At 58.6% G+C, this 57,671-nt stretch carries 48 protein-coding genes and 2 tRNA genes (2 of these 50 only partly in view); 33 read left to right on the top strand and 17 right to left on the bottom strand.

Translation table 11 applies throughout. The features are described 5' to 3' along the window. The 10 genes from infB to OX459_RS20175 form a co-directional block, all read left to right on the top strand. Positions 1-207: the 3' portion of a translation initiation factor IF-2 gene (gene infB / locus OX459_RS20220; RefSeq protein WP_099665291.1), read on the top strand. Its footprint begins 2,652 nt before the window's first position; only the last 207 of its 2,859 coding nucleotides appear in the window; the start codon falls outside the window, past its left edge; the stop codon is at positions 205-207. A 114-nt stretch (positions 208-321) separates the two neighbouring features. Next, complete coding sequence (gene rbfA, locus OX459_RS20215) at positions 322-738, top strand: 30S ribosome-binding factor RbfA (RefSeq protein WP_099665290.1); 417 nt, start codon at positions 322-324, stop codon at positions 736-738. A 2-nt stretch (positions 739-740) separates the two neighbouring features. After that, complete coding sequence (truB, locus tag OX459_RS20210; RefSeq protein ID WP_289899868.1) at positions 741-1,676, top strand: tRNA pseudouridine(55) synthase TruB; 936 nt, start codon at positions 741-743, stop codon at positions 1,674-1,676. A gap of 207 nt (positions 1,677-1,883) precedes the next feature. After that, positions 1,884-3,716, top strand: coding sequence for a translational GTPase TypA (gene typA / locus OX459_RS20205; RefSeq protein ID WP_076569139.1), 1,833 nt, complete (start codon positions 1,884-1,886; stop codon positions 3,714-3,716). A 117-nt stretch (positions 3,717-3,833) separates the two neighbouring features. Continuing rightward, positions 3,834-4,829, top strand: coding sequence for a tRNA dihydrouridine(20/20a) synthase DusA (gene dusA / locus OX459_RS20200; protein WP_251349820.1), 996 nt, complete (start codon positions 3,834-3,836; stop codon positions 4,827-4,829). After that, entirely contained in the window at positions 4,829-5,293 is a 465-nt protein-coding gene (locus OX459_RS20195; RefSeq protein ID WP_289906332.1) for a hypothetical protein, read from the top strand. The genes dusA and OX459_RS20195 overlap by 1 nt, the downstream gene beginning before the upstream one ends. A gap of 520 nt (positions 5,294-5,813) precedes the next feature. Beyond that, a complete protein-coding gene (locus OX459_RS20190) occupies positions 5,814-7,574 on the top strand; it encodes a methyl-accepting chemotaxis protein (RefSeq protein ID WP_289906331.1) in 1,761 nt (586 codons plus the stop codon). 60 nt (positions 7,575-7,634) lie between these two features. Then, positions 7,635-7,982 carry an energy transducer TonB gene (locus tag OX459_RS20185; protein WP_289906330.1) on the top strand — a complete coding sequence of 116 codons (348 nt, stop codon included), beginning with the start codon at positions 7,635-7,637 and terminating at the stop codon, positions 7,980-7,982. 167 nt (positions 7,983-8,149) lie between these two features. Then, positions 8,150-8,722: a hypothetical protein gene (locus tag OX459_RS20180; RefSeq protein ID WP_289906329.1), complete on the top strand. Its 573-nt coding sequence runs from the start codon at positions 8,150-8,152 to the stop codon at positions 8,720-8,722. Between the two features lie 162 nt (positions 8,723-8,884). Then, positions 8,885-9,250: a hypothetical protein gene (locus OX459_RS20175; protein WP_289906328.1), complete on the top strand. Its 366-nt coding sequence runs from the start codon at positions 8,885-8,887 to the stop codon at positions 9,248-9,250. A gap of 551 nt (positions 9,251-9,801) precedes the next feature. Here the strand turns inward: OX459_RS20175 and OX459_RS20170 are convergent. The 3 genes from OX459_RS20170 to OX459_RS20160 all read right to left on the bottom strand — a co-directional run bounded on the left by OX459_RS20170 (position 9,802) and on the right by OX459_RS20160 (position 13,609). Next, a complete protein-coding gene (locus OX459_RS20170; protein ID WP_035825219.1) occupies positions 9,802-10,251 on the bottom strand; it encodes a hypothetical protein in 450 nt (149 codons plus the stop codon). Positions 10,252-10,507: 256 nt separating this feature from the next. Then, on the bottom strand, positions 10,508-11,167 hold the full coding sequence (locus OX459_RS20165) for a PEP-CTERM sorting domain-containing protein (RefSeq protein ID WP_099665284.1): 660 nt from the start codon (positions 11,165-11,167) through the stop codon (positions 10,508-10,510). A gap of 327 nt (positions 11,168-11,494) precedes the next feature. Then, entirely contained in the window at positions 11,495-13,609 is a 2,115-nt protein-coding gene (locus tag OX459_RS20160; protein ID WP_289906327.1) for a TonB-dependent siderophore receptor, read from the bottom strand. A gap of 289 nt (positions 13,610-13,898) precedes the next feature. Here OX459_RS20160 and OX459_RS20155 point away from each other — a divergent pair, with 289 nt between their 5' ends. Both OX459_RS20155 and OX459_RS20150 read left to right on the top strand, forming a co-directional pair. Continuing rightward, on the top strand, positions 13,899-14,345 hold the full coding sequence (locus OX459_RS20155; protein WP_099665282.1) for a response regulator: 447 nt from the start codon (positions 13,899-13,901) through the stop codon (positions 14,343-14,345). A 53-nt stretch (positions 14,346-14,398) separates the two neighbouring features. Beyond that, positions 14,399-15,151, top strand: a complete 753-nt coding sequence (locus OX459_RS20150; RefSeq protein ID WP_289906326.1) for a hypothetical protein — start codon at positions 14,399-14,401, stop codon at positions 15,149-15,151. Between the two features lie 45 nt (positions 15,152-15,196). Here the strand turns inward: OX459_RS20150 and OX459_RS20145 are convergent, their stop codons facing one another. The 5 genes from OX459_RS20145 to OX459_RS20125 form a co-directional block, all read right to left on the bottom strand. Next, entirely contained in the window at positions 15,197-16,555 is a 1,359-nt protein-coding gene (locus OX459_RS20145) for a family 43 glycosylhydrolase (RefSeq protein ID WP_289906325.1), read from the bottom strand. A 181-nt stretch (positions 16,556-16,736) separates the two neighbouring features. Continuing rightward, positions 16,737-16,812: transfer RNA gene (locus OX459_RS20140), tRNA-His, on the bottom strand. 142 nt (positions 16,813-16,954) lie between these two features. Further along, a complete protein-coding gene (murI, locus tag OX459_RS20135; RefSeq protein ID WP_099665279.1) occupies positions 16,955-17,800 on the bottom strand; it encodes a glutamate racemase in 846 nt (281 codons plus the stop codon). A gap of 66 nt (positions 17,801-17,866) precedes the next feature. Further along, positions 17,867-19,408: a fumarate hydratase gene (locus OX459_RS20130; RefSeq protein WP_289906324.1), complete on the bottom strand. Its 1,542-nt coding sequence runs from the start codon at positions 19,406-19,408 to the stop codon at positions 17,867-17,869. A 105-nt stretch (positions 19,409-19,513) separates the two neighbouring features. Next, positions 19,514-20,128 (bottom strand): YqhA family protein, encoded by a 615-nt coding sequence (locus OX459_RS20125; protein WP_077400355.1) that lies wholly within the window; start codon positions 20,126-20,128, stop codon positions 19,514-19,516. A 308-nt stretch (positions 20,129-20,436) separates the two neighbouring features. Here OX459_RS20125 and acs point away from each other — a divergent pair, with 308 nt between their 5' ends. From acs to OX459_RS20085, 8 genes are all read left to right on the top strand, one after another. After that, entirely contained in the window at positions 20,437-22,443 is a 2,007-nt protein-coding gene (gene acs / locus OX459_RS20120) for an acetate--CoA ligase (protein ID WP_289906323.1), read from the top strand. 184 nt (positions 22,444-22,627) lie between these two features. Next, positions 22,628-22,718, top strand: a tRNA-Ser gene (locus OX459_RS20115). A gap of 231 nt (positions 22,719-22,949) precedes the next feature. Beyond that, positions 22,950-24,260 (top strand): integrase arm-type DNA-binding domain-containing protein, encoded by a 1,311-nt coding sequence (locus OX459_RS20110; protein WP_289906322.1) that lies wholly within the window; start codon positions 22,950-22,952, stop codon positions 24,258-24,260. Further along, positions 24,253-24,891: a DUF4102 domain-containing protein gene (locus OX459_RS20105; RefSeq protein ID WP_289906321.1), complete on the top strand. Its 639-nt coding sequence runs from the start codon at positions 24,253-24,255 to the stop codon at positions 24,889-24,891. Before OX459_RS20110 ends, OX459_RS20105 begins: the two co-directional genes overlap by 8 nt. A 1,003-nt stretch (positions 24,892-25,894) precedes the next feature. Further along, complete coding sequence (locus tag OX459_RS20100; RefSeq protein ID WP_289906320.1) at positions 25,895-26,761, top strand: phage integrase N-terminal domain-containing protein; 867 nt, start codon at positions 25,895-25,897, stop codon at positions 26,759-26,761. A 136-nt stretch (positions 26,762-26,897) separates the two neighbouring features. Next, positions 26,898-27,098 carry an AlpA family transcriptional regulator gene (locus OX459_RS20095; RefSeq protein ID WP_289906319.1) on the top strand — a complete coding sequence of 67 codons (201 nt, stop codon included), beginning with the start codon at positions 26,898-26,900 and terminating at the stop codon, positions 27,096-27,098. Between the two features lie 597 nt (positions 27,099-27,695). After that, entirely contained in the window at positions 27,696-29,363 is a 1,668-nt protein-coding gene (locus OX459_RS20090; protein ID WP_289906318.1) for a dsDNA nuclease domain-containing protein, read from the top strand. After that, positions 29,356-31,509: a DEAD/DEAH box helicase gene (locus OX459_RS20085; RefSeq protein ID WP_289906317.1), complete on the top strand. Its 2,154-nt coding sequence runs from the start codon at positions 29,356-29,358 to the stop codon at positions 31,507-31,509. Before OX459_RS20090 ends, OX459_RS20085 begins: the two co-directional genes overlap by 8 nt. A gap of 641 nt (positions 31,510-32,150) precedes the next feature. Here OX459_RS20085 and OX459_RS20080 read toward each other — a convergent pair. Beyond that, positions 32,151-33,731: an isocitrate lyase gene (locus OX459_RS20080; RefSeq protein ID WP_034784508.1), complete on the bottom strand. Its 1,581-nt coding sequence runs from the start codon at positions 33,729-33,731 to the stop codon at positions 32,151-32,153. A 385-nt stretch (positions 33,732-34,116) separates the two neighbouring features. On the opposite strand from OX459_RS20080, the gene OX459_RS20075 reads away from it, so the two are divergent. Beyond that, positions 34,117-34,530, top strand: coding sequence for an SMI1/KNR4 family protein (locus OX459_RS20075; protein ID WP_289906316.1), 414 nt, complete (start codon positions 34,117-34,119; stop codon positions 34,528-34,530). A gap of 60 nt (positions 34,531-34,590) precedes the next feature. Here the strand turns inward: OX459_RS20075 and OX459_RS20070 are convergent, their stop codons facing one another. Continuing rightward, entirely contained in the window at positions 34,591-35,895 is a 1,305-nt protein-coding gene (locus OX459_RS20070; protein ID WP_289906315.1) for an MFS transporter, read from the bottom strand. A 151-nt stretch (positions 35,896-36,046) separates the two neighbouring features. Between OX459_RS20070 and OX459_RS20065 the strand changes: the two genes are divergently transcribed. Then, on the top strand, positions 36,047-36,763 hold the full coding sequence (locus tag OX459_RS20065; protein ID WP_289906314.1) for an SDR family oxidoreductase: 717 nt from the start codon (positions 36,047-36,049) through the stop codon (positions 36,761-36,763). 3 nt (positions 36,764-36,766) lie between these two features. Here OX459_RS20065 and OX459_RS20060 read toward each other — a convergent pair whose 3' ends face one another. Together OX459_RS20060 and OX459_RS20055 are read right to left on the bottom strand one after the other, a co-directional pair. Beyond that, positions 36,767-37,285: a hypothetical protein gene (locus OX459_RS20060; protein WP_289906313.1), complete on the bottom strand. Its 519-nt coding sequence runs from the start codon at positions 37,283-37,285 to the stop codon at positions 36,767-36,769. A 40-nt stretch (positions 37,286-37,325) separates the two neighbouring features. Further along, positions 37,326-38,516, bottom strand: coding sequence for a hypothetical protein (locus tag OX459_RS20055; RefSeq protein WP_289906312.1), 1,191 nt, complete (start codon positions 38,514-38,516; stop codon positions 37,326-37,328). A 331-nt stretch (positions 38,517-38,847) separates the two neighbouring features. Here OX459_RS20055 and OX459_RS20050 point away from each other — a divergent pair, with 331 nt between their 5' ends. The 10 genes from OX459_RS20050 (at position 38,848) to OX459_RS20005 (ending at position 49,680) form a co-directional block, all read left to right on the top strand. Further along, a complete protein-coding gene (locus OX459_RS20050) occupies positions 38,848-40,803 on the top strand; it encodes a PKD domain-containing protein (protein WP_289906311.1) in 1,956 nt (651 codons plus the stop codon). 93 nt (positions 40,804-40,896) lie between these two features. Next, complete coding sequence (locus OX459_RS20045; protein ID WP_289906310.1) at positions 40,897-41,325, top strand: hypothetical protein; 429 nt, start codon at positions 40,897-40,899, stop codon at positions 41,323-41,325. 74 nt (positions 41,326-41,399) lie between these two features. Then, a complete protein-coding gene (locus OX459_RS20040) occupies positions 41,400-42,356 on the top strand; it encodes a bifunctional helix-turn-helix transcriptional regulator/GNAT family N-acetyltransferase (protein WP_289906309.1) in 957 nt (318 codons plus the stop codon). Between the two features lie 107 nt (positions 42,357-42,463). After that, positions 42,464-43,102: a TetR/AcrR family transcriptional regulator gene (locus tag OX459_RS20035; protein WP_218965280.1), complete on the top strand. Its 639-nt coding sequence runs from the start codon at positions 42,464-42,466 to the stop codon at positions 43,100-43,102. 116 nt (positions 43,103-43,218) lie between these two features. Further along, positions 43,219-44,025, top strand: a complete 807-nt coding sequence (locus tag OX459_RS20030; protein ID WP_289906308.1) for an alpha/beta hydrolase — start codon at positions 43,219-43,221, stop codon at positions 44,023-44,025. 148 nt (positions 44,026-44,173) lie between these two features. After that, the gene (locus OX459_RS20025; RefSeq protein WP_289906307.1) at positions 44,174-46,393 is read left to right on the top strand and encodes a TonB-dependent receptor; all 2,220 of its coding nucleotides are present in this window, start codon (positions 44,174-44,176) and stop codon (positions 46,391-46,393) included. Between the two features lie 84 nt (positions 46,394-46,477). After that, complete coding sequence (locus tag OX459_RS20020) at positions 46,478-47,473, top strand: PHB depolymerase family esterase (RefSeq protein WP_289906306.1); 996 nt, start codon at positions 46,478-46,480, stop codon at positions 47,471-47,473. Positions 47,474-47,546: 73 nt separating this feature from the next. Continuing rightward, a complete protein-coding gene (locus tag OX459_RS20015) occupies positions 47,547-48,410 on the top strand; it encodes a hypothetical protein (RefSeq protein WP_289906305.1) in 864 nt (287 codons plus the stop codon). A 134-nt stretch (positions 48,411-48,544) separates the two neighbouring features. Continuing rightward, positions 48,545-49,207, top strand: coding sequence for a hypothetical protein (locus OX459_RS20010; RefSeq protein WP_289906304.1), 663 nt, complete (start codon positions 48,545-48,547; stop codon positions 49,205-49,207). A 38-nt stretch (positions 49,208-49,245) separates the two neighbouring features. Beyond that, on the top strand, positions 49,246-49,680 hold the full coding sequence (locus OX459_RS20005) for a DUF695 domain-containing protein (protein WP_289899900.1): 435 nt from the start codon (positions 49,246-49,248) through the stop codon (positions 49,678-49,680). Here the strand turns inward: OX459_RS20005 and bla are convergent, their stop codons facing one another. Continuing rightward, positions 49,681-50,574 carry a class A beta-lactamase gene (gene bla / locus OX459_RS20000; RefSeq protein WP_289906303.1) on the bottom strand — a complete coding sequence of 298 codons (894 nt, stop codon included), beginning with the start codon at positions 50,572-50,574 and terminating at the stop codon, positions 49,681-49,683. After that, positions 50,567-53,242 (bottom strand): PAS domain-containing protein, encoded by a 2,676-nt coding sequence (locus OX459_RS19995; RefSeq protein WP_289906302.1) that lies wholly within the window; start codon positions 53,240-53,242, stop codon positions 50,567-50,569. Before OX459_RS19995 ends, bla begins: the two co-directional genes overlap by 8 nt. Before the next feature lie 508 nt (positions 53,243-53,750). Between OX459_RS19995 and OX459_RS19990 the strand changes: the two genes are divergently transcribed. After that, positions 53,751-55,976: a TonB-dependent receptor gene (locus OX459_RS19990; RefSeq protein ID WP_289906301.1), complete on the top strand. Its 2,226-nt coding sequence runs from the start codon at positions 53,751-53,753 to the stop codon at positions 55,974-55,976. Between the two features lie 74 nt (positions 55,977-56,050). On the opposite strand, the gene gluQRS is transcribed toward OX459_RS19990, so the two are convergent. From gluQRS to OX459_RS19975, 3 genes are all read right to left on the bottom strand, one after another. Then, complete coding sequence (gene gluQRS, locus OX459_RS19985; protein ID WP_289906300.1) at positions 56,051-56,977, bottom strand: tRNA glutamyl-Q(34) synthetase GluQRS; 927 nt, start codon at positions 56,975-56,977, stop codon at positions 56,051-56,053. 105 nt (positions 56,978-57,082) lie between these two features. Then, positions 57,083-57,487, bottom strand: a complete 405-nt coding sequence (locus tag OX459_RS19980) for a hypothetical protein (RefSeq protein WP_289906299.1) — start codon at positions 57,485-57,487, stop codon at positions 57,083-57,085. A 6-nt stretch (positions 57,488-57,493) separates the two neighbouring features. Further along, positions 57,494-57,671 carry the final stretch of a PAAR-like domain-containing protein gene (locus OX459_RS19975; protein WP_289906298.1) on the bottom strand. Its footprint extends 4,817 nt past the window's final position, so only the last 178 of its 4,995 coding nucleotides appear in the window; its start codon lies beyond the right edge, outside the window — the gene reads right to left on this strand; the stop codon is at positions 57,494-57,496.

Genomic DNA, 57,671 nt, shown 5'->3' with positions numbered 1-57,671 from the left:
GTCAAGCGTGCTTCTTCCGTCCGCCTGTTGCGCAACAACATCGTGGTGTGGAGCGGCGAGATCGACTCCCTGAAACGCTTCAAGGACGATGCGAAAGAAGTTCGCGCCGGTCTGGAGTGCGGCCTGTCGCTGAAGAACTACAACGACATTCAGGTTGGCGACACGCTGGAAGTGTTCGAAGTCCAGGAAATCGCTCGTACCCTGTAATCACAGCAGTAATGGCGCGGACATATCTTTGTCCGCGCAAACACGTGGGGCGCATTGGTCAACGGGCAACCGTTTGACCCATGCGCCCTGCGGCACTTAGGACAGCATAAAATCATGGCTAAACATAGCAAAACCATGCCAGCGCGCGGCTTGCGCGTGGCCGACCAGATCCAGCGCGATCTGGCAGAAATCGTCGCCTACGAATTGAAGGATCCACGCGTCGGCACGATGATCACCATCACCGAAGTGCAGATCACGCCCGATTACGCGCACGCCAAGGTGTTTTTCACGATGTTGAAAGACAGCAAGGAAGCCATCAAGAACACCACCGAAGGCCTGATGGCCGCGGCTGGCTTCATCCGTGGCTTGCTGGGCAAGCGCCTGCATATCCACACCTTGCCGATGTTGCATTTCGTGCACGACAGCTCGACCTCGCGCGGCATGGAAATGTCCTTGCTGATCGACAAGGCCAACGCCACGCGCGCGGCTGACGCCGAGCCGGACGCGAAACCCGAGACGGACGAGCAATAACAGTGGCGGGTCCGAAGAAACCACCGGGCATCAAGCGGGTGCGCGACCTGGTCGATGGCGTCTTGCTGCTGGATAAGCCTGTCGGCTGGTCCAGCAACGATGCCTTGATCAAGGCCAAGCGCGTGCTGAACGCGAAGAAGGCGGGCCATACGGGCACGCTGGATCCGTTCGCCACGGGCTTGCTGCCGCTGTGCTTTGGCGAGGCGACGAAGTTCTCGCAGGACTTGCTGGAAGCCGATAAGACCTACGAAACCCTGGTGCACCTGGGGCAGACGACGGATACGGGCGATACTGAGGGCGAAGTGCTGGAAACGCGCGACGTCAACGTCACCGAAGAGCAGATCGAAGCCGTGCTGGCGCAGTTCCGCGGGCCTATCCTGCAGACGCCGCCCATGTACTCGGCCTTGAAAAGAGACGGCAAGCCCTTATATGAGTATGCAAGGGCAGGCATCACCCTGGAGCGCGAAGCGCGCCCGGTGACCATCCACAAGCTCGAGTTCCTCGGCTACGAAGCCCCGTTCCTGAAATTGTCCGTGATGTGCAGCAAGGGCACGTATATCCGCGTGCTGGGCGAAGACATCGGCCATGCCTTGGGTTGCGGCGGCCATTTGAACGCCTTGCGCCGCACGCAGGTGGGCAACCTGACCCTTGACGGCGTCGTCACGCTCGATGAATTGACGGCGCACGCTGCGCCGTTGAGCTTGTTGGCGCCCGTCGATGCATTATTGTCGAGTTTCCCCGCCGTCCAGCTGACGGAAGAATTGGCCAAGCGTTTCCTGCACGGTCAGCGCATCGCGCTGGGCAAGGAAGACGTCGCCGTGCCGGCCGAGCCGGGCAGGGTGCGCGTGTATCACGACAGCAAGCTGCTGGGCACGGGCCAGTTGCAGGAATACAGCATCCTGGCGCCAGAACGCTTGATTGCCACGGCGCATCAATAAGTCACAGCAACGTCATATTACCCAGCGACACTCGTTAAACAGTGTCGCTTTTTTAAACAAACCGTCCCCGACTGCGGGAGCCGCCAGCATTTTTAGATAGCGTTGCAACGCAACATGCTATACTACGCGGTTCCGGAAATAGATTAGCATTCGGGTATCTCGTACATCTTGTACGCACTCCGCAGTTTTTCAGTAACTACTACGACCATGTCAAATACAAAACGCGCAATTCGTAATATCGCCATTATCGCCCACGTTGACCACGGCAAAACCACGCTGGTGGATCAGCTGCTGCGCCAGTCCGGCACCTTCCGTGAAAACCAAGCGGTCGACACCCGAGTCATGGACTCGAACGACCTGGAAAAGGAGCGCGGCATTACGATTCTGTCGAAGAACTGCGCCGTTGAGTACGAAGGCACCCACATCAACATCGTCGACACCCCAGGCCACGCCGACTTCGGCGGCGAAGTGGAACGTGTTCTGTCGATGGTGGATTCGGTTCTGCTGCTGATCGATGCACAAGAAGGCCCGATGCCGCAAACCCGTTTCGTCACGCGCAAGGCGCTGGCACTGGGTCTGAAGCCTATCGTTATCGTCAACAAGATCGACCGTCCAGGCGCACGTCCGGACTGGGCCATCAACCAGACGTTCGAACTGTTCGACAAGCTGGGCGCTACCGACGAACAACTGGACTTCCCTATCGTTTACGCTTCGGGCTTGAACGGCTATGCCGGCCTGACCGAAGACGTGCGCGGCGGCGACATGAAGCCGATGTTCGACGCCATCCTGGAACACGTTCCAGTACGTGACGACAATCCGGAAGGTCCGCTGCAAATGCAGATCACCTCGCTGGACTACTCGTCGTACGTCGGCAAGATCGGCATTGGCCGCGTCAACCGCGGTACCGTCAAAGTCGGCCAGGACGTGCTGGTCATCAATGGCCCAGGCGCGACCCCGATCAAGGGCCGCATCAACCAGGTGCTGAACTTCAAGGGCCTGGAGCGCGTGCTGGTGGATGAAGCCGTCGCTGGCGACATCTGCCTGATCAACGGTATCGACGAAATCGGCATCGGTTCGACCCTGTGCGCAGTGGACACGCCAGAAGCGCTGCCTATGCTGACCGTCGACGAGCCGACCCTGACCATGAACTTCATGGTCAACAACTCGCCACTGGCTGGCCGCGAAGGCAAGTTCGTTACCTCGCGTCAACTGCGTGACCGTCTGGAAAAAGAATTGAAAGCCAACGTTGCTCTGCGCGTGGCACCAACCGACGACGACACGATCTTCGAAGTATCGGGCCGCGGCGAGCTGCACCTGACGATTCTGATCGAAAACATGCGTCGCGAAGGCTTCGAGCTGGCCGTTTCGCGTCCACGCGTGGTCTTCAAAATGGTCGATGGCGTGCGCCACGAGCCGTTTGAAAACCTGTCGGTCGACGTTGAAGAAGCCAACCAGGGCGGCGTCATGGAAGAACTGGGCCGTCGTCGTGGCGACCTGCAAAACATGGAATCGGATGGCAAGGGCCGCGTGCGTCTCGAGTACCTGATCCCGGCACGTGGCCTGATCGGCTTCCAGGGCGAATTCATGACCCTGACCCGCGGTACCGGCCTGATGAGCCACGTATTCCATGAATACGCACCAGTCGACAACACCCGTGGCGAAATGGCTGGCCGTCGTAACGGCGTGCTGATCTCGCAAGACGACGGCGCCGCTGTTGCTTACGCTATCTGGAAACTGCAAGACCGCGGCCGCATGTTCGTGTCGCACAATGACCCGGTCTACGAAGGCATGGTCATCGGTATCCACTCGCGCGACAACGACCTGGTTGTCAACCCGATCAAGGGCAAGCAGCTGACCAACGTGCGTTCGTCGGGTACCGACGAAGCGGTGCGCCTGGTACCGCCAATTCAGATGTCGCTGGAATACGCAGTCGAATTCATCGAGGACGACGAACTGGTGGAAATCACCCCTAAATCGATCCGTCTGCGCAAGCGCTTCCTGAAAGAGCACGAGCGTAAAAAAGCGTCGCGTGATTCGTAATCTGTTGTAGAGCATGGCCTGCGGGCCATGCCGCTCCGGCCCGCTGCGCCGCGTCACCGTCACTGGTGAGGCGCGCAGCGGGTTTGTCATTTGCAGCTCCTGTTTTTTGTAGACACTATGACTTCCTCTTCTTTGCCTTCCCGCCGCCTGTCCGTTGCCCCGATGATGGACTGGACCGACCGCCATTGCCGCAAGTTCCACCGCGAAATCACGCGCCACACCTGGCTGTACACCGAGATGGTGACGACGGGCGCGCTCGTGTACGGCGACGTGGAGCGCCATCTGCGCTTCAACGAGGAAGAGCATCCGGTGGCGCTGCAGCTGGGCGGCAGCGATCCGACGGATCTGGCCACCAGCGCCAAGCTGGGCCAGCAGTGGGGCTATGACGAAGTCAACCTGAACTGCGGCTGCCCGTCCGAGCGCGTGCAAAAGGGCGCGTTCGGCGCCTGCCTGATGGCCGAGCCGCAACTGGTGGCCGATTGCGTGAAAGCCATGCGCGACGTGGTCGATATCGACGTGACGGTGAAACACCGCATCGGCATCGACGACAGCGAATCGTACGACTTCGTGCGCGACTTCGTCGGCACCGTGGCCGACGCCGGCTGCAAGACGTTTATCGTGCATGCGCGTAACGCCATCCTGAAAGGGCTGAGTCCGAAGGAAAACCGTGAAGTGCCGCCCCTCAAGTATGACTATGCCTACCGTTTGAAGCGTGATTTTCCGCAATTCGAGTTCATTATCAACGGCGGCATCAAGACGCTCGAGGAAATCGACCTGCACCTGCAGCACCTCGACGGCGTGATGCTGGGCCGCGAGGCGTATCACAACCCGTACGTGATGGCGCAGTTCGACCAGCGCTATTACGGCGACGACGCTCCCGTCAAAACGCGCGAACAGGTGCTCGAAGCGATGATTCCTTATATTAGTGCGCAGCTGGAGAAAGAAGCGGGGCGCTTGAAGCTGAACAGCGTCACGCGCCACATGCTGGGCCTGATGCAAAACCTGCCCGGCGCGCGCGGCTTCCGCCAGACCCTGTCCGATTCGAAGAAGCTGGCCTCGGGCGACCCGCGTTTGCTGCTGGAAGCGGCGGCGCGCCTGTCGTTGCCTGCCTGATGAGCGGCGATTGCCACGGCCTTGCGCGCCAGATTGACGGCTACCTGCAAGCCGTCAGCGCGCTGAAGGACGATGGCAGCCTTTTTGCATGCTCCTGTCTGGGCCCCGTCGCACCGCAGGCGGCGTTCGACGCGCTGTGCCGCGCGCTGGAAATCGCGCCGGACGGCATGCGCCTGCAGCCGATCGAGAGCGTGGTGTGCAGCGGCGTCCTGTGCACGCCGCGCCAGTGGCTGCTCGAGCGCTTGCACCCGGTGAGCGAGGCTGACCGCCAGCCGCTCGACGCGCGCCTGTTCGATGGTTTCGAGAACGAACTGGCCGAACTGCTGGGCAGTGCGCCCCGCTGGTATCAACTGGTATCATCGGGCCAGCGCAGCCTGGCGGGTCAATTGGGCGCCATCTGGAGCGTCTTTGTCTTTGGCACAGAGCGTCACGCCTATGTGATGCATTGCAGCTGGGACCGCTGAGCAAATTTGTCTATACCGGTGCCCCGGCGCACTGGTATTGTCCGCACCACCCCCTCCTCTGAATACCACTTCCGAAACGATGTCATATGGCTATGCCATGTGTTGTAAATGCGCTGTTTCGGCGCACGGCCGCACTGTCGTGGGGCATTTCTATGGGGCAAGAAACGGCGTTGTTGCCATTTCCCCGAAGAAAGTTAATCAGCCATTTATTCAGGTACTTATTGCTTGCTTTGAGGCAAAATTTACACCTATAATTGATTATAGACAAATATTTCTCATATGAATGTTTGATGTTGATCTCACATCATCTGCGTCAAAAATTCAGTTTGTGGAACAAATTTGCATTCGCAGTCACTGGTGGTTTTCAGGGCTGTTGTAGATCAGGAAGTACCCCAGGCTGCGTGCGGCCGGATACCGCCAGCATACCAATGGGTAAGGGCGGATGCCGGTGTTGCGCAGCCTTCGTCTTGTCGTGCCGGGCAAAAATCCTTATCAATAGTTTCATTTACGAAGAGCCGAAATGAATTTAGCAAAAATGAAGGTTGGTACCCGCCTGGGCCTGGGTTTCGCCCTGGTACTGGTTCTGCTGGTGGCCGTGACCGTCCTCGGCATCGCGCGCATGGCGCAAATCCAGGAACGTCTCGATCACGTGATCAATGTCAACAACGTCGTCACCCGCCTGGTGATCGACATGCGTGGCAACGTCAGCGACCGCATCACCTCGCTGCGCATCCTGACCCTGATGACCGACGCGAGCGATATGGAGCCGGAAATGGCGCGTATCAAGACGCAGACCAGCACCTATCAGGAAACGCAGAAGAAGCTCGAAGAGAAATTTGCCGTCGAGTCGACTTCTGAAGAAAAAGCCCTGCTGACCTCGATCAAGGAATACGAAGCCGCCGCCATGCCGGCCATCGCCAAGGCGTCCGCGCTGTGGATGGCCAACGATGCGGAAGGCGCCACGCGCGTGATGATCAAGGAAATCCGCCCGGTACAGAAAAAATGGATGGAAGCGCTGGAGCAACTGGCCGTGCTGGAAGACAAGCTCAATGAGCAGATGCAATCGGACGCCCGCAAGGCCTTCGACAGCGCGCGCCTGTTCATGATCATCCTCGGCGTACTGGCCGTGGCGATGGGCGTGGCAGCGGCACTGGTGATCACCCGCGGCTTGCTGAAACAGCTGGGCGGCGAGCCTGACTACACGGCATCGATCGCCGGCAGCATCGCCAATGGCGACCTGTCGATCGGCATCCACACGCAGCCATCGGACAATTCCAGCCTGCTGGCGGAAATGAAGGAAATGCGCAACAGCCTGGTGGGCATCGTCGGCCAGGTACGTGTCGGCACGGAAACCATCGGCACGGCGTCGCGTGAAATTGCCGACGGCAATATCGACCTGTCGTCGCGCACGGAAATGCAGGCCAGCGCGCTGGAAAAAACGGCGTCGGCCATGGAAGAGCTGACCTCGACCGTGAAACAGAATGCGGACAATGCGCGGGAAGCCAATAAGCTGGCCGCCACAGCGTCGGACGTGGCCCTGAAGGGCGGCTCCGTGGTATCGCAAGTGGTTGACACCATGAGCTCGATCAATGAATCGGCGAAGAAAATTGTCGACATCATCGGCGTGATCGATGGCATCGCCTTCCAGACCAACATCCTGGCGCTGAACGCGGCCGTGGAAGCGGCACGCGCCGGCGAACAAGGCCGCGGCTTTGCCGTGGTGGCGTCGGAAGTGCGCAACCTGGCCCAGCGTTCCGCTGGCGCCGCGAAAGAAATCAAGATCCTCATCGACGATTCGGCCGAGAAGACGGAACGCGGTACGCGCCTGGTGGGCCAGGCCGGCGTGACGATGGGCGAAGTGGTCGACAGCGTGCGCCGCGTCACCGACATCATGAGCGAGATCGCCAGTGCCAGCCAGGAACAAAGCGCCGGCATCGAACAGGTCAACCTGTCGATCATCGAGATGGATGGCATGACGCAGCAAAATGCGGCCCTGGTGGAGCAGGCTGCCGCCGCGGCGCAAAGCTTGCAAGACCAGGCGGCCGAACTGGCCCACGTGGTCAGCATCTTCAAACTGGTCGAAGGCGAAGAAAAGCCGGCAGCGTATGTACCTGCCCCCGTGGCGGCTGTGGCTGCCCCCGTTGCCGCGCGCAAGCCGGCGCCGGCATTGCGTCCGGTGAAATCGCTGGCACGCAAGGCGGAAGCGGCAGCTCCCGTGGCTGCTCCGGCGCCGCGCAAGGCGGCAAGCGCCGGCAGCAATGACGAGTGGGAAGAGTTTTAAGCGCGGCCAACAGCGCACAGGAAGTTGTAATTACCGTATCTGATAATCATGGGGAAGCACATGTTTGAGAATAAGCGTTTGATGAGTGTTGCAGCAGCCTTGCTGGTGTCCGTTTCTTCCGCGGCTTTCGCGGCAGAGGTGCCGGCGTCGTTCGATGCCAAGAATTGCAAGGCCGAGTATCCGAAAGCCTCGCTGATGAACGAAGAGCAGGGCACCGTGTCGATGTCCTTCCTGGTCAATGCCGATGGTAGCGTTGCCGATTCGAAAGTCGACAAGAGCAGCGGCTTCAAGAACCTGGACAAGGCCGCCATCAAGGCCCTGTCCGCGTGCAAGTTCAAGCCGGGCACCAAGGATGGCGCCGCAGCGCAGACCTGGACCAAGGTCGACTACGCCTGGAAGCTGGACTGATCCACCTATTGCCGGGGGCCTGGCTCCCGGCATGAGCTCTCCGCTACGGGCGGCGCCTGCAAGGGTGCCGCCCGTAGTGTTATGTGCGCCAGCCAACGGCACTGTCGCCGCCGATTCTGTTACCCTCGAAACATACCTTCGGGATCTCCCACCACAAGAGGCCTACCATGCAGCGCATCCTGACACTTTCCTTTCTCGCCGCCAGCGGCATGCTGCTTTCCGCCTGCGCCTCGCTGGGCACGCCCGTGGGCTTGCAGGCGGGGCAGACCGTGGCCGTCGTCAATAGCCTGAGCTGGGACAATCCCCTGACGGGCAAGCGCGACGGCGTGCGCACCAGCTGGCCCATCAAGGATGGCAAGATTGCCCCTGAGTATTTTCCGCTGGCGCAGCTGAAGCAATGCGAGGCGGGCGGCAAGCCGTGCGCCTGGGGCGTGATGCGGGCGCAGCGCGGCGCGCCCGCTTTGCAGTATGCGGACGGCGGCGTCGACCTGGCCGTGAGCGTGGCTATCGACGTGGCGCGGCGCCAGGATGCGCGCCTGGGAGAGACGCAGACGGCGATGGCGATTCCGCAGGATGTGGCCGCGCTGGCTGGCAGGCAACAGGTGCAGCCCAGCTGGAAATTGAAGTATGGAAAGGTCGAGCAGGTGGAGCTCGATTACGGCGTGCGCTACCAGGTGTGCGTGCAGCGCTACGATGCGGCCGGCAAGGCCATCGATACCTGCGCGATACCGTTTATTTGAGGCAACATGCCGCGCGCGCCGTTTGTGGCGGCTTTGCGACACTTCATGTTGCGGCGTGCGTCGGGGTGTAACAATCGGTAAAAGCACAGCAAAGCGCGGCGTAATTTCTTATAGTACTTAATTAAGGTAGTACACCAGTATTGGTACCCGAGGAGAATTGCAATGAAAACCCTGTTGGCAGTAATTTCGCTGGCCGCCCTGGGGGGCTGCGTCGTGGCGCCGCCCGGTCCCGCGTATTACGGTTCGCGCGCGCCACAGGGGGCTTACAATCCCTATGAATGGCATACGGTCTCGTCCGAACCGGTGCAGTCATCGCGCGTGGAATACACGAATGAACCCGTGTATGTGCAGCAGCAACCGGTGTACGTGCAGCAGCCCGTGTATGTGCCGGCGCCCGTGTACGCGCCGCAACCGTATTATTACAATCCGCCCGTATCGATCGGGCTGGACTTCATGTTTGGCTTTGGGCGCTACGGTGGACACCGCGGCGGCTGGGGCGGGCACGGACGCTACTACGGCCGCCGCTAGTCAACATCCCACCAAATTTACTGCGCGTCGCGATTCGCGGGCTGCGATGCTCGCTGTACTAAAGTACAGCTGCGCTTCTCCCCCACGACTCACTGCCGCTCGCTACAATTTGGTGAGAGTTGTGACGTAATATGAACTCAGTGGAAATACACGGAACTCTGGTGCAGCACGTCCGCCGAGCACAGGATGTACATCGCCGCCGCTGCCAGACCTATTTGCAAGGCACCAAAGCTGATCGGGATGAGGCGGGACATGTCGTACTCCTGAGTGGTGTGAGGTGTGGTCAGGCTTTCATCATAGGATGACTAGATGCCTTTGGGCATCGGATGAATGTCCGCCACGATGTAGGACAACACCTCGTGCCTGGCGCCCCGCCTCGCTCTCCGACTGCCTGAGTACCCCCCAATAAATGATTCCGATTTCTGACTTTCATAACCGGCGCTCTGCGGTGTTGCCCACTGCTAGCAGTGCTCGCACTGCGTCGCAGCGGGCGCCTTGCATAGCATCCGGTTCTGTTCGTCATAACTTCACAATAATTTCCTGAGGATTACTTAGCGGTTTTTCCAGCGTACTACAGGCTCTTCCGGCGCCGTGTCCGGCACGTTCGAGATCGCCAGCCAGTGCGTCAGGCGTTCCGGATGCTTGAGATTGATGCCCATGCCATCGATGATGCCGACCTGTTCCAGCATGCGCGCATCGATTTTCGCCTTCGACACCGTGGGCGCGCCCATGACCATGCGGTCATACGCCTTGCGCGCCTTGTGTTCCCACTTGTGCAGATTGCTTTCGTCGAAACGGTTCGCTTCGAAATACACGGTCAGGGTGCCATCGAGGTTGCCGAAGCCGACAATGCCCGCGCCCTTGCGGATGGTGGTGGTGTTGTCGATGTCAAATTCCGCCGTGGGCACGAAAATGCCGGCGCGGCCATCGATGTCGGGACGTCCCACGGGCGTTTCCTTGCCGTAGGAACTCGTTTCGGTAATGGTTTTTTCTGCAGACATGGTGCGTGTGGTGGCCGTGCCGGGAGCGCGATCGGGCCCGGCAGCGCCAGTCATCCTGTTCAAAAAATGCGTGCTGATGATCAGGGCGGGGTAGTGGCCCTGGCGGAGCGATGCTTGGCATTGCTTGATACCCCGCTATTGTAGCGTCAATTTAATTCTTTTTGGCAACATTTCCTGGGAATTATGCTTCCGTTTGGGCCATAAAAAAAGCCGCCCGGCCTGGTGGCGGAGCGGCTGTTGCACGACGACTTCAGACTCAGGCGGCAGTCTTGCGGCGTGCCATGAAACCCAGCAAGCCCAGGCCCAGCAGCATCATGGCGTAGCTTTCCGGTTCCGGCACGGCCGTCGTCACCGAGACGTTGTCCAGGTAGGAACCATAGGTTGGCGCGGAGGCCGGGCCGATCGATTCGAAACGCAGCAAGGTGGACGAACCGAGCGCGGTGACGTTCTGGCTGTAGGTTTGCCACACGCCGGTGGTGTTGCCGACCAGGGCCGTTGGCGTCAGCAGGGTCGAACCCCAGTAGACGTTCATCAGGCTGCTTGCGCCGCCTGGCGTATTCGGGCGGCCCGAGTAGGCAAACGACAGCGCATACGTGCCGCCGGCCGTGGTGGCGAGCGATTGCGACACGGACGTCAGGCGCTCGGCGTTGAGTTCCAGGTATTGCGTGCCGGCGGCAGCGACGGGGTTGAAGCCGCTCTGGCCGCCTTGCGTGGCGCCCTTCTGGATTTCAAAGGCCGTATTGCCGCTGACGGACGAGGTCCAGCCCGTCACGGCGCTCAATTGTGCGAATGGGGTGGTGATGGCATTGCTTTCGAAGCTGCCGTTGACGACCAGTTCTGTCGCGGCGTTGGCGCCGCCGGCAGTGATCAGGGAGGCCAGCGCGGCGATCTTGAAGAGGGTAGCAGGCATTTTCATGTGGGTCCGTTCTATTATTTAAAAGTTAATTTCATTTCCTAAATGACATTTAAAGAATATCACTAAAACTCACGAAAAAAACTGCTGCGCGATAAAAATATTTGTAATTGTGAAATCATTCGTGTTCAAAATTGCATTAGTTTCCATGGTGAATCAATTGCAGTGCTGCCGCAGGGTGAGCGCGGCCCTGAGGCTGCTTGCCCTGGAGTATTTTTGTGACATTGGGGCGAAAAAAAACCTGCATCGAAACAACAACGATGCAGGTTTTTTGCGTGCCGCCCGCGTGCGCGCCCGGCTATTGATGCCATAGCCGGGACGTGCGCGGGACTAGAACGCCAGCCGTCCTTGCAGGTAAACCATGCGCGGCGCGCCCACCAGCTTGCCCAGGTTACCGTCCGAGGTGCGCGTGAAATAGCGCTTGTCGGCGAGGTTGTTGACGCCGGCAACCAGTTCCAGGCCGTTCTGGCCCGGTACTTTCCATTTCACTTGCGTGTTCCACGTACGGAAGCCGGGAATGACGCCCACGCTGCCGGCCAGGTTTTCCGCCACGGTGTTGGCCTCGTCGGCGAACTGGCGGCTCTGGTGGCTGCTCGACAGGTCGAAGCCCCAGGCGCCCAGCTGGTAGTGGGCGCCGACGGTGTCCGTGGTGCGCGAATAGAAGGGCACGTCATTGCCCGCGTTCACGCCATCCTGCAAGGTGGCCTTGGTATAGGTGTAGGTGGCGTAGGCGTTCAAGCCGGCCAGCGGGCCGGATCGGTCGAAGTGGTAGTCGACGGCCGATTCCAGGCCCCGGTGATGCGTGGCGCCCACGTTGTAGAAGACGACGTTCTCGCCGCTGCCGACGGACTGGATCTGGTTGTCGAACTTGATGTTGAACAAGGTCGCCTCGGCCGACAGCTGGCCGCTCTTCCAGCGCGCGCCCAGCTCGGCGGTTTTCGCCAGTTCCGGCTGCAGCGCGTTCTTGCTCGATTGCGCATTGAGCTGCGTATTTTGCACGGCGCCAAACGAGCTGTTGTAGTTGCCGAACAGGGTGACGTTGTTGTTGAGCAAGTAGGCCACGTTCAGCGAGGGCAGGGCTTTGTTGTTGAGCAACTCGATTTTCTGGTCGGTCGGCAAGTGGTTGAAGCGCACCGTCTTGATGTGCTCGTAGCGTACGCCCGGCGTGATGCGCCAGGCGTCGATGGCGATCTTGTCGTCGATATACACGGCTTGCGCATCGGTGGAGTTGTTGGCGAAGCGCGTCGGCGCCTGCTGCACGCCGCTGGCGATGACGACGTTGTAGATGCTTTCATCGGCCCGTTCGACCAGATAGCGGTAGCCGACGGTGACGTCCTGCGACACCTTGCCGGTCGTGAAGCGCTGCGTGTAGCGCGGTTCGATGGCCGTCGTTTCATAGTTGCGCGGCTGGTGGCCCAGGTTGTTTCCGCTGATCAGCGTGCTTTCGCGCGAGCTCTTGTTGTAATAGGCGCGCACCTCGAATTCCTGGGTGCCGGAAATGGCATTCAGGTAGCCGATGTCGAAGGCCTTGCGCTCGCCGCTCCAGAAGTCGGTCGGGCGCGTGTTCTGGAACGGGTCCTGCTTGTATTGCGCGGCCGTCAAGCCGCCCGGCGTGCGCGACGTCACGTCATAGTAGGACAGCTTGCCGTACACCTCGGCCGTCGGGCTCAGGTCGTAGCGGAATTTCAGGGCGAAGTCGTTGACCTTCTCATCGCTGCCCACGCGCCAGTCGCTGCCGCGGATGCCGGAATACAGCACCGCCAGGCCCAGGCCGCTGTCGAGCTGGGTGCCGGCAAACACGCTGGCCTGCGTGTTGTGGCCCACTTCGCTGTACGAGTTGTAGCGCACGGTGGCGTCGCCCGTGATGCCTGGCGTGGTGGGCACGCGGCGCGTCTTGAAGTTGATGATGCCGCCCACGTTTTGCGGGCCGAAGCGTACGGCGCCGCCGCCGCGCACCACGTCGACCGTTTCCACATTGGCCAGGCTGACGGGCGCGAACGACAGTTGCGGCTGGCCATACGGCGCGACCGACATCGGAATGCCATCGAGCAAGACCGTGCTGCGCGGCGAATAGCGTCCGGCCAGGCCGCGTACGCCGATATTCAGGGAAATGGCGCTGCCGGCGCTGCCCGAGTTGTCACTGATCTGCACGCCGGGAATGCGGCGCATCACGTCGCTGAGGCTGGTCGCGCCCGAGTTTTCGATGTCATCCTTTTGCACCACCGTGCGGGCGCCCGCAAAATTCTTCGTGCTGGCGGCCATGCTCGTGCCCAGCAGGTTGCTGCTGACCTGGATGGATTCCAGGATGGGGCCGGCGTCATTGGCGGTACTGGCCGTATTGGCGTCCTGTGCCTGCGCGGCAAGGGACGTGCCCAGGCAGGCGAGGGCGATGGCCAGCGCGCACGGGCGCAGCGAAAAAGGCAGTGGGGAAAGTGTGGCGGCCATGCATGGATCTCCGTAGGGACAATGGTTGCGCGGGCATTTTTGGCGGCGCGACAACATCGTGGCGTGGGCATCCTGCGCAAGGGGATAAGAATGATAATGATTCTCATTTTATCCGTCAATTGCGAATATTGCGTAGTGGCGGTATGCCCGCCCGCAGGGTGGGGAAGTGTTGCTGGCGCGGTACAGCAGGCGGTCTTGATTGCCGCTTGGCACCAGTGCTCGGGTGCGGCGGCATTGTGCGCGCTTCTTGTATACTCCCGTTTTTGCAGCCGTCAGACGTGAACGTACAATGAGCCAGACAACTGAAACGACACCAGGCAATCCCCCCGTGGAACGCCGCCAGGGCGACCAGCCGGCAAGTGCTGCGCGCAAATTGAATCTGCTGGTGGTCGACGACAACCAGGAAGTGGGCGAATCGCTGGCCATGCTGCTCGAAGCGCTGGGCCACCACGCGGTGGTGGTGCGCAACTGGCAGATGGCCGTCGAGCAAGTCAAGCTGTGCGTGCCCGACGCCGTCTACCTCGACATCGAAATGCCCGGCATCAGCGGCATCGAAATCGGCCGCCGCCTGCACCACAACCCCGAAACGGCCAACGCCGTGCTGATCGCCGTCACCGGCCACAGCCTGCCCATGTACATGGACGACGCGCTGGCCGTGGGCTTCCGCCACTTCCTCGTCAAACCCGTGCGCCTGGAAGACCTGGCGACGACGGTGCAGTCGGTGCTGGCGGGCTGAAATGTGTGCTATGGTTTGCGGCCCATCCCCGGGCATCCGGACACAGGTACGCAATGACCATGCATTCCCCGCAGCAAGCTGCAAGCACCGACCTGGCCAGCCGCTATCTGGGCGTACTGGCCGATTTTGATACGGCCTTGCTGGATCGCCATGCGCCGCATGCCGATGCGGAAAAGCTCTCGGGTCTCTTTCTCCCCAGTATTCCGCCCAACTGGCTGGAGGCCCGGCAGCGCATCATGATCGTGGGCTGCGAAACGCGGCAATGGAATGTGTTGCCGGTAGGGGAGCGTTTTAGTTCGCTGGAGTACTATGTCGAGCGGTCGATGGCCGTGCATCAGGCTTATTTTGCGCAGCAATTGTCACGCGCGGATATCAAGGGCCGTGCCTTTCATAATTTCACGCGCGCGGTGGCCCGGCGTTCGGGCAGTGATGGCTTGATCTATGCCAATCTGCTGTGCATGGCGTGGAATAAAGGTAGTCCCGTCAAATGTCGGCATTTTGAGGTCATCAAGAAGTACTCCAAACTGCTGCTGGATGTACAAATCGATTTCTTCCAGCCCGAGATCATCATCTTTGCCAATGGCAGCGCCACCGCCGGGCACCGGCGCGATTTCTTTCCGCTGGCCCGCGATGCGCAGGGCAAGGCGCTGGGTTGCGATTACGTCGAGGATGGCATACCGAATGCGCAATTGTGGCAGTTCCCGCTGGACCACAGGGATTGCTACCGCATCCAGCATCCTTCGTCGCGCTCGCCAAGTTCAGCGCGGGCGCGCGAGTTTTTGCTGGGCCTGCTCCCCGCCCGCTGAGAGGACGCCCCGGCAGTGCCATGCCGCCGGGATACCGTTCGTCTGTTAGGGCCGGCTCAGCGACCACTGCTGATTATTCGCATTGGTCAGGTTCCACTGGATGATTTGCGCGTTTTCCAACGTGCTCAGGTTCAGGACGTCCAGGGTCAGGTTGCTGTAGCGGTTGGTAATTGTCTGGTAGCCGGACGCGGGGCTGGCGAAGCGCCATTGCTGGCCCAGTCCGCCCCAGTAGCTCCATTGGGCGATATTCGTGCCCGCCGTGGTCGAGTTGTTGTAGTCGTCCAGGCCCAGCAGGCTGTTCGCATTGATCAGGCTATAGTACCCGTCGCCATGCCCCACCACATACCATTGCTGGTGTTTCCCTCCTGTATAGGTTTGCTGCTGCACCAGCGCGCCATTCGCCGTGCCGGCGCCGGCCACGGCCAGCGCTTTGCCGCTCAGGCGCGAGCGCAGCACCGTGGGGCCGTCCGAGATGCCGCCGCAGCTGGCGACCGTAAAATTGCGCGTCAGGCTGGGCCAGCCATCGCTGTATGTCATCTTTAATATGTCGAGCTTGGCCGCGCCATTGTCGTTGACGTCGTAATAGTGGACCGAGGTGTAGTTGCAGCCATCCTGCTTGAGCACGCCGATATGGCCCGGTCCCTTGTACTTGCCGTCGAGGTTGGGCAGCACCGTGCGCGTGCCGCTGTACGGCCCCGTCACGCTGCTGGCGCGCTGCACTTCCACATAGTATGTGCTGGCGGTGCCCTGGCAGCATTTGCCGCGGTTGACGAACAGATAGTAATACTCGCCGTCGCGCGTGATGTAGGGCGCTTCGATATCCTTGCCGCCGCCACCGAGGATGGTGGTGACGTTGCCGCTCGTCTTGCCTGTCGCCTGGTTGATTTCCGTCACGCCGATGCCGCCGAAAAACGAGCCGTAGGACATGTAGACCTTGCCGTCGTAGTCGCGGAACAGGGCCGGGTCGATGGCATTGATTTCTCCTCCGCCCCCATATGATTGCACGACGATGCCCAGGTCGGTCCAGCTGGGATTTTTCAGCGAAGCCGAGCGGGCCACGCCGATGGCCGACACGGAGGTACCGAAGGTGGACACCGAGTAATACAGATAATAGTAGCCATTCATGTGGATCACGTCGGGCGCCCAGTACGAGCCGCTGAAGTTGGGGATTTTATTGGCGATCCAGGCCGGCGGCGTGCTGAACACGGGCGCAGGGCCGGCCGACCATTTCAGCAGGTCCGTCGAGGTGGAATACCAGATGCCGTCGCCCGTGGTGAAATTGAAATACGTGTCGCCGTCTTTTGTCAGGGTACCGGGGTCGTGCGCATTGGGCACGCCCGTCAGGGTGATCGCCTGCGCATGGGCGCAGAACATCAGGCAGAGTGCTGCCAGGATCTGCTTCATCGTTGTCTCCGTACTGTTTTTATGGGGCGGTCCAGGCCGCACGCCAGAGTAGGGCGATGGTCGAATTTGCACTAATGAATTTTTTGCAGGAAGCGATACCGGGGCCGGTATCGGAGAATGAAGAAAAGCGGCGCCGGAATAGAAAAAGCCCGGTTCGAAAACCGGGCTCTTCTTTATTCTGTGGGGTGGCTGATGGGGCTCGAACCCACGACAACAGGAATCACAATCCTGGACTCTACCAACTGAGCTACAGCCACCACTGTCTTACTTACCTGTTTAGCTGTTTTGCTGAACAGGTGCCGAATTATACAAAGAACTCGGCAAAGTGGCAAATCTAAATGCAGTCTTTTTTAAAGAATCGAAAGATTGCATGAAAACGGTCGTTTTTGCTCACCCAGCTCACACGGACAGGTGTTCGACGGGCGGGTGCAAGTCCAGCAAACCGGCGAAGGCTTTCGCCAGGGACTCGACCTTGGCCGTCGTGTAGCCTTGCAGCCGTGGCGCGTCGTTGTTGATGCGGCGCAAGCTTGCCGCATCGAGCAGGCGGGCCAGCTGGCGCGCCACGGCGTCGCCCGTGTCCACCAGGGTGATCTGTTCCTGCGTGTGGGCGCGCACCGTGCGTTCGATGGCGTCCTGCACGAACAGGTAGTGCGTGCAGCCCAGCACCAGCGTGTCGACGCCTTGTTCCAGCATGGGGGCGATGTAGCGTTCCAGCATGGCGCTGGTGGCGTCCAGCGGATCGGTGCCCAGCTCGCATTGCTCGATGCGGTCGGCCAGGCCGATGCAGGGCTGCAAGATGAACGTGGCGCCCGTGGCGGCGCTCACCTGCTCGCGCAAGGCCAGCAGTTTGTCGCCGCGCAAGGCGCGTTCCGTGGCCAGCACGGCGATCTTGCCGTTGCGGCTGATGCCTGCCGCCGGTTTCAATCCCGGTTCGACGCCGACGATGGGCAGGTCGGGGTAGCGCGCGCGCAGCGCCTTGATGGCGGCGATGGTGGCCGTGTTGCATGCCACGACCAGCGCCTTCGCGCCTTGCTGCAATAAAAAGGCGGTGATCGCCAGCGAACGGTCGATCACTTGCTGTTCCGTCTTGTCGCCATACGGGGCATAGCCGGAATCGGCAAAGTAAATCAGGTCTTCCTGCGGCAGCTGCGCGCGGATATGGCGCAGTACCGACAGGCCGCCCACGCCGGAATCAAAAATGCCGATGGGGGCGTCCGGGCGGGCATTGCTTGCAATAGAAGTCATATAAAGCCGAAGAGGATAAAAAAACGCCGCGCTGTGTTGCCGCGCGGCGTTAATGGTAGTGCTTGTTTAAGCGACCGTCACGGGAATCTTGCTGACGCTATTGAGTTGCTCGATCTTCGCCTGCCACTCTTTCGGGCCCGTGTTGTGCACGGAGGTGCCTTTCGAGTCCACGGCCACCGTCACCGGCATGTCGACGACGTCGAATTCGTAGATGGCTTCCATGCCCATGTCGGCAAAGCCCAGCACTTTCGCGCCCTTGATGGCTTTCGACACCAGGTAGGCGGAACCGCCCACGGCCATCAGGTAGGCCGACTGGTGTTTCTGGATCGATTCGATGGCGACCGGACCCCGTTCGGCCTTGCCGATCATGGCGATCAGGCCCGTCTGTTCCAGCATCATGTTGGTGAACTTGTCCATGCGCGTGGCGGTCGTCGGGCCGGCCGGGCCGACCACTTCGTCGCGCACCGGGTCGACCGGGCCGACGTAGTAAATCACGCGGTTCTTGAAGTCAACCGGCAATTCTTCGCCCTTGGCCAGCATGTCCTGGATGCGCTTGTGCGCGGCGTCGCGGCCCGTCAGCATCTTGCCGTTCAACAGCAAGGTCTGGCCCGGCGTCCACGAAGCGACTTCTTCCTTCGTCAGGGTGTTCAGGTCGACGCGCTTGGATTTTTCCGTGTCCGGCGTCCAGTGCACTTCCGGCCACGACGACAGCGATGGCGGTTCCATGTAGGCAGGGCCCGAGCCGTCGAGCACGAAGTGGCCGTGGCGCGTGGCGGCGCAGTTCGGGATCATGGCGACGGGCTTCGACGCGGCGTGCGTCGGGTGCATCATGATCTTGACGTCGAGCACGGTCGTCAGGCCGCCCAGGCCTTGCGCGCCGATGCCCAGCGAGTTGATCTTGTCGCACAGCTCGATACGCAATTCTTCCAGTTTATTTTGCGGGCCGCGTTGTTTCAGCTCAAACATGTCGATGTCTTCCATCAACACCTCTTTTGCCATCAGCATGGCTTTTTCGGCCGTGCCGCCGATGCCGATGCCCAGCATGCCTGGCGGGCACCAGCCGGCGCCCATGGTCGGCACGGTCTTCATGACCCAGTCCACCAGCGAGTCGGACGGGTTCATCATGATCATCTTCGACTTGTTTTCCGAACCGCCGCCCTTGGCAGCCACTTTCACGTCGACGGTATTGCCTTCAACCAATTCCATGTGCACGACGGCTGGCGTGTTGTCCTTGGTGTTCTTGCGGTCGAAATGCGGGTCGGCCACGATGGAGGCGCGCAGCTTGTTGTCGTCGAAGTTGTACGCGCGGCGCACGCCTTCGTTGACGGCGTCGGTAACCGTGCCGCTGAAACCTTCGAAGCGCACACCCATGCCGATTTTCAGGAAGACGTTGACGATACCCGTGTCCTGGCAAATCGGACGCTTGCCTTCCGCGCACATGCGCGAATTGGTCAGGATTTGCGCGATCGCATCTTTTGCCGCCGGGCTTTGCTCGGCCGCATAGGCGCGCGCCAGGTGTTCGATGTAATCAGCAGGGTGGTAGTAGCTAATGTACTGCAACGCTGCGGCGACGGATTCGATCAGGTCTTCTTGCTTTATGACAGTCATGGTGTTCTCGCGGTAGATAAGAAGGGTAAGACTCTTTACTAATACTAGTTACTGCATTGGAATGACAAAGCCCATGGCCGCTGCTGGCAGCCATGGGCTTCGGGTTTAATGCGGTCGTGCCTGGTTCTGTGTCACCGTCATGATGCGGTCGGTGTACGCGATCGCCATGGCGGAAATAATGAAGACCATGTGGATCACCGTCTGCGCGATGATCACTTCCATCTTGTAGGAGTTGGCATTGATGAAAGTCTTCAGCAGGTGGATGGACGAGATGCCGATGATGGCCATCGCCAATTTCGTCTTCAGCACGGAAGCATTTACATGCGACAACCATTCCGGCTGGTCTGGGTGGTCATCGAGGTGCATGCGCGAAACGAAGGTTTCGTAGCCGCCAATAATGACCATGATCAACAGGTTCGAAATCATGACCACGTCGATCAGTCCTAATACCACCAGCATGATGGTCGCTTCGTTCAGCTTGGTCGGCAGGGCGCTGCCGGGCACGGCGACGGCCGTCAGTACGTGCTGCAGGGCTGCATCATTGCCGAACACGGCGCCGATCAGGTCGGATAATTCCACCCAGAAATGGAAGACATACACGCATTGTGCGAGGATCAGGCCCAGGTACAGCGGCAACTGCAGCCAGCGCGACATGAAGATGAAGGCGGACAATGGATGCAGCTTGGTATGTTTGGCAGACGGTGGTAGGTGGTCGATCATGTAGGGGTTCCTGGGGGAGTAAATACCAATTTTTGGCATGCCCGACATTTTACACTTGCTGTCGATTACTGCGCATGGCCTTGCTCTGTATTATTGGGTTTGATGAAACACAAAGTGGTATTGAAGCTTCGGCGCGCCAGGCATTTTCCCAGTGAAAATACTGTACGGCGTCCCCTTGACGCCCATCGCCGAAGGCGCTTATGGTTAGCCTTGACGGAGGAAAACGCTGCAGAAAATGCGCAATGTAAGGCGTCCGTAAGACATGGCGCTTATCGTGTTAGCAAACAATTACTACACTGGAGACAAGCATGGCCGCTACAGAAAACCAAGGACAGGGCACGCAGCAGCAAGGACCAGAAGAGTCGCGCGTATTTGAACCATCGGCGGCCTTTGCCGCACAAGCTACCATTTCCGGCATGGCCGCGTACCAAGCCATGGTGAAAGAGGCGGAAACCGACTACGAAGGCTTCTGGGCCAAGCTGGCGCGCGAAAACCTGAGCTGGAAAAAGCCGTTCACCCGCACCCTGAACGAAGACAATGCCCCGTTCTACAAATGGTTCGAAGACGGCCAGCTGAACGTGTCGTACAACTGCCTGGACCGCAACATCGAAAACGGTCTGGGCGACAAGACGGCCATCATCTTCGAAGCGGACGACGGCACCGTTACCAAGGCTACCTATAAAGAACTGCACGAAAAAGTCTGCAAGTTCGCCAACGGCCTGAAATCCAAGGGTATCGCCAAGGGCGACCGCGTCATCATCTATATGTCGATGTCCGTGGAAGGCGTTGCTGCAATGCAAGCCTGCGCGCGCATCGGCGCCACGCATTCCGTCGTGTTCGGCGGCTTCTCGGCCAAATCCCTGCAGGAACGCATCATCGACGCGGGCGCCGTGGCCGTCATCACGGGCGACGAGCAATTGCGCGGCGGCAAGAAGCTGCCATTGAAATCCATCGTCGACGAAGCGCTGGCGCTGGGCGGCTGCGATACCGTGAAAAACGTCATCGTGTATAAACGCACGGGCAGCGACTTGCCGATGGTGGCTGGCCGCGACACGTGGCTGCACGACCTGGTCGCAGGCCAGAGCGCGCAATGCGAGCCGGAATGGGTCGATGCCGAGCATCCACTGTTCATCTTGTATACGTCCGGTTCGACGGGCACGCCGAAGGGCGTGCAGCATTCGAGCGGCGGCTACCTGCTGTGGGCCGCGCTGACGATGAAGTGGAGTTTCGACATCAAGCCTGACGACGTCTTCTGGTGCACGGCCGACATCGGCTGGGTAACGGGCCACAGCTACATCGCGTATGGCCCGATGGCCGTGGGTGCCACGCAAGTGGTGTTCGAAGGCATCCCGACCTACCCGAACGCGGGCCGTTTCTGGGAAACCATCAAGAAACACAACGTCAGCATCTTCTACACGGCGCCAACGGCCATCCGCTCGCTGATCAAGGCGGCCGACGTGGACCCGAAAGTTCATCCAGGCAACTACGACCTGACCAGCCTGCGTTTGCTGGGCACGGTCGGCGAGCCGATCAATCCGGAAGCGTGGATGTGGTACTACAAGCATATCGGCGGCGAGAAATGCCCGATCGTCGATACCTTCTGGCAAACGGAGACGGGCGGCCACATGATCACCCCGTTGCCGGGCGCGACGCCGATGGTCCCCGGTTCCTGCACCCTGCCATTGCCGGGCATCATGGCCGCCATCGTCGACGAAGCGGGCCAGGACGTGCCGAACGGCCAGGGCGGCATCCTGGTGGTCAAGCGCCCATGGCCATCGATGATCCGCACGATCTGGAACAACCCGGAGCGTTTCAAGTCCAGCTATTTCCCGGAAGAACTGGGCGGCAAGATGTACCTGGCAGGCGACGGCGCCATCCGCAACAAGGACACCGGCTACTTCACCATCACGGGCCGCATCGATGACGTGCTGAACGTGTCGGGCCACCGCATGGGCACGATGGAAATCGAATCGGCCCTGGTGGCCAACCCGCTGGTGGCCGAGGCCGCCGTGGTGGGCCGTCCGGACGACACGACGGGTGAATCGATCTGCGCCTTCGTCGTGCTCAAGCAAGCGCGTCCGACAGGCGAGGAAGCCAAGAAACTGGCCCTGGAGCTGCGCAACTGGGTCGGCAAAGAAATCGGCCCGATCGCCAAACCGAAGGAAATCCGTTTCGGCGACAACCTGCCGAAAACCCGCTCCGGCAAAATCATGCGCCGCCTGCTGCGCGTGCTGGCCAAGGGCGAGACGATCACGCAAGACGTCTCGACCCTGGAAAACCCGGCCATCCTGGAGCAGTTGAAGGAAGCGTCGTAATGAAAGGCCGGTCCCTGCGGGGGCCGACCATGGCCTGTATTGGGCTGCTGCTTGTCGCTGTGTGCTTTAACTTTTACCCCACGGTAAATAACTTTGGCAGTCCGTAGAATCTTTGCTATAATCTGCGGCTTCGCGACAAGCGAGAAATAGTACGCAATGCGAGCAAGTCGACGCATTGCCTGCAGGAGAGGTGGATGAGTGGTTGAAGTCGCACGCCTGGAAAGCGTGTATAGGTTCATAGCCTATCGGGGGTTCGAATCCCCCTCTCTCCGCCACGGATAGTAATTAAGTAAGATCAGGACGTCTCAGGAAGTCCCTCAAAAACCGCTTAGAGCCTTGATTCTAAGCGGTTTTTTCGTTTTTCAGCGTCTCCGGATGTGCCAAGGCATTTCAGGATATCCAACTTTTTTGAGGGAATGCTCCGGGCCGGATTCCCCCATCCTTGACTACCATTCCCGCATAACTGTCCTATAGTGGTTCCAGACGCATTTGCGAAGGAGACCACCATGGCAAAGCTTATTGTCCCGCTGACCGAACTCCAGGTCAAAAACGCCAAACCAAAGGATAAACCATACAAGCTGTCCGACGGCGGCGGCCTGTTCGTGGAAGTCATGCCGAGCGGGTCTCGCATCTGGCGCTGGAAGTTTCGCCAGGCCAACGGCAAGGAGAACGCACTGACGTTTGGTCCTTATCCGGAAATTACGTTGCAGGATGCGCGGGAAAAGCGCTTGGCTGCGCGGCGCTTGATGCTGCAAGGAATCGACCCCGCCAAGCATCGCGACGACGCCAAACGCCTGGCAAAGGATAAGGCGTCCAACACCTTCGAAAAAATCGCGCGCGAGTGGCACGGCAATAAAGTGCCGACGTGGAGCGAACGCACCGCCAAGAATACCATCCAGCGCCTGCAAGCGGACATCTTCCCAGCCATCGGCCGCATGCCGATCGATGAGATAAAGCACCGCGATCTGATCGCCGCACTGCGCAAGATCGAGGAGCGTGGCGCAAGTGAAGTCGCCCATCGCCTGAGAGCGCTATGTGCGTCAATTTTCAGCTACGCGATTCAATGCGGATTCACAGAGCGCAATCTGGTCACCGATATGAAGGATGTGTTGAAGACCGTCCGCGCCGGACACTTCGCCGCCATCAACGCCGACGAACTACCGCAGTTTCTGGCCATTCTGGACCGCAACGAAGCACGCATGTTCGCGCCGACCCGCATTGCGCTGCGGCTGATGCTGCTGTGCTTTGTGCGTACCAGCGAGTTAATCGAGACGCCCTGGAGTGAAATCGACCTGGAGCGCGGCGAGTGGATCATTCCATGGCAGCGCATGAAGCGCGGCAAGCTGACCGTCAATCCGGATATGACCAACCATCACGTCTGCCTGTCGCGCCAGGCGCTGGAGCTGCTGCGCGAACTGCACGCGATCACGGGCCGCAGCAAGTACCTGTTCCCGAATCAGCGCGACCACGAAAAGCCGATCAGCAATAACACGATACTGGTGGCGCTTGGACGCATGGGATACAAGGGCAAGATGACCGGCCATGGCTTCCGGGCGCTGGCCATGAGCACCATCAAGGAGCGCCTGGGCTACCGGCATGAAGTCGTGGACCGGCAACTGGCACATGCGCCGAAGGACAAGGTGGCCAGCGCCTATGACCGGGCGCAGTTCCTGGCGGAACGGCGCCGGATGATGCAGGATTGGGCCGACTACATCGATGCCGTCAGCGGCAAGGGAGCGCCACCGCAGACGCCAAGATTAACGCTGGTCAGTGGCGAATTCAGCCGGGATGGCGGAACAGGAGGGCACCATGTCTAAGTATGCATTGCGCCTCACGGATGAGCTTATTAAGCAAGCTGCTCCGAAGGACAAAATATACAAACTATTCGATGGGGCTGGTCTGTACATCGAAGTGCAGCCCAGCGGCAGCAAGATCTGGCGCATGAAGTATCTCCAGCAAGGCGGTGGAGAAAGCGTTCTGACTTTTGGCCGGTATCCCGAAGTGTCCATCGCCAAAGCCCGCGAACACAGGCTTGCAGCGCATCAGATGCTGGAGAGGAAGCAGGACCCGAGCACAGAATTCAATCGAGAAAAATTGCATCCACTGCCAAAGCCTATTCCACTCGACGAAATATTCGATGAGCCGGAGTGGGGCCATGTGCAGACCAGTGTTCTGCGGGCGACCCTGTTCGCTATCCGTCACCTCGAAACCGCCTTATTTCCTGCATTGGAGCGCATTTCCGTCAGTGAAGCACAGCACAGTATCCAGCAAGCAGCCATTCGGCAAATTGAACAGGACGGTTTACAGGTCGTTTCCCGACACCTGGAGGGTGTTGCGACGGCGCTCGCTGCCAGCTATTTACGTAACGGCATGAGCATGGACCAATTGGTTAGTGCGATGAAAGAGTCAAGGAGGCGGGTACGTCGCCAGGGAGACAGCATGCAGTAGCTACTTGAGCCTTTGACCGTACTGCAATTCTGCGTACTACGAAAAGCACCCTTGACGAAACGAACCACTTGCAAACGTCGATATCAGGCATAGAATGAAGCTCTCTTATGTGGGAATCGCTCCCACGAGGACATGCATCGAGCATGTCCCTATGCTTAGCGGCATAGGCGTTGCGGTCGTTACCCGCCACCATGATACCTAGCAGTTTCTGCTAGACATATATATCGCCGGGCCATGCAGAAGCATGCACATCTCGGCACGATAAAGCGCTGCCTTCAGCGTCTTCATATCCCACAATCCGCAAGACGGATTGCCTGGATGATTGCGCCCGATGGGCGCTCCTTCAAACAGGAGCAAGACTCCTGCCCTGATTGGTTCGCATGCCCCGCGAGGTAGCGCGCCCTATGAAGCACAGCATGGCTTTGCCGCAAGCCGCACCGTCAGCAGAAATGCCAGCGATGCGATGCCATCGCGGCCGCCGCTAGCGCGTGTGCTTCAGAGTCGCCAGTATCGTCACCGCGAGTGCGATGCTGGCATGTATGCCGTCACATGCCATGGCTACGTGCGCGCGTCGTTACTGGCGGCGTGCTGCCAGTGACGACGCGCCGCCGACGGCATAGGCCCAGGCGGCAAGCACAGAGCGTCCGCGTGACGGTGCTCAGTGACGAGGCCAGATGCCTCTTCATCGCAGGCTAGCCTTGCGATTTCCTTTGCCCGCTACGGGCTGATTAGTAGAAGTTGATCCGTGCACGATGTGCACTCCATGGACCCTGGGTGATTGGTCCCCGCTGCGGCAGCTTCCTCCGGGAGCGCGCAGCGGTGCCACACGCGCATGCGGCGCGGGCAGGCAGTAACAGCAACCGCATACACGGGAGTGGTGTCCCGAGGCCCTTGATTCAACCTTTTCTGCCGAGGCAGTGAGGGTGGCCAGAAACACTTACCAGACAGGATTACACCACGCGGCATCGATGTGAAAACCATGGATCGAAAGGATGACTTTGCCATGCGCGACTTGAACTACCAGCTCAAGCAACTGTGTCACCGCAACCGGGATGGCAGTTTTGCGACGCAGGCCGACCGCGAACGCTTACTAAACCTGTGCGCCAACGACCTGGCGGAACGGGGCTTCCAGCATATGAGCGTGGACAGCCTGAAGCCGAAGCATGTGGCGGCGCTGCTCGACAAGTGGAAGCAGGATGGCGTCAGTACCGGAACGGTCAAGAATCGCATGAGCGCCCTGCGCTGGTGGGCCGAGAAGATCGGCAAGGAGAACATCATTGCGCGCACCAACGGCGAATATGGCATCGCGGAGCGGGTGTTTGTCACCAATGTTTCGAAGGCGAAGGTGCTCGACGCCGACACGCTCGCCCGCGTGAATGATCCGTATACGCGCATGTCCTTGCAGTTGCAGGCGGCGTTTGGTTTGCGGCGCGAGGAAAGCATCAAGATCAAGCCGGGATGGGCTGATGGCGGGAACATCCTGCGTCTGCAGGAGAGCTGGACCAAGGGCGGCAAATACCGGGAGGTGCCGATAGTCACCATGCAGCAGCGCGCCGTACTGGACGCGGCCAAGGCGCTGGCCGGAAAAGGCAGCTTGATTCCGGCGCAGTTGCGCTATCGGGACCAGTTGAACCGTTTTCGTGCGCAGTGCGACAAGGCTGGCATCCATGGCGTGCATGGGCTGCGCCATGAGTATGCGCAGCGGCGCTATGCCGAGTTGACTGGCCGACCTAGTCCAGCCAGTGGCGGCCCGACTTCGAGACAGTTGGATGCGTCGCAAAAATTGGTTGATAACGCTGCGCGGCTGAAGATTTCGACGGAGATGGGGCATGGGCGTGAGCAGGTTACGTCCATCTACCTGGGGAGATGACCGTTCACTTGTATCAGGGGCGCAGCGGATGGAATAGAAGAGATGAAGAAGGGGCAGCGCTGGCGCTGCCGGAATGATCGAGGAGAGTCGGTATGACTCTTCATTGTTTGCTGTTCATCAATCGAAGGAGAATCTTATGACCACGACAAAAAAATTCCTCCGCTTGCCTGCGGTAATCGAGGCTACCGGCTGGTCCCGCGCCACAATCTGGCGCAAGGTGAAGGCAGGCGTGTTGCCAGCTCCAATTCCCATCGGCCCCAAGTCGGTCGCCTGGGATTCGGAGGAAATCGCTCAATGGCAGCAGCGCTGTATTGATGCTAGGCGTGAAGTCGCTTGAGTGGGAGTTAACAGTGGCCCCACCCCGTAAGACGTCACGGGGCGGGCCTACCGGCCCTCTCCAAATTCTCCAACTGCTGCCGCTGCGCGGCAGCCCCGCGCGCCTGCTGCGCACGTCCGTGGTTCTAATTAGGTATTGACTGAGCATGCTTTTACGGCGGTCAGTGCATCAGTCTGTGTCCAAATGGCAGACTTGACCCTGGCGGCTGATAGGGGTGTTTGACCTTAAACATCCCAAGGTGCAATTACCTACATACCATTCCTTGCTTTGACCGACCAATCATCGTTACTTCTTTTCTCTTGTCCCTACGCACAGTTTTGCATATTGAGGAGTGCCCCTAACAACTAGCATGTAAAAATTCAGAAACATTATTAATTATATAAAATGCACTGTTTAAGCATACAGTGTAATGAAGATTGTAAGCGTTAGAATTCTAACCAATTATCACTTCCTGTTGGGTTTTAATGTCGTTTTCATCCTTTATGTATTGATTTAGTGCTTATTAGTTCATCCTGTTGTTAAAATGAAAGTAATTCGCCTTTTTAGCCTGGCGTACAACGGATGACTTATATGTGGAACTATCAAAAAGCATAAATTATGAAAGCTAATAATGCGATGAATCGCGATGACAGCGGCGGAGTCGGAGCGAAAAGTGGTTTTTTATTCCAAGATTATGTGGCAGCTTACTACGTTTTTCAAATGTTGCAGAACAAAAAAATTGCAGCTGTTCGTTGCGAAGTAACCGATGATATTGATGTTTTATATATTAATAATGAAATCGAATATGTCCAGGTAAAGACAACGGAAGGAGATCGAAAGTGGTCTATCACGGAACTTTGTGCGGTTGAAAAAGTAAAAAAAGAGCGCGGTAAGCCCAAGCCTCCTCCGCCAAACGATTCAATTTTGCATAAATCTTTAAACTGCGACGTTGATATTTTCGTAAAAACAATCTTTAAAATAGTAAGTAAGCGAGATGTTTTAAATGCATTAAATTATTTGCGAACTCCAATTGCCGCACGAGTAGACACATCGCCGAAAGTAGAACTTCTTAAGTCATTAAATACAAAAATTGGTTCTTTTCTCTCTCCCGCTGGTAGAGACGTGGAATTCTGGCTAGATAATGCGAGCTGGGATGTTTTTTCATCAATTGATGAGATAGAATTGAAAATCTATCGGGATATAATGGTTTCTGCTCATGATCATGGAATCTTATTGGACCCATCTCGTGATGCAAAAATAATTCTCAACGATGTGCTTTGTACGCTTACGAGGAAAAGTGCTTTATCGCGGAAAATAACATGTGCAGATGATAAAACTTACTTAAGAAGTGACTTCCTAAGCTGGTTTTTTGAAGAGATTAAAATATTAGCTGCTAAAAATAGCAGATTGAATACGAAAGTCTATGTTGAATTTAGTAAAACGCAACCTGTTCTTTTGAAATTTTCTGACTATGGATCTGATCGGCAAGTAGGAATAGGTTTAGAGCAAGGATACGAGTTTGGGAAATATAGGTTTAATTATATCGCCGATTCAATAATTAACTGGATGCCAGAGATTTTGTTAAGGCCTAGCGAATTAGCAGATATATCGCGTGAGAATTTTTTCGCTAAGTCGGCCAAGATATCTAAGCGTTTTCTAGAACAAAGTTCCGATTTTTCTGAGTTTTTGGGACGAATTCTTATGCACTCGTCTGTCAGGTATTATAGTAATAGCGAACCGATTCCGGTAGCATTATATATCGATAAAAATGGAAAAGATTTCAAGGAATTCGAAAACGTGCACATTGTTCGCGCTGATAGTGGGGACGAGCTTTGGATGGGATTCAGCAGCTTATCAGAGAAATTAAGTTTAGCCGAATCAATGGAGCGTGTGTGCGCTCAACTCTATGAGCTTATCACTGTTGATTTTCGCCTTCAGAGGAAAAAGATACTTGAAGTCAAGGAGAATAATTATCTTTTAAAGCACGATATTGACGAATTGCTTGTTGAGTCATCTCCCTTGGATGATCACATTCATCGGTTTAAATTTGTAATGTTTATCGGATATAAATCTGCGCATCTTTCGATTGAAGAAGAGGGTCATGATTATAAAACAGAGCAGTTAATCGAAGCCCAAGAAAATTTTGAAAAAATAATTGAAAAAATATTAAGTAAAGATAAGTATTTTTCACGAATAAACGTTCTTCTTTATCTTTATCCAAATCCATGTATAAAAACATTAGCTGATGTTGTGCGGAAAAAAATTAATGAGGTGATAGATGCTTAGCGAATTCCAAAATATGGTAGAGAGCTTGGAAAGAGAAGACGTAGATCTATTCGGGTATCTTAAAAGTGCTAATGATCTTCTTTCCAACCCGGCTGATGAGTCTCTTGGCAGGGAGCTAGTGATTCGGGCGTTGGATAAAAAGGAAAAGTTTCTTGGTTATACTGGATTATTAAAAAACCTAGTTCGCAAGGCAGGGCTTTACCCTTATTTGAACAGTGAATTTTCTAACCTAACAATAGAAGACGAATACTTGTTGAGTGTTTATCGCTCAACTCATTCTGAGAAATTTATATTTCATTCTATGCAGTTAAAGATTTTCAATTTATTGATAGGTGGGCATAACGTAGTACTTAGCGCACCTACTAGCATGGGGAAAAGTGCTATTGCTGATTCACTTTTGGCAAGCGGAAAGTATAGTCGCGTTGTAATAGTTGTTCCGACTATTGCATTAATTGATGAAACAAGAAGGCGTATTGCTGAAAAATTCAGCGGCAGCTATGAAATTATTTATCATAGTTCACAAATTGCGCGAACTTTTCGGAAGACTATTTATATCCTTACTCAGGAGAGGGTAAATGAGAGAAAAGATATTCTAGATATAGATATTTTCATCATAGATGAATTTTACAAACTTTCCTTTAAACGAGGATCGTACGATGAAAGGGCTGTTTCTCTCAATATTGCACTTAGTAAGTTGTTAGTCTCTTCGAGACAGTTTTTCATGATTGGTCCTAGTATTGATGACGTTACTGGCTTAAGTTCGTTGGGGAAAAATTATTTCTTTTTGCCTTCATCATTTAATACTGTTGCTCTAAATATTTTTAAGTATAATATTGATGCTAACTCAAAAGATTTGAAAAATAATGCTTTAGTGAGTATATTGCGGTCCAGAAATAAGTCCAATCAAACACTGATTTATTGCAAGTCACCTAATGCGGCCGCTGAAATTGCTAATTTGCTGATATCAGAAGGTTTTTTTGAAAACTATGATAGTGAGTATGTTAGTTGGGTCAAGGAGAAATATAGCTCTGCTTGGTCATATTCTAAGGCAATTAATGCTGGCATCGGAATCCATCATGGAGCATTGCCAAGGGCTATTCAACAGTTTACTGTTGATTTATTTAATAGTGGTGTCTTAAATATATTAATATGTACATCAACAATTATTGAGGGTGTAAATACTACTGCTGAGAATGTAATAATTTATGATAATCGGAATGGCGGCGGATCTATAGATCGTTTTACTCATAATAATATTAAGGGCAGAGCTGGACGAATGAATGTTCATTTTGTTGGTAACGTTCATTGTTTAGAGAGGATTCCGGAACAAAAAATTGAAAATCAGGTTGTTGAAGTTCCCTTGGGCGCGCAGGATGAAAATAGCCCAATGAATTTTATAGCAGGTATAGAGGCCGTTCATATTCAGCCTGAGTTGAAGGCTTCTCTGGAGAAATATGTTGCTTCTACCCAAATTCCTTTGTGGATTTTAAAGAAGCATGCGACGTTCTCAATTGAATCTTTACGTGCTGCGAATGATTATGTAAGTTATTTGAGTTTCGTGGATCTGAAGGCTATCTGTGTTCCAAAACTTAACGCTGAAGGGTTGGAAATTATTTGCAATGCATTGAAGGTTGCTGCTTCAGCTGCATTAAGAAATTTGAATTTGCATGGTGATAAATCAGATTTGAAATTAAAAATAAGCAAGTATCTTTTTGCTGAAAGTCATCAAAATTATTTGGATGAAGTAATTGAATGGGTTTTGAAAAACAACGATGGTGAGTTTGAGAAATCTGTTGGTATCGATAGGGAACTGAAAATTATACGAAATATTTTCGGTTTCACGGTTCCTTCAGTACTTTCACTACTCCAAGATCTGATCAATTATCGTAGTGAAACTCAAAATATAAAGCTGATCGCAAATTTTGGTTTTGTAGTGAGTAAATTTGAATATAACCATTTGCCAAAAAACTTTTCCGCTTTAGAGGAAATGGGAATTCCCGTGCAAACCCTTCAGAAGCTCGTTAATGAAAAATTGTCTTCTGTTAGTTTGAATGTTTTGATACGTTATATCCGATGGAATTTTAAGGCTATAAGAAATATAGATAATCTGGATCGGGCGTTTATTTATCGCGCTTTAAAGTATTAAAGAAAATATTGTTTTGAGGCTTGTGAATTGGTTGTAATTTTTTATAATTTATGTCAGCTTGGATGGAATCGTCTATGGCGGGTGTACTAATTTTATGATGCAAAAAGGGATGGGGCCGCAGATGCGAAGGGGTAGGCAATAAATCAGGGGCAGTAATCTAATTGCGCTGAATAATTGAAATCCATTGTTAATATGGGGCAAAAAATTAGTTGAGATGTTCCAGGGAATTAATGGTGCTTTTGAGAAAATATTGAATTTCCCCTTGTCAGCAGCTATTCGTAGGAGCATGATTGGGGGAATACTACAAGCCAAAGCGGGCAGCAACAGGTGGAATAGGGCTGTGTTTCAATGATAGGAATCCCCCTCTCCCCTCGGCAGCCATCTTCACCCCCAGCCCCGTCAACACGCCCACCATCATCCACCGCTACACGGCCACCCAAGTTGGCGGCAGGGTCAGGAATCCTGCAATCGACCCCAGCATCATTGCAATCACCTAATTCACGGCGATGCTGACGATGGTCTGCATGTATCCAAGTTACGCGTGCTGCTAACCCGACCTACAAAACTACCACCTGTCAACAACGAAGACGCAAAAAAGCCCGCCAAAGCGGGCTTTCTCACTCTACAGCCAAACCAAAAACTCAGAACTGGTTCATGGTGTTGTCTTTACCAGCTGCTTTGAGCGCCGCTTCGCCGCTGAAGTAATCCTTGTGATCGTCGCCGATGTCCGAGCCGGACATGTTTTGATGTTTCACGCAGGCGATGCCCTGGCGGATTTCCTTGCGCTGCACGCCGGCCACGTAGCCCAGCATGCCTTGGTCGCCGAAGTATTCCTTGGCCAGGTTGTCCGTCGACAAGGCTGCCGTGTGGTAGGTCGGCAGGGTGATCAGGTGGTGGAAGATGCCGGCTTCGCGGGCCGAGTCGGCCTGGAAGGTGCGGATCTTCTCGTCGGCGGCGATCGCCAGTTCCGTCTGGTCGTATTCCACGCTCATCAGCTGGGCGCGGTCGTAGGCGGACACGTCCTTGCCTGCCGCTTTCATGCCGTCGAAGATTTGCTGGCGGAAGTTCAGGGTCCAGTTGAACGATGGGCTGTTGTTGTACACCAGCTTGGCGTTCGGGATGACCTTGCGGATTTCGCTGACCATGCCGCCGATTTGCGCGATATGCGGTTTTTCCGTTTCGATCCACAGCAGGTCGGCGCCGTTTTGCAAGGAGGTGATGCAGTCGAGCACGCAACGCTCTTCGCCGGAACCGGCGCGGAACTGGAACAGGTTGCTCGGCAGGCGTTTCGGACGCAGCAGCTTGCCTTCGCGCTTGATGATGACGTCGCCATTGCCCAGCGCGTCGGCCGACACTTCTTCGCAGTCGAGGAAGGAGTTGTATTGGTCGCCCAGGTCGCCTGGTTCATTAGTGACGGCGATCTGCTTGGTCAGGCCGGCGCCCAGCGAGTCCGTGCGGGCGACGATGATGCCGTCGTCCACGCCCAGTTCCAGGAAGGCGTAACGGATGGCGCGGATCTTGGCCAGGAAGTCTTCGTGCGGTACCGTGACTTTACCGTCCTGGTGGCCGCATTGTTTCTCGTCGGATACCTGATTTTCGATCTGGATGCAGCAGGCGCCCGCTTCGATGAACTGTTTTGCCAGCAAATAGGTGGCTTCGGCATTGCCGAAACCGGCATCGATGTCGGCGATGATGGGCACGACGTGGGTCACGTGGCCGTCGATCTTCGCCTGGATGGCTTGCTTGGCATCGCCCTGGGCCGCGTCCAGCTGACGGAACAGGCCGCCCAGTTCGCGGGCATCGGCCTGGCGCAGGAAGGTGTACAGCTCCTTGATCAGGGCCGAGACGGCGGTTTTTTCATGCATCGACTGGTCCGGCAGTGGGCCGAACTCGGAGCGCAGGGCGGCGACCATCCAGCCGGATAGGTAGAGGTAGCGGCGGTCGGTGCTGTTGAAGTGCTTCTTGATCGAGATCATCTTCTGTTGACCGATGAAACCGTGCCAGCAGCCGAGCGACTGGGTGTACTTGGATGGGTCCGCATCGTAGGCGGCCATGTCGTTGCGCATGATCTTCGCCGTGTACTTGGCGATGTCCAGGCCGGTCTTGAACTTGTTCTGGGCGCGCATGCGGGCGGCGGACTCGGGATTGATGGCGTTCCAGGCGCTACCTTGTTGGTCTTTCAAACCAGCAACAGCCTTGATGTCGTCTTGATATTGGGACATGTGAATCTCCTAAAAAGAAAAGCTATGTTTGAGAAAATCGCCGAGTGCGCCACAACGTCTTGTCGAAGCAAACTGCATGACTAAATAGTAGGCCGATTCGCGCCGATCTTCAAGTCTTATATAAGACATATAACTTAAATTTAATCGTTCTTTTTCAACGACTTAATTATAATTTTTCAGGATGTGAAATGAATTTTCAAAAAGTGAGAGCATTAATGGATGGGTCTGTCGTTTGAAATCCCGCGATGTGAAACGCCTTTTCAGATTTTGGTGCAGCGCGACAAATCGGGGCGAAAAAAGCCACCCGAAGGTGGCGTAGCGGTACATTTGTTTTAATATCATGCTCCGCTTGTGAAAGGTAACGTCAGCGATGCAGATTAACGGTATGGATTTACCCGTCGAGTATATTGCTTTTGCGGCAAGATATCGGGACGCGGCAGGATTCTGCAATTTGAGGTTGAAGGAGGAGCTCGATTCTTTCGGTCGCGTCCTGCAGACGGAATTGGCGCACATCTATACGGATGCCGTCGAATTGACTGCCCGGACAGCGCAGCTTGGGGCGTATTTCGTCGGCGATGGCTGCTATGGGGAGCCTGGAAGCGGCAGTGCTGGCCCGGGAGCCATGCCGGACATCGTTGATTTTACAGAAATCATTTGTTTCGGCATGGCCGGTGACGGGAGTCCATTCTGTCTCGATTTCAGGGGTGCTCAGGGCGCACCATCCGTCATCTTGTGGGACGATGATTACTGGCGGAAGATTTCAAACTCCTTTGAAGACTTTCTATCGCTATTTTCTTGATCGCTTACCGGGGCAACTGCTGCAGCGCACGAGGCAAGCCCGTGCGCTGCCCGAGGCTAGCTAGCGTCCCACCGTCTGCCGCTGGTCCTTGATGAACAGGGCCGTCAGCATGCCGACCACGCACACGCCGATCACGTAATAGGCGGGACCCAGGACGTTGTTCTTCAGCATCAGGGTCACCACCACGGGCGTCAGGCCGCCGAAAATGGCGTACGACAAGTTGTAGGAAAACGACAGTCCCGAGAAGCGTACCTGGGCCGGAAACGCTTGCACCAGCACGTAGGGCACGGCGCCGACGACGCCGACGAACAGGCCCGTCATGGCGTACAGGGGCAGCAGCAGGTCGGGGCGGGTGCCGACGGTGGTGTAGAAAATGTACGTGGAAATGGCCAGCAGCACGGAACCGACGAAGATCACACGCTTGCCGCCCAGGCGGTCGGCCAGCATGCCGGCGATGATGCAGCCGAAGGCCAGGCAGAGCGTTGCTACGGTATTGGCCACCAGGGTGGTGCGCGGCGCGATGTGGTGGATCTTTTGCAGCAGGGCAGGCGTCATCAGGATGACGACGACGATGCCGGCCGACAACATCCACGTCAGCAGCATCGACACGACGACGGCGCCGCGGTGGCTGCGCAGCACGGATTTCAAGGGCATTTCCGTCGCCAGCGCCTTGCGCTGCTGCATTTCCGCAAACACCGGCGTTTCATGCAGCCAACGGCGCAGATACATGGCGCCGAAGCCGAAGATACCACCCAGCAAGAACGGATAGCGCCAGGCGCCATCGGTGATTTCTTGCGGCGTGTAGACGGTATTCAAGCCCGTCGCCACGAGCGAACCCAACAAAATACCGACAGTCAGGCCGGCCGTCAGCACGCCGCAGGCAAAGCCCGTGAAACGGCTGGGCACGTGTTCGGACACAAACACCCAGGCGCCCGGCACTTCGCCGCCCACGGCCGCGCCTTGGAAGATGCGCATCAACAGCAGCAGCAGCGGGGCGGCCAGGCCGATGGTGGCATACGTGGGCAGCAGGCCGATCAGCAAGGTCGGCACGGCCATCATCAGGATGGAGAGCGTGAACATGCGCTTGCGGCCGAGCAAGTCGCCGAAGTGGGCCATGACGATGCCGCCCAGCGGGCGCACGACGTAACCGGCGGCGAAGATGCCGAAGGTTTGCAGCAGGCGCAGCCATTCCGGCATTTCCGGCGGGAAGAACAATTGGCCGATGGCGTTGGCAAAGAAGACGAAGATGATGAAGTCGTAGAACTCCAGCGCGCCGCCCAGGGCGGCCAAGGACAGGGTCTTGTAGTCTTGCTGGGTGAGGGGACGGCTTGCGGCGTTGCTTGCGGCGGTGTCGGAGGTAGGCATGTGTCTCGTTCTTGTGTGTTATGGGAGATTGCCAGACCTAGCATACGCAATTCCGCCGCGTGAGTAAATGCGGGGGGAGGGGGAGCCGCCTCAGCTGTGCTTAATACAACGCCGCTATCATCGGCGTTGACTTCATTGCAAAGGACACAGTATGCACATCATGATTGTGGGCGCCAGCCGGGGCCTGGGACGCGCGCTGGTGGACGGTTTGCTCGCTGACGGGCATGCCGTCATCGGTGTATCGCGCCAGCAACCTGCCGACTTGCCCGCCGGCCAGGGCACGCAGCTGCAATGGATCGCGGCGGACCTGGCCGCACCTGCCGAGGCGGTCGAACGCATCGCGCGTGCAGCGCCTGCCGCGCTGGACGCGGTGATCTACAACCTGGGCGTGTGGGAAGAAAAGGCCTTCAGCGATGACTACGCTTTTCTCGGCGATGTGGATGACGCCATCGTCGACATGGTCAATACGAATATCACGGCGACGATATTGCTGCTCAAGCGCCTGGTGCCACGCTTGCTGGCCAGCAACAAGCCGCAGCTGATACTCACGGGGTCGACGTCCGGCCTGCGCCAGAGCGGTCGCCCGGAAGTGACGTTCAGCGCGTCGAAATTCGCCCTGAACGGCATCGCCGACGCCTTGCGCGAAGGTTTCCGCGAACAGGGACTGGCCGTGACGGCGCTGCAGCTGGGCTACCTGAATACCTACGATGGCTTATCCGTGCCGCTGGTGGACGCTAGCGCGCGCGGCGAAGGCGAGCTGATACCCGTGCATGACGTCGTTGCCGTCGTGCGCATGCTGCTGAACCTGTCGAATGCTTCGTTCGTGCGCGAACTGGTGATGCCCGCGCTGCGCGACGAGCGTTTCTGACTCTTATGCGTCCTTGCCGTAAACCTCGGACCAGCCGAGACGCTCTTCCAGCCACTCGTCCACTTCCGAGCTATCCATGTGCATCAGGGCGGCGCCCAGCCGCAGCTTGCCCTTGGCCAGGGCCAGCACGGCGAACACGGATTCCAGCATGACGGGGTCGAGCTGGCCCTGCAGGTCGCGCGCGGCGATGGCGGGCAGTTGCGCCCAGGCATCGCGGTAGCTGTCGGCCAGCCAGTCCGGCAGAGGCGGATTGTGCAGGCGGTGGCGCTCGATTTCAATCAGGGCGATGAGCGCATAGAAATCTTCCTCGCGCGCTTGCGCGCCGCCCAGCATGGCGACGAGCTGGGGCACGGCCGCATACGAGGCGACGCCCACATCGCCCTGGTGGTGCAGCTCTTCCCACAGCTCATGCCACACGTCTTCGCCCGCCTGCATGGCCTTGAGCGCCTCGGCCACGTCGTAAGGTACGCGGTAGCCGCCTTCCAGGGTGAGCCAGAGGGGATCGTCGAGTGATAACAGCATGGTTTTCCTTGATGGGACAGCTCGGCTGAGCAAACGCGCACTATACAAGCACCCGGCGCACGCAGAGCGCGTAGCCGTCGAACTCGCGCAAAGTCAGATAGGCGACGCCCGTGTCAAAGTCCTTGCACCAGGCTTCGTCCTCGATGTCGCCCGGCTCGCTCGACCAGTGCCAGTTTGGCCGGAATGCCTCTTTCAATGTCGCATACAGCAAGGTCTGCTCGCGTCGATCCGGCAAGCTGTGGCCGAGGCTGGCGGCCCAGTCTGACGTGGCTTGCCACGAGTTGTACTCCTGCTCGAACTTGTCCGGCTGCAATAGCAGATGGTAGTCGGGCGCGCCATCCTTGCCGAGAATCAGGCCGGCATAGCGCTCGCCCTGCCGCAAGGGGACGGGGGCGGCCGCCGATGGCGCCAATTCGACCCGGCGCACGGCGCAGGCGCGGCCGCTGTAGGTCTTGCGAAAGTTGTATTGGGTGCCGTTATCGAAATCGTGGCTCCAGGCCAGGCGGGGCAGGATGGCGTCCGCTTCCGACGACCAGTACCAGGCATCCGGGAAGGCGTCGCGCAAGTTGGCGTGCAGCAAGGCCAGTTCGCTGCGCGTCGGCAGGCAGGCGCCGCGCGCCGCGGCCCAGTCGAGCGCGGCTTGCCAGGGCAGGGCGCCGCCTTCGCCGGGCAGCAGGAACAGCTGGTAGCCGGGGGCGCCAGCGTGGCCAGGCATGATGCCCGCGTAGCGTTCGCCAGCAATGGCGCCCAGCACGCCAGGGCAATGCTCGAACCAGCCATCGTCTTCTTCCTCGGCAATAAAGGCCGCGATCAGCGCCTGAGGCGCGGGCGGCGCGCCGGCCAGCAGGGAGTTGAAGCAGTTGATGGCCGAGGCGTGGGGCGTACCGGCGCCATTGGCGATACCGACGAGAAACTCGCCCGCCCAGTCGGGCACGGTGGCGATCAGGCGCGGCAGTTCATGCAGCAGTGCCATGCAATACGCCGTCTCGCCGTAGCGCCAGGCGGCGCGGTTGGCTATCTGATAGGCGCCGTAATCGTGTTCGGCTTGGACGGATTGAAAGATGGCCAGTGCGTATTGCGCGCCTTCCTTGCCCGTCAGTGCATCGAGCATGGCGCAGTAGCGCTGGAAGCGCTGCTGGGCTTCATCGGGCGGCGTGGTGCGGTCGTCGTCCTGGATGATGTTGCCCAAAATTAAAAGTTCGGCTTTCCAGTGTTCGAATGAGGATGGCATGGAATGAATGAAATGATCGCGATGAGCTGCAATTATGACCTGTGCCGCCCATGATTTTATTGATGGTGGCAGATTTCTTTTCGATCAAAATGCATCGTCCTTGTTTTCGTGTTTATCAATTCGGCTTCCTGTGGTGACTCATCGTTACAAATGAATTTTATTAGATGGTTGTGGTGCGATATTTTTCTCTGCTTGAAATGGATAATAAGAAGACGGCGCTGGAATTAATATATTTTTATGCCGTTCAATTCAGCGGTTGCCTATCATATTTTTTAGTTATCGTGAATAATTCGGGTCGAGTGAAATGTCATTAACCTGATCGGAATATCACGTGAATAGTAGAATTTTATTTTGTGCGCTGGCTTTTGCTGCCTTGTCGGCCTGTGGCGGCGGCAGTAATGACGCGGCGGACAATAGCGGCGTCGTGGCGCCACCCGTAACTCCCCCCGTCACCGTGGTCAATACGCAGCCAGTCGCGCAAGCCGGGCCCGCCCAAAGCGTGGTGGTTGGCAGCGTCGTGACCCTGGATGCGAGTACCAGCTCCGACGCCAATGGTGATGTATTGACCTACAAATGGGTGATGAGTTCCAAGCCCGTCACCAGTGCCGCCGCCCTGGATTCCTTATCCGCCGTGAAACCAACCTTTACCGCCGATGTGGCTGGCACTTACGTGGCCACCTTACTGGTCAGCGATGGCAAGATCAGCAGCGAGCTGTCGTCGGTGACGGTTGCCGCGTCGGTAGCCAATGCCCCGCCTGTCGCTAACGCGGGGCAGTCAATGACCATTGTTGCTGGTATGGGTATCATGTTGGATGGTAGCGCAAGCAGCGATGCGAATGGCGATATCCTCACCTATAAATGGAGCCTGGTATCGAAGCCTGCCGGCAGTACTGTACGGATCGTGGATGCAAACTCCGTGCGTCCGTATGTCGGCGTGGATTTGCCGGGTGCCTACGAACTGAGCCTGGTTGTCAACGATGGCAAGGTCGATAGTGCGCCTGCTTTCGTGACGACGACGGCGGTTGTCGGCAATGCCCGGCCATTGGCCAATGCGGGCGTGGCGCAGAACGTGCTCAAGGGGAGCACCGTCATTCTTGATGGCAGCGCAAGTTCCGATGCGAATGGCGATGCCCTGACGTATTACTGGACCCTGACTTACCGTCCTGTGGGGAGTACTGCCACGTTGTCGTCCGCAACGCTGGTGAAACCCTCTTTTATCGCCGACAAGGCTGGCACGTATGTCGCCACGTTGCGTGTGTGGGACGCAACGACATCGAGCGATTCAATGAACGTCACGATTACGGCGACGTCCACGAATGCCACCCCGGTGGCGAATGCCGGGGTGGATCAGCGTGTGCAGGCAGGTGCGTATGGTGTGACCCTCGATGGCAGGGGCAGTTCGGATGCGGACGGCGACAATCTCAGCTATAAATGGACGTTCATCTCCGTGCCTGCAAATAGCATGCTGCAGCCGTTTCCCGGCGAATGGTACCGCAGCCAGGCAGTCAGCAGCTTTTGGGCGAATGTGCCGGGAACCTATGTCGTCAGCCTTGTCGTCAATGACGGTACGGTCGACAGTGCACCATCAACCGCCACCATTATTGCGACTGCAAGCTCGACCAATGCGGAGCCGATGGCCAATGCGGGTATGGACCAGGTTGTCGCGCCAGGAACGACCGTGCGTTTGACGGGACTTGGCAGTACAGATGTAGAACGCGATGTCTTGACATACCGCTGGCAATTGAAGAGCAAGCCTTTCGGCAGCAAGGCCGTGCTGTCATCGCTGACTGCCGCGCAGCCGACATTTGTCGCAGATATGGCCGGTGATTATGTCGCGACATTAATCGTCAACGATGGCTCGGTGAATAGTGGCGAAGATAATGTCACGGTAACGGCGACGCCGAATCTGCTCAATTTATACCAGGTGCAGGACAATGGGGCCGGTCCGGTCGACACGAAGGCCGACTTGCCTTACCTCGCCAATGCGACGGTACAGAAGTCGTGCTCGGGATCGTGTACAGCCAACTTTACGGTCGATACCTTCAAGGTGGCCGCCGCCGGGACGAGCTTCATGATTACCAATGTGACGGCCGTCGACAGTACCGGCAAGGTCGTTCCAGCCATCGTCGGTCTGGTGTCGGGCCAGGTCATTCCTGCCGGCAGCAGCGCCACCTTCTCGCTGGTGTCGCCCAAGACGAATGGCGCAACGGCTAAACTGAGCTACAAGTTCTTTGTGGCGGAAACGGGCCAGTCTTTCGTCTATAACGCCGACTTCACGTCAAACTAAGTGATGTAACTCAGTGATGTAACTCAGTGATGTAATATGGCGAACGCCGGGCTCCGGTTCCGCGTTCGCCAGCCTCACTTGCCTCCATGCCCCATGCCCACCTGGACTTCCCCGCCACAACTCGTCGCCCTTGCCGCTTTTTATGCACAGGCGCAAGCCCATCCGGATACCTTCAGTGACGCGGCCTTCCTCGACGCCGTCAAAGCCGCCCACTGGCCCACCAACTGCTGGAGTTACGTGGAAGCATCGTTCGCCATCATCGCGCCCGCCTGCCTGCTGCGTCCGCATCTGACCGCCGAGCTGATCGCCTTGCCGATCGACGCCATGATCGCGGGCGGCCTGGACGATGCGGGGCAAGTCATCGCCATCGGCCTGGCCTGCGCCACGCGCGACGCGCCGTATGTGGCGGTGAGCGCAGAGGGCAAGCGCTGGCTGACGCAGGTGTGGCCGACTCTGGAAGAGCTGGTCGAGGCCGTGTTTCAAGCCAGGCTGCAGGAGGCGCTGGCGGAAGATGAGGACTAGGCAAGCCAGCCCTTGACTTGGAAAGCCCCTTTACGTTAGGGTATACGTAACTACTTACATATATCCCGCCCAACATGTCTTCCAACTTGCAAACCTACGGCTCCCTGATGCTGGCCAGCCGCCTGCGCCGTCTTTCCGATCAACTGTATGCGGGCGTCGACACCAGCTATCTGGCCGCCGGCGTCGAGCTGACGTCGCGCTGTTTCCCCCTGCTATTGCTGCTGCGCGACAACGGTCCGACGGCGATCACGGCCCTGGCCGCGCAGATCGGGCAGACGCATCCGGTGGTGGTGCAGCTGGGACGCAAGCTGCTCGATGCCGGCGTGGTGGCGGAGATGCCGGACGCCAAGGACGAGCGGCGCCGGCTGCTGGCGCTGTCCGACGCCGGTCAAGCGTTGCTGCGCAACATGGCGCCCCTGTGGGACGATGTGCGCGCGGCCGTCGATAGCGTCTTCGAGCAGGGGACGCCGCAGCTGATGGCCAGCCTGGACCGGGCCGAAGCGCGCCTGCAGGCGCAAGGTTTCGGCGAAACGATCGCCGCCTGCCGGCGCCAGCGCGAGCGGGCGGCCGTGGAAATCATCGATTACCAGCCGCAATACGCGGCAGACTTCAAGCGGCTGAATATCGCCTGGCTGGAGCGGTATTTCTATGTCGAGGCGCTGGACGACAAGGTGCTGTCTGATCCGCAGCGCTCGATCCTGGATGCTGGCGGGCAGATCTTCCTCGCGCGCCTGGATGGCCGCATCGTCGGTACCTGTGCCCTGATCCGCGCCGGCGACGCCAGCATCGAGCTGTCGAAGATGGCTGTCACCCCCGAGTGCCAGGGCCTGGGCATCGCGCGCCGCCTGATCGAACGGGCCTTCGACGCCTTCGAGGCCAGCGGCGCGCAACTGCTGTTCCTGGAATCGAACAGCAAGCTGGCGCCCGCCATCCGCCTGTATGAAAGCAGCGGTTTTACGCACGTGGCGCGGCCGGCCGGCGACGCCCATTACCAGCGCGCCGACGTCTACATGGAGTGGCAGGGCCGCTAGTGCACGCGAGGGCGCCACGCGGCGCTCCCCATCGGCCGTCTCCCGCGTTACAATACGCGCATCCATAACGGAACTTAGGTTCCACTATTTCGAGACGCCGACGCCGCATGCCTTCCTTCCCGATGCCCTTCCCGCAGTTGATCGTTCCACCCGAGCCCACCCAGGCGCGCAGCAAGCTGGCTTTCGAGCGCTTGCTGCTGGTAGGGGAACAGTTGCTGGCGGAAAACCGTTTCGATGAAATCGGCGTGGCCGACCTGGCAAAACTGGCGGAAACCTCGGTGGGCACGTTTTACCGTTTGTTGGGCGACAAGGACACCTTGAGCCGCTTGCTGCTGCAGCGCTTTTTTTCCGACATGGTGGAAAAGGTCGAAACCCTGACGGAGCTGCGCCAGTGGGAAGGGCGCAGCCTGGAAGACTTCATCCGCGCCATGGTGGCCATGTTCGTGGCCGTCAACATGGGCCGGCGCGGCGTGCTGCGCGCCCTGATCACGCGCTGCTCGCAGGATGCGCAGTTCCGCGACAAGGTGCACCAGATCAACCATCTGATCTCGCAGCGCACGGTTGCCGTGCTGGCCAGCAAGTCGGCCAGCATCCGCCATCCGAATCCCACGCAGGCGATGATGGTGGTGCCGCCCGTGCTGCTGGGCATCCTGAACCAGCACGTGTTGTCGGGTTCGCTGTCCTTCCTGTCGGCGGCCGCGCTGGAAGACGAGCTGGTACGTGTTGCTTTAAATTACCTGACTTGAGATATTTACCGATTTAACTTGAAATCGGAATTCGGATTCCGTATTATGTTTTCCAACAGCAGGAAAATATATTCCTGCACCTGAACACAAAGCATGTTCAACAGCAAGGAGACAGAATGCGGCGTCACACGACATCCGATGTTCCATTGCATTATCTCGACCTCGGTCCCGGCACACAGGCAGGGCAGGGCGATCCCGTGTTTTTGTTGCACGGCCTCGGTTCCTGCGCCGAAGACTGGCGCCCGCAAATCGACGCCCTCGGCAGCAGCCATCGCTTGATCGTGCCCGACCTGCGCGGCCACGGTGCCAGTCCGGCGCCCAACGGCGACTGGCAGATCGGCGACTTCGCCAACGACCTCTTCAACCTGATGGACCAGCTTGACGTGCCGCGCGCGCACATCGTCGGCTTTTCGCTGGGCGGCATGGTGGGCCTGGAAATGGCCAACCGCGCCCCCGGCAGGGTCGCCAGTTTGTGCCTGATCAATTCCCAGCCGTTCCAGGGCAGCAAACCGGCCGCGCTGCTGTTTGCCTACTGGCTGCGCCGCACGGTGATCGCCACCTTCGGTTTGAAAGCCATGGGCAAGATCATCGGCAAGAAACTGTTTCCCGATCCTGCACAGCAAGCCCTGGTCGAGCGCTTCGCCACGCAGATGGCGGGCATGGACAAGCGCGCCTACCTGGCCGCGCTGGACGCCATTTTCCACTGGGATATCGACATCCATTTCCAGGCCCTGGCCATGCCCGTCCTGATCATGGCGGCGGACCAGGATTACACGCCCGTCGCCAGCAAGCGGGCCTTTGCCGCACAGTTTCAGCAGTGCGAGATCGAGATCATCGCGAACTCGCGCCACGCCACGCCCCTGGACCAGGCGCAGCGTGTGAATACCTTGTTGCAGTCCTTCCTTACCATAAATTCAAAATAAACAGGCCACTCGCCGCACGGGCCGAGGGCCGGAACACAGTCATCGCAGGGCAGGTGCACGCTTTTTGCGCGCGGGTACCGTTACGTCTTGCGATTCTGGAATCCGGCCGTTTTCCCTGGCGGTAAGCAAGCCTGACATTGGAGACGCTATGAAACTTGCTTTGAAATTGATGCCCGCCGCCCTCGCCGTTGCCGGCGCCTTCAGCTTTTCCACCCAGGCCCTGGCGCAGGAGGCCGCCGCGTCCGCCGCCGCCAGTGTCCAGAGCGCCAGCGAAGCCAGCGATGCGAAAGAACGCATGGAAACCGTGACGGTCTCCGCCCGCCGCCGCGAAGAGCGCCTGCAGGACGTGCCGCTGGCCGTCACGGCGTTTTCCGCCAAGGCCCTGGAACGGGCGAATATCCAGAACCTGGCCGATTTGCAGGAACGCGTGCCGAACCTGACCGTGTACGCATCGCGCGGCACGAATACCACCCTGACGGCGTTTATCCGCGGCGTTGGCCAGGCCGACCCCGTCTGGGGCGTGGACCCGGGCGTGGGCATTTATTTCGACGACGTCTACATGGCCCGTCCGCAAGGCGCGCTGCTCGACGTGTTCGACGTGCAGCGCATCGAAGTGCTGCGCGGCCCGCAAGGCACCTTATACGGCAAGAACACCATCGGCGGCGCCATCAAATACATTTCGCGCCCATTGGCGAAGGAAAACGGCGCTTCGGCGGAAGTGGGCCTCGGCAATTACAACCAGCGCAACTTCAAGGCCGCCTTCAACGTGGCCAACGAGAGCGGCACGTGGCGCGCGCGCCTGGCGGCTGCCAAGCTGGACCGCGACGGTTTCGGCCGCAACACGTTTAACGGCGAACAGGTCAGCGACCAGGACAGCACGGCCGCGCGCCTGTCCGTTGGCTATTTCCCGCAAGACATCCCCTTGACCGTTGTGCTGAGCCTGGACGCCACGGACGACAAATCGGGCGTGCGGGGCTTTCAGCGCATGGGCGTGAGCGCTTTCGATCCGCTCAAGCGGCCGCCCAGCACGGATGCGTATGACATCCAGAGCGGCATGCCGGGCAATAACTTCACGCACAACCGGGGCGGTTCGCTGGTGGCCAACTACACCTTGTCGAACGACTGGTCCGTGAAAGTGATCGGCGCCAAGCGGCGCAGCACGTCCGAGCAAACCATCGACTTCGACGGCTTGCCGCAGCCCATCGCCGATGTGTTCGGCGACTCGCGCGACGAGCAGAAAAGCCTGGAATTGCAGGCGTCCTACAGCGGCGACTATGGTGCCGGCGTGATCGGCCTGTACCGCTTCGAAGGCACGGCCGGCGGCGGCATCTACAACAATTTCCTGGGACGCCAGTTCCAGGCCGCCGTCAGCACGGTGGAGACGGACAGCACGGCGCTGTACACGGACTGGACCTGGCCCGTGGGCAAGGCGTGGAGCATCAATGCGGGCTTGCGCCACACGCGCGAGGAAAAGCGCGCCATCGTGCTCAACCGTGCTTTTGCCGACGTGGGCTTTACGCGCCCGATCCAGACGGCGGCCGATTTCGACAAGTCTTTGTCGGTCAGCAATACCTCGCCGAAACTGTCCGTGCGCTATGAAGCGTCGAAGACGACGAATTTCTACAGCAACTTGTCGCGCGGCTTCAAGTCGGGCGGCTACAACGTGCGCGCCAACAACCTGGTGGTACCCGATTCCGCGCGCCCGTACAAGGATGAAAAACTCGACGCGCTGGAAGTGGGCATGAAGTATGCGGCGCCGGATGACACGTTCGACGCCAACGTGGCCCTGTTCTACAACCGCTACAAGGATATCCAGTTGTCCGTCTTTACCAGCTACGTGCAGCCGGGTGGCTTGCCCGGCTTCTATGGCGACTTCACGAATGCGGGCAAGGCCACCGTGAAAGGCGCGGAGTTCGAATTCTCGTGGCGGCCGAACCGCCAGTGGGAAGTCAACGGCTTCCTCGCCTTGCTGAACGCCAGCTATGACGAGTTCATGAGCGGCGGCAAGAACATTGCGGATACGCAAAAGTTCAGCAATACGCCGCGCCGGCAAGTGGGCTTGAACCTGACGCGCACGGACCGCGACGTGTTCGGCGGCGCCCTGCGCAGCATGGTCGGTTACGGCTACCGCAGCAAGGTGTATCCGACCACGGACTTGAGCGAAGTGCTGGCGCAGGGCGGCTACAGCATGTGGACGGCTGGCGTCGTATGGGAAGCGCCGAAGAACTGGACCTTCAGTTTGCATGGCAGCAACCTGGGCAATAAACGCTACCGCACGGACGGCTACAACATTCCTGCGCTGTTCATCCTCGACGGTTTCTATGGCCCGCCGCGCCAGATCATCGCCAAGGCAGGCTACAAATTTTAAGCGCTTGTAGAAGTGCCGGCTTGATATGCATCAAGCCGGTTTGTTGTCGCTGTTTTCGTCCTTAATAATAATCAGGAGACTGGCATGGCACATCTGAATCAGCAACTGCGTCACTTATTATCTTCACTCATCGCCGCCTGCGGCTTGCTGGCCGCGCTGCCGGCCGCAGCCGGCCAGTGGGACTTCGGCCTGTACGCGAGCCTGTGGGGTTCGCGCGAATACCAGGTCTGGCTGCCGAGCAACTACAACGCCAACACGCCGCTGCCCGTCGTGCTGATGCTGCACGGCTGCGGTTCCGAGCCCAACAGCATGGCCGCCGTCAGCCGCTACAACCAGCTGGCCGACAGCGAAAACTTCATCGTCGTCTATCCGCGCCAGAACGTCACGGCCAACCCGATGCGCTGCTGGAATTTCATGTTGCCGCTGAACCAGGAGCGGGGCACGGGCGAACCGGCCGTGCTGATGGGCATATTGAACAAGGTCAAGAGCAAGTATGCGGTGCAGGACAGCCGCGTGTATGTGACGGGCATCTCGGCCGGCGGCGCCATGGCGTCCATCATGGCCGCCTGCTATTCGGACGTGTTCGCCGCCGTGATGGTGCATTCGGGCGGCATGTACAAGGGTGCCACGGGCATGATCACGGCCGCCGATTCCCTGTTCAACGGCAGTTCCTTCGATCCGAAAGTGCGCGGCAAGGATGCCTGGCGCTGCTCGGGGTCGCCGCGCCGGCTGATGCCGACGATGGTGTTCCACGGCACTTCCGACATCGTCGTCAATCCGGTCAACGGCGAGCAAACCATCGAGCAATTCCTGCAAACGAGCGATTACGGCGACGATGGCCTCGACAATGACAGCGTGCGCTACCGCGCCGACAGCATCGTGCGCCAGACGGTGCCGTACGGGCGCAGCTATTCCATCGATACCTACCTGCACAACGGCGCCGTCATCGCGCAAAAGTACACGGTCGAGGGCATGAACCACGCGTGGAGCGGCGGCCCTCCCGGCTGGCCATTCAGCGACGAGCTGGGCCCGGACGCCACCGTGATCAGCTGGAATTTCTTCAAGAATTACCAGCGCTGATGGCGTAGAGAACTGAAGCTTGTAGAATGGGGCGCCGCGATTGCGCCCTATTTTTATTCCTGTGAAAGATTCCATGCCCGCTTGCCGCCTGCTGTCCTGCCTTGCCTGCGTCTTGCTGTCCGCTTGCGCCAGTGGCGGTCCGCCCGAGCCATCGGCCGCCGATGCGCAAGCGTTCGAGCGTGCCGCCCAGCAAGACAGCATGCGCAGCGAATGCGACTGGAACGTGCGCTATGCGTCCGTCGCGCCCAGGGACGCCAGCGTGGCGCAGTTGCAGGCCATCGCTACGGCGCGCCTGGCGGCCTTGCAACTGGCGCCCGCCTGGACCTTGTCCATGCCCGGCAGCGCGGCGAACGCCTTTACGGAGTCGGAGCAGGACCGCGCCGGGCTGCAATTGCTTCTCAGCATCGTCTTGCCGGCCATGGAGCGCTACCCGGCCGGCGTCTTCGCGCGCACGGGCTTGCGCCACGTCGTCCTGGTCAAGGATTTGAGCGTGGACGGCCAGCGCCGCCTGGCCATGCCGGCGCCGGAAATCGACAGCGTCGTCTACGCCGACAACATGCTGGCCGCGATGTGTCCGTCCGGCATGGAGCTGCGCGTGCACCACGAGTACTACCACTTCATCGAATACCGGCTGTTCAACGATTTCTATTACCGCGACCCCGCCTGGCTGGCCCTGAACCCGTCCGGCACAGCCTACGGCCAGGGCGGCGCCACGGCCTATGGCAAGGGCTTCCAGAACCTGGGCCACCCGCAGCCGGGCCTCGTCAGCCTGTACGCAGCCTACGGCCCCGAGGAAGACAAGGCGGAAGTGTTCGGCTGGATGATGACGCCCACGTATGCGTTGCGGCTGGAGCAATGGAGCCTGGCGGATGCGGCGCTGGCGGCCAAGCGGCACGTCTTGCGGCAAGTACTGGACAGCAAGTCAACTGCTGACTGAAGATCGAGCCGGTTTCGCCAGCTTCGGCACCTCCCGATCCCGTACGCTCCTGGTATTTCCTGGTAACTATATAATCTGCGCTTGGGCGATACCCGCCCTTGAACGTCGATTGAAGGAATGCCATGCCTGGATCCATGCCTAGATATATCGTGCGCCCCTTGGCGCTGTGTGTAGTGTCGGCTGTGTGCCTCTCTGCCAGTGCTGCCGAGGCGGTGGCGGTGGATGCGCAGCAGCGCGCGTCCTTGCTGGAATTTTATGCGCAGCAATATCCGGGCGAGCCGGCTGCGCGCACCGTGTTCGAGAGCGTGCCCGTGGTGGGCGGACGCGGCAGCGAAGTGGTGGGCAGCGTGGAAACGTCGCCGTATCGCGGTCATGGCGCACTGTGCCGTACGCAGCGCACCAAGTTCGTGCTGCACGGCGAGGGCAAGTTGGCGCGCTGGCAGGAGGCGGGCATGGAGTATTACGCCTGGCTCGACCGCGGCACTTGCCGCGCCGTGGCCGAACCCGTGCGCATGCTGCAGCGCGTCCCCGATGCGGAACTGGAAGGCGTGTTGCTGTACCAGAAGCCGCTGCTGGAGCGGGCGCGCTTATTGATGGCGGGCAATACGGCCTGCGCTCCGTTGCGCGCGCTGAAGTTCGTGCTGGCGGCCGTCGACGTGGGCGCCGCCGCACCGCGTGCCGAAGAGCGCTATGCGCTCGTGTTCAAGAGCGACCGCGACAGCTACGCCCGTGTCTGGCTGCGCAAGAGCGGCGCCCAGTTTGACGCGTGGAATGTGACTTGCCCGCCAGTGCTGTAAGCTGCGCCCCCTCGATTGTTTTTTTGACTGTTGCAACCATGAACGAAAATTCCACTTCCGCCCGCAGCTGGGGCACCATCGTCACGCATAGCGACGAGATGGCCATCATCTACCGCTATGTCGACACCTTCCATGACGATTGGGACCTATCGTCGCAGCCGGACCGCATCATCATCGCCTGGCGCTATGAGGACGAGACGGGCATGCCCGCGCCGAACGAGCGCGAGCACATGGAAGAGCTGGAAGCGGCGCTGGCGCCCGTGGTGGAAGAGCAAGGCTTCGCCACGCTGGCGCTGGTGTCGACGGGCGAGAACTTGCGCGAATGGATTTATTACACGCAGTCGGGCGAAGAATTCTTCAATCGCCTGAACACGGCGCTGGCGCCGCGTCCAAAGTTCCCGATTGAAATCCGCAGCGCGGCCGACCCCGCCTGGTCCACGTATGCAGGCTTCATGGCTGCGCTGCCGAAGTAATTACGTCAATGCGGCGGCCACGATGCGCGTGGCGGCCGTGATGATGTCCTGGTTCGTGTCGGCTTTTTTCTGTTCGCGCGTGTAGTACACGGCGATGATCAGCGGCGCGCCGCTGGCCGGGTAGGCGACGCCGATGTCGTTGACGCTGCCATACGCGCCCGAACCCGTTTTATCCGCCACCTGCCAGCCGGCAGGCACGCCGGCGCGGATGCGCTTGTCGCCCGTCGTGTTGCCGCGCATCCAGGCATCCAGTTGCTGGCGCTGCGGTGCCGGCAAGCTATTTCCCAATAACAATTGCTGCAAGCTGTGCGCCATGGACGCGGGGCTGGCCGTGTCGCGCACTTCGCCGGGGATGGCGCTATTCAATTCCGTTTCCCAGCGTTCCAGCTGGAACACCGTATTGCCGATGCTGCGCGCAAACGCCGTCACGGCTTGCGGTCCGCCCAATATTTTCATCAAGAAATTAGCCGCGCTATTGTCGCTGTACTGCAAGGTGGCGGCGCACAGGTCGGCCACGTTCATGCCGTCGGCCAGATGCTTTTCCGTGATGGGCGAATACGTGACCAATTCCTTTTTCTCGTAACGCACGTGCTGGTCCAGCAAGCCCGGCTGGCTGACGCTGCGGGCCAGCACTGCGCCCGCCAGCATGGCCTTGAAGGTGCTGGCCAGGGGGAAGCGTTCGTCGGCGCGATAGGCAACGCGCTGTTCGCTGCCGTGGCGCCAGGCGGCAACGCCGAGGCGTCCGCCTGCGGCCTGTTCCAGCGCGGCCAGTTGCGTCTGGGCGGCGGCGATGCCGGTGGCGGGCGCGGCAAACAGCAGCGGTGTCGGGAACAGCAGGGCGGTGCCGCCGGCCAGCAGGAGGTGGCGGCGGACGAGGTTCAGGGATTCAGTCATGGTCGGTCAGTGTTGTTGGAGTGGAAAGGGTGGCCAGCAGTTCGCCGATGGCAAGCAGGTTGGCCGGTTTGGTCAGATGGTGGCCGAAGCCGGCCGCACTCGACTGGCTGCGGTCGTTTTCGGCGCCCCATCCCGTCAAGGCAACGAGCACGACGTTGGCGCCGGCCGGTATCCGGCGCAACGCGCGCGCCACTTCGTAGCCGTTCATGCCGGGCAAGCCGATGTCGAGGAAGATGACGTCCGGTAAAAATTGCGGCGCTACGGCCAGGGCTTGCGCGCCGTCATGGGCCACTTGCGTAACATGGCCCATCATGTCGAGCACGGCGGCAAGGGTATCGGCCGCATCGACATTGTCGTCGACCACCAGCACGCGGAAATGCGGACCGCCGGTCGCGCTGGCGGGCGTGGCCACTGTTGCGGGCGCTGCCGCTGCCTCCGCCAGCAGGGGCAGGCGCACGCTGAAGGTGCTGCCCAGGCCGGCGCCGGGACTGGCCGCCGTGGCGCTGCCCCCATGCAACTCGGCCAGGCGCCGCACCAGCGACAGGCCGATGCCCAGCCCGCCCTGCGCGCGGCCCATGTTCTGTCCCACCTGGGTGAACATGTCAAACACGGTCGTGATCGACTCGGCGGGGATGCCGACGCCGCTGTCCTTGACCTCGATCAATGCCTCATTGCCATCGCGCCGCGCGCGCAAGCTGATCTGGCCGCCGGCCGGCGTGTACTTGGCGGCATTGTTGAGCAGATTGCCCAGTACTTGCGCCAGGCGCGTGGGATCGGCCTCGAGCGGCAGCGCTTGTTCATCGACTTGCACCTGCAATTGATGGCGGCTGGCCTCGATCAGCGGCATGCTCGTTTCCACGGCGCTGGCGATGATGGTTTTCAAGTCCGCGCGTTCCAGCTTGAGTTCGATCTGGCCCCGCGTGATGCGTGCCACGTCCAGTAAATCATTGACCAGATGCACCATCTGATTGACTTGCCGCTCCATTACGTCGCGCACTCTCGCCACGGTGGCGGGTTTGTCGGCGGCCAGGCGCATGATCTGCAAGCCGTTGCGGATGGGTGCCAGCGGGTTGCGCAGTTCGTGCGCCAGCGTGGCCAGGAATTCCGTCTTGCGCCGGTCCATTTCGGACAGGTTGTCGGCCAGCTGGCGCAATTGCTGCTCAGAGCGCTTGCGCTCGCTGATGTCGCTGAACAATACCGTCAGCAGGCGGCTGCCGGGGCCGCCCAGGCGCGCGGCGAAGACTTCGAACCAGCGCTCCATGGCCACGGCTTCGTTTTCGTAGCGCACGGGCTCGCCGGTCTTGACGACCTGGTCGTACATGTCGAACCAGTGCTGGTCATGGTCGGGCACGAAGCTGCGGATGGTCTTGCCGATGGCATTGTCCAGTCCTGATTGCTTGACGAAGGCGGGGTTGCCTTCCAGGTAGCGGAAATCGACGGGGCGGCCTTGCTCGTCGTACAGCATTTCGATGACGCAAAAAGCCTGGTCCATCAGGTCGATCAGGGTGCGGTAGCGTTCCTCGCTGCGGCGCAGCGCATCTTCCACCTGTTTCTGGCGCGTGATGTCGAGCAGGACGCCGGGCAATTGCAGGGGCGTGCCATCGGGCGCGTATTCCGCGCGGCCCCGCGCGATGACCGAGCGGTACTGGCCATCGCCGGCGCCGACGCGGTAGCTGGCCTCGAACGGCGTGTGCGCCTGCAGCGCCTGGGCAATCTGCGCGCTGACTTGCTCGCGGTCATCGGGATGGATGATGTCCAGGTAGCGCGCCAGCGGCGCCGCCGTGGCCGCATCGGCATTGACGGGGAACAAGCGCGCCATATTGCTGTCGGCCGTGACCCGGTCGGCCACGATGTCCCAGTTCCAGGTGGCCACTTCGCCAGCCGCCAGGGTCAGGCGCAGGGTTTCCTCGTTCTGCTTGCTGGTCGTCAAGTCGAGCGAAATGCCGGACAGGGCGATCACGTTGCCGGCGCCATCGCTGGCGCAGGTGCCGCGCATGTGCGCCCAGTGCAGTGAACCGTCTGGCCAGCGCACGCGGATGTCGATTTCGAAATCGCTGGCGTTGGCGATGGCCGCGTGCACCACCGTCTGCCAGTGCTGCAGGTCGCCGTCGAGCATGGCGCCCGTCAGCTGCGCGTAATCGATGGGGCTGTCAGGCGGCAGGCCCAGATTGGCCTTGAAGGCGTCGGAGCCGGCCATGCTGCCGCTGCCCAGGTCGATCTCCCACGTGCCCATGCGGCCGCCCTGCATGGCCAGGCGCAGCCGCTGTTCCGTCTGCCGTTGCTGCGTCACGTCGCAATGCGAGCCCAGCCATTCAATGATGCTGCCGTCGGGCGCCAGCACGGGCAGCATGCGCACGAGCATGTTGCGGTAGGCGCCGCTGACGTGGCGCAGCCGGTATTCCGCTTCGAACACGCTGGTCAAATGCGATGGCATGACGTAAGGCAAGTTGCGGTCGTCCGGATGCAGGGCATTGACCCAGCCGCGGCCCAGCAGTTCGGCCTCGGTCTGGCCCGTGAAGGCGCGCCAGGACGGCTGGTCGGCATCGAACTGGCCGAAGGTTTTCGTGCTCCAGACGATGTCGCAATGGGCGCTCAGCAGCAGATGCGCCGCCTGGGCGGCGACGGTGGAGGACGGGACGGCGTTGCTGGGCTGGCTGGGTTCTGGCATGGAGGCGATCGATGATGGTGCAGGGGGCCGCCGCCGCACTGGAATGGGGCGGCTTAGCAACTTCATTCTGGCGATATTACAACTATTTTTACCCTCGGGGCTGTCTCGCAGGGCAGCAATTCCGCTTTCGGCTGGCCTGGCGAAAAGGTGCGTCAGGCGGCATGGCATTGGAGTAAATAGCAAGGCGAGCACGCTATTGTGGCTGAATAACCACTAGTCTGGCCTTTATGTTGATGAATGAATATTTTACATAACAATATTCTTGCAGCGCATAAGGCGCTTGAATTAAATTGGCGCCTTACTTAAAAGTTGGTGTTCATCAGACATCCCGGAGATGCGGCCAGAACCGCTGTCAGCTTGGACGACAGCCAGGGCAGAGCCAGTGACGCCGAGAGCGGAGAAACATCCGCTCGCGCTGTTGCACCGAAATGGTGCAAACGATCATCCAGCGCCGTACATAACCCGGAGACAGGTTTCGCAATTCTTTTTTAAACTTCTGGGAAACAACATGATCAAGATGTCCAAGATGCACAAGCGTTTGTGCGCCAAAAGCGCTGCTATGCTGGCACTGTCCGCTGCCTTGCCTATCGGCTCGGCTTATGCTGATGAAGTCGCTGCTGATACGACCCCTGCCGCCAGCCAGCTGGAAACCGTGACCGTGACGGCGCAGCGCCGCAAGGAAAATATCCGCGACGTGCCCGTCTCCGTGTCGCTGCTGCGTGATGAAAAGCTCGACGTGCTGGTGTCCGGTGGACAAGACATTCGCGTGCTGGCCGGCAAAGTGCCGAGCCTGAACGTGGAATCGTCGAATGGCCGCACTTTCCCCCGCTTCTACATCCGCGGCTATGGCAATACCGACTTCAACATCTTTGCATCGCAACCTGTTTCCCTGATTTACGACGATGTCGTGCAAGAAAATCCTATCCTCAAGGGTTATCCGATTTTCGACGTGGCTGGCGTGGAAGTGCTGCGCGGCCCGCAAGGCACCTTGTTCGGCCGCAATACGCCTGCCGGCGTGGTCAAGTTCGAATCCGTCAAGCCGAACCTGGACAAGGTTGAAGGCTATTACAACGTTTCCGCCGCCACGCACAACACCACCAATTTCGACGGCGCCGTCAACGTGCCGCTGAGCAAAGAATGGGCCATGCGTGTCTCGACCTTGCGTCAGCACCGCGACGATTACGTCGACAACACGTTTACGGGCCAGAAAAATGCGCTGGACGGCTACAACGAACACGCGGAACGCGTGCAATTGATGTATGCGCCGAACGGCACGTTCAACGCCCTGTTCAATGTGCATCAGCGCAGCACCACGGGCAGCGCGCGCGTGTTCTTCGCCAACGCCATCAAGCTGGGCACGAATGACCTGGTCGACGGTTTCAATCCGACCAAATCCTACACCGATGCCTTGAACTTCCAGGAGCTGCGCACCAATGGCGCCAGCGCCCGCCTGAGCTGGGAACTCGACGGCGTCAAGCTGTACTCGATCACCGGTTTCGAACGCGTGGGCAAGTATGTGTCGCATGGCGACATCGATGGCGGCGCAAAAGGCATGGTGCCAGCGATTCCATTCCCGGTGGAAACTGCTGGCGGCATCAAGAGCGTGAAACAGTACTCGCAAGAATTCCGCGCCGAATCGAAAAATGCCGGTCCGCTCAATTGGCAGGCTGGCGTGTACTACTTCAACGAAGATGCCAACGGCTACACGGATAATTTCGGCGGTAGCGACCATGCGCTCGTTTCGCACCTGGCCAGCCGCCAGAAAAACAGTGCCTGGGCCACCTTCGGTTCCGTCAACTATGCCGTCAACGATGACTTCATGCTGCGTGCCGGCTTGCGTTACACCAAGGACAAGAAGGATTTCAACACCGTTGAAGCGGACCGTATCGTCCAGATTTCTCCGACCAGCGCCGATGTCAGCAAAGCCAAGGTCAACTGGGACCTGAGCGGTACCTACAAATACAACAAGGACGTGAACTTCTACGGCCGTATCGCTACCGGTTTCCGCGCGCCAAGTATTGCGCCAGCCAGCGACAAGGTGTCCGTAACGGTTGCCGACGCGGAAACCATCACCTCGGTCGAAGCGGGCATCAAGGCCGACCTGTTCGAGCGCCGTGCCCGCGTTGCTTTCAGCCTGTATAACTACCAGGTGAAGAACCAGCAACTGACGGTCGTTGGCGGCACCTCGAACGTGACGCGTTTGATCAACGCAGCCAAGACGAACGGCCGCGGCGCGGAACTGGAACTGGAAGGTTTTGTCACGCCTAGCCTGAAGATGTCCCTGGGCGGCAGCTACAACTTCACGGAAATCAAGGATCCGAGCCTGTCGGTGGCCACATGCCGCAGCTGCACCGTGACCGATCCGAAAAACGCCGCCGGCTTCGCCATCATCAATGGCAATCCGTTGCCGCAAGCGCCGAAGTGGACGGTTACCGCCACGGGCCGTTATTCGATCCCGATGGAAAACGGCGAATTCTTCGTCTTCACGGACTGGGCTTACCGCAGCAAGATCAACTTCTTCCTGTACGAGTCCACCGAGTTCACCGGCAAGCCGATGGTCGAAGGCGGCTTGCGCGTGGGCTACACCTGGGATGCCGGCAAGTATGAAATGGCCGTTTTTGGCCGCAACATCACCGACACCCAGCGTATCACGGGCGCCATCGACTTCAACAACCGCACGGGCTTCATCAATGAGCCACGTCAGTTTGGGGTGCAATTTAAAGGCAACTTCTAATTGCCAGACTTCAGGTGCCGGCCATGTGCTGGCGCCTGCATTGCTACCCGCCCGGTTCGCCGCGGCGGGTTTTTTTATGGGAGCACGGGAAGCTGCGCCAGCCGCTGCGCCCAGGCGGGAATGGCTTGCCGCCAGAAGTCCTCCACCTTGTCGGCACGTACATCGAGGCCGAGGAAGCGGGCCGCCGGCAGCAGCGCCGACGCCAGCAGGTCGGCGGCATTGCTTGCCGTATCAAAGGCGAGGGCGCCCGTCTGCTTGGACAGCTTTTCGCCGCTGTCGTTCGTGACGACAGGCACGTGCAGAAAGCCCGGGCGAGGCAAGCCCAGCACATCCTGCAGGTACAGCTGGCGCGGCGTGGAATCGAGCAAGTCCGCGCCGCGCACCACCTGCGTGATGCCCTGCGCGCCATCGTCGACCACGACGGCCAGCTGATACGCCCAGTAGCCATCGCCGCGCAGCACGATGAAGTCGCCCACCTCGTTGGCCAGGTCCTGCCGCTGCGGACCCGCCCAGCGGTCGGCAAACGCGTACACCGCATCGGCGCCCTGCGGCACCCGCAGCCGCAAGGCCCGTGCCGCCTTGCCCGGCGCCAAGCCATGGCGGCAAGTGCCCGGATACACGGCGGCCCCACCCTTGGGCCCGCCCGCCAGCAGTACCGAATCCTGAATTTCCTTGCGCGAACAGCCGCACGCATACACGAGGCCATCGTCCTGCAACTGCTTCAGCGCCGCCTCGTACAGCGGCAAGCGCCGGCTCTGCCACGTCGCCTCGCCATCCCACTGCATGCCACAGCGTTGCAGGCTGGCCAGGATGCCCAGATCGGCACCCTCGACATTGCGGTCATAGTCCAGATCCTCGATGCGCAGCAGCCACGTTCCTTGATACACCTTCGCATCGAGATAACTGGCCATGGCGGCAACGAGCGAACCCATGTGCAGAGGGCCGGAGGGGGAGGGGGCAAAGCGGCCGATGTAGGGGACGGCGAGGTGAGAACTGTTCATTCGTGCTGGCGCAAGCGCTACACAGGTAGTCTGCGCTTGTGAAGTTGGCTATGGTTGGAGTCCAGTATCGGGGAGCGAACGAGGTGTGTCAAATCGGGCGACAGGTTAGTTAATTAGTAAATACTCTACTTTATTGAAAATCTCTGCTATCTCCTCTTTGCAATAGTGGGGATCATTTAATTCTCGCCATTGAATTCCAGATAATTTTTTATTTTCCTCATGAAATTTATCTCTGAAGCTAACTACAATGCTTCCATTGTTTGGCCAGTTATTGTTGCTTATGCTTTTTAGTATATTTCCTTTTTCCATCTCATTTATTAGTGCGATCATTATATTTTTTGGCATATGTTCCAGATGATCTACCCATTCGCATTTTCTATTTTTTATTTTTTCAATATTTCTTTTATTTTCTTCAAGTATTTCTTCTTCACTCCATGATCTAGGATATATGAAGTCGTATGTGGGATTTTCTTTAGTTCCATTGTTTTTCCAGTATTTTTTATTTTTCATCTGAATTTATATCTTTCTTCTTATTCCAGGGGTGAGGCTGCTTATGTCTGATGGAGAAACGTAATATTGTGTTGCGCCACCGCTACCAAATTGTGTATTTGCTGTTGCTATTCCTTTTGCCACGCAAATATCTTTGTTTACGCGATAGACTTGTACTTCTGTCCTCATAGATCGTGGATTGCCC

This window comes from Janthinobacterium sp. SUN026 (genome assembly GCF_030397625.1).
GTDB lineage: Bacteria > Pseudomonadota > Gammaproteobacteria > Burkholderiales > Burkholderiaceae_D > Janthinobacterium > Janthinobacterium kumbetense.
This window is presented reverse-complemented; position numbering and strand designations above follow the sequence as displayed.

Bases quoted from the DNA above. Each gene is read 5' to 3' on its own strand.
- bla (WP_289906303.1), bottom strand. From the start codon at position 50,574: ATGACTGAATCCCTGAACCTCGTCCGCCGCCACCTCCTGCTGGCCGGC.
- OX459_RS20080 (WP_034784508.1), bottom strand. From the start codon at position 33,731: ATGTCCCAATATCAAGACGACATCAAGGCTGTTGCTGGTTTGAAAGAC.
- OX459_RS20060 (WP_289906313.1), bottom strand. From the start codon at position 37,285: ATGCTGTTATCACTCGACGATCCCCTCTGGCTCACCCTGGAAGGCGGC.
- OX459_RS20110 (WP_289906322.1), top strand. From the start codon at position 22,950: ATGGCAAAGCTTATTGTCCCGCTGACCGAACTCCAGGTCAAAAACGCC.
- OX459_RS19995 (WP_289906302.1), bottom strand. From the start codon at position 53,242: ATGCCAGAACCCAGCCAGCCCAGCAACGCCGTCCCGTCCTCCACCGTC.
- OX459_RS20190 (WP_289906331.1), top strand. From the start codon at position 5,814: ATGAATTTAGCAAAAATGAAGGTTGGTACCCGCCTGGGCCTGGGTTTC.
- OX459_RS20165 (WP_099665284.1), bottom strand. From the start codon at position 11,167: ATGAAAATGCCTGCTACCCTCTTCAAGATCGCCGCGCTGGCCTCCCTG.
- OX459_RS19980 (WP_289906299.1), bottom strand. From the start codon at position 57,487: ATGAAAAATAAAAAATACTGGAAAAACAATGGAACTAAAGAAAATCCC.
- OX459_RS20070 (WP_289906315.1), bottom strand. From the start codon at position 35,895: ATGCCTACCTCCGACACCGCCGCAAGCAACGCCGCAAGCCGTCCCCTC.
- OX459_RS20150 (WP_289906326.1), top strand. From the start codon at position 14,399: ATGACCATGCATTCCCCGCAGCAAGCTGCAAGCACCGACCTGGCCAGC.
- OX459_RS20085 (WP_289906317.1), top strand. From the start codon at position 29,356: ATGCTTAGCGAATTCCAAAATATGGTAGAGAGCTTGGAAAGAGAAGAC.
- OX459_RS19990 (WP_289906301.1), top strand. From the start codon at position 53,751: ATGATCAAGATGTCCAAGATGCACAAGCGTTTGTGCGCCAAAAGCGCT.
- OX459_RS20055 (WP_289906312.1), bottom strand. From the start codon at position 38,516: ATGCCATCCTCATTCGAACACTGGAAAGCCGAACTTTTAATTTTGGGC.
- OX459_RS20185 (WP_289906330.1), top strand. From the start codon at position 7,635: ATGTTTGAGAATAAGCGTTTGATGAGTGTTGCAGCAGCCTTGCTGGTG.
- OX459_RS20095 (WP_289906319.1), top strand. From the start codon at position 26,898: ATGACCACGACAAAAAAATTCCTCCGCTTGCCTGCGGTAATCGAGGCT.
- OX459_RS20030 (WP_289906308.1), top strand. From the start codon at position 43,219: ATGCGGCGTCACACGACATCCGATGTTCCATTGCATTATCTCGACCTC.
- OX459_RS20125 (WP_077400355.1), bottom strand. From the start codon at position 20,128: ATGATCGACCACCTACCACCGTCTGCCAAACATACCAAGCTGCATCCA.
- OX459_RS20145 (WP_289906325.1), bottom strand. From the start codon at position 16,555: ATGAAGCAGATCCTGGCAGCACTCTGCCTGATGTTCTGCGCCCATGCG.
- OX459_RS20065 (WP_289906314.1), top strand. From the start codon at position 36,047: ATGCACATCATGATTGTGGGCGCCAGCCGGGGCCTGGGACGCGCGCTG.
- rbfA (WP_099665290.1), top strand. From the start codon at position 322: ATGGCTAAACATAGCAAAACCATGCCAGCGCGCGGCTTGCGCGTGGCC.
- OX459_RS20175 (WP_289906328.1), top strand. From the start codon at position 8,885: ATGAAAACCCTGTTGGCAGTAATTTCGCTGGCCGCCCTGGGGGGCTGC.
- OX459_RS20075 (WP_289906316.1), top strand. From the start codon at position 34,117: ATGGATTTACCCGTCGAGTATATTGCTTTTGCGGCAAGATATCGGGAC.
- gluQRS (WP_289906300.1), bottom strand. From the start codon at position 56,977: ATGAACAGTTCTCACCTCGCCGTCCCCTACATCGGCCGCTTTGCCCCC.
- OX459_RS20130 (WP_289906324.1), bottom strand. From the start codon at position 19,408: ATGACTGTCATAAAGCAAGAAGACCTGATCGAATCCGTCGCCGCAGCG.
- typA (WP_076569139.1), top strand. From the start codon at position 1,884: ATGTCAAATACAAAACGCGCAATTCGTAATATCGCCATTATCGCCCAC.
- OX459_RS20090 (WP_289906318.1), top strand. From the start codon at position 27,696: ATGAAAGCTAATAATGCGATGAATCGCGATGACAGCGGCGGAGTCGGA.
- OX459_RS20180 (WP_289906329.1), top strand. From the start codon at position 8,150: ATGCAGCGCATCCTGACACTTTCCTTTCTCGCCGCCAGCGGCATGCTG.
- dusA (WP_251349820.1), top strand. From the start codon at position 3,834: ATGACTTCCTCTTCTTTGCCTTCCCGCCGCCTGTCCGTTGCCCCGATG.
- OX459_RS20170 (WP_035825219.1), bottom strand. From the start codon at position 10,251: ATGTCTGCAGAAAAAACCATTACCGAAACGAGTTCCTACGGCAAGGAA.
- OX459_RS20100 (WP_289906320.1), top strand. From the start codon at position 25,895: ATGCGCGACTTGAACTACCAGCTCAAGCAACTGTGTCACCGCAACCGG.
- OX459_RS20045 (WP_289906310.1), top strand. From the start codon at position 40,897: ATGCCCACCTGGACTTCCCCGCCACAACTCGTCGCCCTTGCCGCTTTT.
- OX459_RS20155 (WP_099665282.1), top strand. From the start codon at position 13,899: ATGAGCCAGACAACTGAAACGACACCAGGCAATCCCCCCGTGGAACGC.
- OX459_RS20035 (WP_218965280.1), top strand. From the start codon at position 42,464: ATGCCTTCCTTCCCGATGCCCTTCCCGCAGTTGATCGTTCCACCCGAG.
- acs (WP_289906323.1), top strand. From the start codon at position 20,437: ATGGCCGCTACAGAAAACCAAGGACAGGGCACGCAGCAGCAAGGACCA.
- OX459_RS20025 (WP_289906307.1), top strand. From the start codon at position 44,174: ATGAAACTTGCTTTGAAATTGATGCCCGCCGCCCTCGCCGTTGCCGGC.
- OX459_RS20195 (WP_289906332.1), top strand. From the start codon at position 4,829: ATGAGCGGCGATTGCCACGGCCTTGCGCGCCAGATTGACGGCTACCTG.
- OX459_RS20020 (WP_289906306.1), top strand. From the start codon at position 46,478: ATGGCACATCTGAATCAGCAACTGCGTCACTTATTATCTTCACTCATC.
- OX459_RS20005 (WP_289899900.1), top strand. From the start codon at position 49,246: ATGAACGAAAATTCCACTTCCGCCCGCAGCTGGGGCACCATCGTCACG.
- OX459_RS20010 (WP_289906304.1), top strand. From the start codon at position 48,545: ATGCCTAGATATATCGTGCGCCCCTTGGCGCTGTGTGTAGTGTCGGCT.
- murI (WP_099665279.1), bottom strand. From the start codon at position 17,800: ATGACTTCTATTGCAAGCAATGCCCGCCCGGACGCCCCCATCGGCATT.
- OX459_RS20160 (WP_289906327.1), bottom strand. From the start codon at position 13,609: ATGGCCGCCACACTTTCCCCACTGCCTTTTTCGCTGCGCCCGTGCGCG.
- OX459_RS20105 (WP_289906321.1), top strand. From the start codon at position 24,253: ATGTCTAAGTATGCATTGCGCCTCACGGATGAGCTTATTAAGCAAGCT.
- OX459_RS20015 (WP_289906305.1), top strand. From the start codon at position 47,547: ATGCCCGCTTGCCGCCTGCTGTCCTGCCTTGCCTGCGTCTTGCTGTCC.
- OX459_RS20040 (WP_289906309.1), top strand. From the start codon at position 41,400: ATGTCTTCCAACTTGCAAACCTACGGCTCCCTGATGCTGGCCAGCCGC.